We start from the raw sequence: 57,671 nt of genomic DNA on the forward strand, positions 1-57,671 counted from the left end.
TTCAATAGGCAAAAGAAATCCATCCGCCCAAACGACGCCAATTCTGCTTGACACTGATTCCCGGAAATGCGATTCTCGATCCTGCTAGAGATATGAGAGAAGCCTTCCAAGACAGAGATGTTTAGGTGGGCTTTTTTCTTGTGCGGTTAATCTCCTGTTTTTCCTACTGTTTCCGATTCCCTGAAGGCTCGATAGAGTTCGTCAAGGTTATCGGCAATATATGCACCGAAACGAGAAGCATTTTTGGCCTTCAATGCCAGTGTAAAGCTCTTTCCCGTATCTTTGATCTCTGCGTTGAGCGATTTATCCTTGGCCGCCCAGGTCTTTGTCCTTGAAGCGCCCGCTTTCGGCACCGGCCGCTTTGTATTGCTCAGGCAATCGAACAGGCGCGCAAACCGGTCATCGCTGTTCTCAACAGCAAAATCCGCAGAGCGAATGAACTCGGCCGCCCTCGCCTGATTGCCCGGCTGTTCCAGAAATTTGGAAAGCTGCCACCAGCGATCCCGCCCCGTTGCCTTGGCCGAACCAATGGCAAGAACGATAGTCTCTGGAATGTTAGATGAAACCGACTGCATCTTGGAGAAGGTGGTCGGATCGAGCGCCAGCGCCGATTTGACCACGGCGTGGTCATAGCCAAGATCGCCAAGCCGCTTTGCAAACAGTGTCCGCTCGATAAAGGAGAGGTTTTGCCGCGCCGCGTTTTCCTGCCCCTGCGCAATGACGTGATCCTGATCCGCCATCGGCTTGACCACGGCGCGTACAAACTTGCCGAGATGCCGTGCGGCCCTAACCCGGCGATGACCGAAGACGATCTGATAACGGCCGGATATCGAGGGATGCGGGCGAACGAGAACCGGCGAATCCTGTCCCCTCTGCGCAATGGCGGCCAGCAGTTCCTGAAAGGCCTGATCGTCGTCATCGATGCGATCGGAGACAAACGACCCGTCGATCAGTTCCGGATCAAGTTCAACCACACTGCCCTTGGCCAGCTCTTCGAACGAGCTCTTGATGGAGCGCGATGCGCCTGTCACCACATAGGACAGCGCGTCATTATGCTCCGTCTGTGCTGGCGCTGCGTTCATCACGCTGCTGAAAATATCCTTCCTGGCCATCTAATTGCGTCCATTCCCAGTCATGCGGTTGATTTCTCTTGAGAAAACCAATGTTTTTACGGCAGTAAATCGTGCGTTCATGTCACCGGCCCCATGCACGATGCACCAGCGAAGCGATCTCGGCATTAACAGCGTCAAGCGACTCGATCGCCCGCTCATAGGTTGAGCGCGTGAAACTGTTCTTCTCCACCTCATAAAGCGTCTGTTTGGTCAGGCCGGCATCCGACACCGCCGTGGATTTCAGCATGGCATTGGCCAATATCTCTTCAGCCAGCATGGATTGCATGAAGCCCACCATCTGCGCCTGCGGAATATCCGTCGGTTCATAGCGGGTAATCAGATAGCGGAACCAATCAAGCTCCACCTTCGCTCCGGCCTGCTTCACGGTCTTCAGGATACCGCCCAGCATCAGCAGGAACTGCGACATGGACATCAGATCCAGCATCTGCGGATGCACGGTGATCAAAACCGCCGTGGCAGCGGACATTGCCGTCAGCGTGAGATAGCCGAGCTGCGGCGGGCAATCGACGACAACCACGTCATAGCGGTCATCGACACTCTCAAGCGCGCTGGCGATACGGGTAAAGAACTGCCGGCCCTCGCGCGAAGCCTTGTCTTGCATCGCCAGCGGGGTATCGTACTCATATTCCTGCAGTTCCAGATTGGCCGGAATGATGTCGAGCCCAGGGAAATTGGTCGGCAGGATCACATCGGCAATCGGCTTGCGCTGATCGTCATAACGGATGGATTCATACAGCGACAGATTCCGGTCCAGTTCAGGCTGGAAGCCGTGCAGGGCGGAGAGGGAAGCCTGCGGATCAAGATCGACCGCCAGAACCCGGTGGCCCGTCAGCGCCAGATACTGCGCGAGATGCGCCGATGTCGTCGTCTTGCCGGAACCACCCTTGAAGTTGACGACCGCGATCACCTGCAGCTTGTCGCCGGGCTTGCGGTGCGGCACATATTTTTTAACCTCGGTCCGGCCGTTGCGGTCAAGATAATGGCGCAGCTCCAGCATCTGCTCCGCCGTATAGGAACGCCGTCCGGACGCCGCCTGCGCCGGGACGGGTCCCTTGCCTTCCAGATGCAGCCGCTTGAGATTATTCTGCGTCACGCCAAGATAGTGCGCCACTTCCGCCATGGAGAACTGCCGCAACGTCTTCTTGGCATTCGGCGGAAACTTTTCCATCCGAAGCTGATTCAAGCGGCGTGAAATCTCTGCACCCTGATCGAGGATCTTGTCATCAAACTCAAACTTGGGCAGAGGTAGAGCGAAATTCATCGGAGACAAAACCTCTAATAGCGCTTTTTCAAAGCAAATCTTCTGAGAAGCGCCATTAAGCTCCGATTCGAACAAACCATCAAGAAATTTTAGGTTAACAGAAACTTAACAACAGTTTTATCATGCAGTACATGCAGCGCCATGAATCCCGCTGCATATCCGGCAGCGCCGGGATAGCCAGCATCAGAACGCAAGTAACCCGCTGTTTTTCTTATAAAAACACCGAGAATTTACTGCAGTAAACATTCCCTGAGAGCGATAACCGAGGTGATCGGGGTAATCAGCCCTTCGGCCGGGCGCCGTTTCACCATGGAAACCCGCAGACTCATCCGCTGGTTCATCAGCAATCACGCCTGCAATCACGCATCATCAGCCTCTGTCTGATCATCGGCAGCGAATCGAACGCGATTCCTGCCTTCCGATTTGGCACGGTAGAGCGCCACATCCGCGGCCTTGATAAGTTTCGGCCATCCGGCAGAGCCCAAGGCGCCTCTGGCGACGCCAAAACTTGCGGTCATATTCAGGCAAACACCGTCGGACAGCTGAATCTCGTGCCGCTGCAAGGCGAGCCGGATCCGGCGGGCACGCATGACCACATCCGCAAGCTGGTCGCCTGTCGAGAGAATGGCAAACTCCTCGCCGCCGAACCGGGCGATGACATCCGCCGAGCGGACCATCGACCGCAACAGGGCCGACACATCCCTGAGCACATGGTCTCCGGCCTGATGACCATAAGTGTCGTTGACAAGCTTGAAATAATCGATGTCCAGGAGAATGAGGCAGGCCGTCTCCGGCTGCTCGTTCTCCTTTGCCGCGCTCTGCCCGATCAGATCGAGCGTGCGTCTGTTGAAGAGGCCGGTCAAGCCGTCAGTTTCCGCCTGTTCTTTCAGTTTGTCGGTCAAAACAGCCCGCTCGTGCAGCTTGCCGCGCAAAACCTGGATCGCATCAAAAAGACGGCGCATTTCCCCCGCGTAATATTGCCTGTCGCCAAGCTTGACCGGTACGTCATGCGCAAGGCCGATGACCTCCTCCCGCGCCTGCAGGAGCGGCGACAGAACGGACCGGTGCACCATGTGAACCAGGCTCGCAAGAATGGCCAGTATCGCCGACGTTATGGCGATAACCAGGATCAAGGTGCTCAAGGCATGGTCGCGCGCGTGCATGAGTTCATCGATCTTGACGTTCAGGAACTCGCTGCGCAGGCTCTCGAGCGGTTGAAGCGTTTTGACAAAGCGGTCAGTGAACTGCTCCGCCGTCATGGAATATTGCCCGGAGACCCGGCCTTCCCCAACCAGGGCGTCGACCATGCCGAGGCCATCGCCGAAAAACACGCGCTCGATTTCCTCGCGCTTGCCGGCAAGGCGGGCATCGCTGCGGAAGAGGGCGTCTTGCCCGCCAATCAGGCGCCAGAGCTCGTTGAGCCGCCCGCGCGTCCGGCTGCTGTCAATCAGGTGCTTGCGTTCCAGTGGTTGATGGGTGGCGATCGGGGCCATGATCTGCGACGCGATGCGTCCGCCATATTCCCTCAGATCGCTCAACATGTGGCCCGTCATCACCGAGGCGGCAATCGCATCATCAGACCCGACAAGCTCGTTGACATTCCACGCCACGATTGCCTGGAAATTGTCGACAACGGCAAACATGCTTTCAATGGCCTGCTGGACATCGCCGGTGGTGCGCTGATCAAATGGGATCGCAGCGACCCGGTCGACATCCATCCTGGCGCGTTTGAGCTCAATGCCTGTCTGCTCGATCAAGCGGAGGGGCGTGGGGTGAGCCACGGCTTCGGGATCACGGGTCTGCGGGGTTGCAACGGCGGCCAGAGCGGCATCACTTGCCGCACGAAACTGGGCCAGTCGCTGGACGACGTCGCCTGCCGGCGCACCCGGGCTTCCCATGATCGTGTTCGATGGGCCGCGTTCCGCTGACAGGCGATTGGCCGCATCCAGGACTAGACGAAAGCGTTCCACCCGATCAAGATTAAGCCGCGCAAGCCGATAATCCCCATAGGATGGCAATATGACACTCGCCGCAAGGATAGCGGTGCATGCCGCCGCCATGCCGATCCCGGTCCAAAGCTTCCGATACAGGCTGGCGCCCGCAAGGTCTTGCGGCGGATTCCGGGGCGGTTCGGCAGGGTTGAACACGGTGGGTACGGGACGTCTCCCAAAACGGGCCGGACGAAAAGAAGTCAATCAATATTATCCTATCGCAATAGCTCCCGCCAGTGGCTGAAGCGCCACCTGCAAGACTGTCCTTCGTCCCTTCTGAAGTCCGCGTTTTCTGACAAACGCATGGCCTTGTCGCTCAATCGTATGGCCGTTTTGAAGGAAGATATCAATAGGCAAGTACACGCATAGGTTGAAGTAGGGCGCGCACCTTTGAGTTGTATCAATCCATAAGAAAAGCAATGAACCTACAAAAAAATACCGGGCGGCAAATGAGATACATTTGCCGCCCGGCGCTCCGGCGATAAAACCATCCGGCCAATCAAGTCCTAACGGATATCCGTTGCTATTTCTTGCCGCCCGCCTTGCGGCTGGCATCGTCCTCGACCAGCTCGTACCACATGGCATTGAGAACGGCAAAAGCAGCAGCAAACGGCAATCCGAGCAGCCAGGCAAAATACCACATTCTTTTACTCCTTCTTCGTCCTAGTAAGCGTGACCGCTCTTGTTGCTGATCGTCTTGTCGTCCACTTTCCCCCACAGCACGTGATAGACCCAGCTTGTGTAAAGGACGATCAGCGGCACGAAAATAACCGTCACCACCAGCATGATGAACAGGGTGAGGTGGCTTGACGACGCATCCCAGACCGTCAGGCTCGATCGCGGATCAAGCGACGACGGCAGGATGAAGGGAAACATCGACAGGCCCACCGTCGAAATAATGCCGAAAATCGACAACGCGCTTGCCAGGATGGTGGTGATTTCCCGCTTGAGACGGAAACCCAGCATGGCAACGAGAGCGCCCAGGAAGCCGAGGAGGGGGGCAGCCAGCATCCACGCATGTGTGCTGAAATTGGCGAACCAGGCGTTCTTGTCCGATATGACGGTTTTCAGCAGCGGATTGGATGGTCCGGTCGGATCGATGACGCTGGAAATGCGATACCCGTTCATACCGGTCCAAAGGATAAGTCCCGCAACGGCAAACAGAAGCACGGTGACCGGCGCCGCGATCCCGCCAAACCTGCGGGCTCGCTCGGCGATGATCCCCGTCGTCTTCAATTGCAGCCACGCACTGCCGTGCATGACCAGCATGGCGACCGAAAGAAGCCCGCAGAGGAGCGCGAACGGATTGAGCAGCCCGAAGAAGGACCCTTCGTAGAACACGCGCAGATCCCCGTCAAAACGGAAGGGAACACCCTGCAGCACATTGCCCAGCGCCACGCCGAAGATGAGTGACGGCACGAAGCCACCGACAAACAGGGCCCAGTCCCAGGCAGCCCGCCAGGCGGCGCTCTCACGCTTCGACCGGTATTTGAACGCGACAGGCCGGATGATCAGTGCCGCCAGGATAACGAACATGGCGAGATAGAAACCGGAGAAGGAGACCGCGTAAAGCGGCGGCCAGGCGGCAAATATCGCACCACCGCCGACAATCAGCCAGACCTGGTTGCCTTCCCAGATCGGACCGATCGTATTGATGGCGATACGGCGCTCCATGTCGGTACGGGCCACAAAGGGCAACAACGTGCCGATGCCAAGATCAAAGCCGTCGGTAACGGCAAACCCGATCAGCAACACGCCAAGCAGCACCCACCAGATCAGCCTTAAAGTATCATAGTCGAGAAATTGATGCAGGATCATGATTGTTTACTCCGCAGGTACGATATGGGGGGAAATCAGGACGGCTTCTGGCTCATTATCCAGTTCCGGCCCCTTGCGAATGGCACGAAGCATCAGGCCCATCTCAATCACGAACAGGATTGTGTAGATCGTCACGAACCCGGCAATCGTGATCAGAAGCGACGTCGCGCCCAGATTGGAAACGGCGGCCGCCGTTGGCAGGACGCCTTCGATGATCCAGGGCTGGCGGCCGAATTCGGCGACAATCCATCCCATCTCCGCTGCGATCCAGGGGAGGGGGATCGCCAGGACTGCAATGCGCAACAGCCACGGATATGTATCGAGTTGCCGCCGGACCGACAGCACGAAGAACGTCCCGGTCAACAGGATGAAGAACATGCCGAGACCGACCATGATGCGGAATGACCAGAAAAGTGTCGGAACGTGCGGGACCGTATCCAGCGCGGCCTTTTCAATCTGGGCGTCGGTTGCCTGGCGCGGGTCATCGACATAACGCTTGAGAAGCAGGGCATAACCGAGATCGGCGCCGTTGTTTTCAAACTTGGCCTGTGTCTCCGGTGCGATCGCACTGGTGCTGCCGGCCGCACGAATCTGTTGCAGCGCGTCATAGGCGACGATCCCCTGTTTGATCCGCACCTCCGCATGTTTGACCAGATCTTCAATTCCGGGAATTTCCGTGGTCAGCGACCGCGTGCCGATGAGCCCCATCACCCAGGGAATACGAACCGCATAATGGGTTTCGCGGCTCTGCTGGTCGGGAAACCCGAACGCCGTGAAGGCGGCAGGAGCGGGCTCGGTCTCCCACATGGCCTCAATCGAGGCGAGTTTCATTTTCTGGTGTTCCGTGGAGAGATAACCGCTTTCATCGCCAAGCACGACGACAGAAAGCGCTGCGGCCAGTCCGAAGGATGCCGCCACCGTCATCGACCGCTTGGCCAGCGCCGTGTGGCGCCCCTTCAGGATATACCAGGCGGAAACGCCCAGAACAAAGATGGAGGCCGTTACGTAACCGGCGGAAACCGTGTGAACGAATTTCGCCTGCGCGACCGGGTTGAACAAAACTGCAAAGAAATCCGTAACTTCCATGCGCATCGTATGGGGATTGAAGGCTGACCCCACCGGATTTTGCATCCAGCCATTGGCGATCAATATCCACAAGGCGGAGAAGTTGGAGCCGATTGCAACCAGCCAGGTTGCCGTGAGGTGCCCGACTTTGGACAGCTTGTCCCAGCCGAAGAAGAACAACCCGACAAAGGTCGCTTCCAGAAAGAACGCCATGAGGCCTTCAATGGCCAGCGGCGCCCCAAAGATATCGCCGACATACTGGCTGTAATAACTCCAGTTCATGCCGAACTGGAATTCCATGACAATGCCGGTGGCGACGCCGAGCGCAAAGTTGATACCGAACAATGTGCCCCAGAACTTGGTCATCTGGCGCCACACGACGCGGCCGGTCATGACGTAGACGGTCTCCATGATTGCAAGCAATACGGAGAGGCCAAGCGTCAATGGTACGAAGAGAAAGTGATAAAGCGCGGTTATCGCAAATTGCAGGCGCGAAAGCGCTACGATGTCGAGTTCCATCTGCTCATGCCGGGCTTACACCCGACCCCCTGTTGATCAGCGCCGCAAAGAGCGAGCGCCGAGTGATTGAGACTGCGTCCTCAGTCCGGCCGCAGTGCTGCAAGTGCGGCGTCGAATTCCGGTTCGCCGCGGTGTAAAGAGGCAACGATCTGCCCCTGTTTCATGATGAGGAGGCGGTCAGCCATTTCAGCTTCCCGCCGAATATGCGTGGCGATGAGGACGGCGTGGCCGGCCACCTCCTGCGTTAGCCGCTGCAGGACATCCCGGGCCGTCTCGCCGTCCAGTCCCTCGGTCGGTTCATCCAACAGCCAGAGCGTCGCGTTGCGCAGAAGCAGCCGGGCCAATGCAAGACGGCGCAACTGTCCGCCCGAAAGCCCCAATCCGCCTTCGCCAAGCCTTGTATCGAGCCCGGCCGGTAATTTTTCCACATGGCTTGCCAGCCCGGCTATCACAAGCACCTGCCAAAGGCGGTCGTCCCCGGCGGCGGGGTCGGCAAGCCTGAGATTCTCGCGCAGACTATCCTGAAAGAGTTCCGTCCGCTGCGTCAGGCGTGCTGAAGGAACATAGACGGCACAGCCGTTCACGGGCTGCAATTCACCGGCAATCAGCGCCAGCAATGTCGATTTGCCCGCACCGCTGGCGCCAACCAGCGCAACACGCTCGCCCGTTGCCAATGACAGCGAGATGTCCGTGAGGGCGGGAACCGCCGCGCCCCGGTGAACGGCGCTGACCTTTTCAAGCCTTGCCGCCACACCTGCCGGAGGAGGGGAGGGCAGGGCGGGGGAGGGCACAGCGGCAAGATTGCCGCCGATACGCCGCGCCGCAAGAATGGTGCGGCCCAGTTCCAGCGCACCGCGCCGCAGCCCCGCAAAGGGTTCAAGCGCTGCCAGCGCCATGAGAATGGCCAGGGCCGCAACTGGCGCGCCGATCAGGCCGGCCTGTGCGAGAATGGCAACGGCCAGCAGCGTACCCGTGAGAAGCACGGCAGAGGCGATGCCGAAACCTGCAGTCACGGCCATTTCGACACGGTTGAGCCTGTCATCCGCATTCATCAGACGATCATCGGCGGATTGGACCGCAGCACACTGCGCCGCCACCCGGCTGGCCATGATGAGATCCGTCTGCCCCGCGACAAGATCGATCACACGCGAGCGCAGCGCTTCCATCGCATGGGCCCGGCGGCGCGCCGCATCCAGCGAAAAGCGCCCGGCCAGAAACGGTATCGCCAGCCCTGTTGCCAGAAGCCAGGCGGCAACGCCCAGGCCAAACAGCGGATGCATCAGCCCGAAGACCACGCTCACGGCCACCGCGGAGCACAGCGCCACGGCGCCCGGCACCACGATCCGCAAATAGAGCGAATCCAGGGCGTCAATGTCGGCCGTCAGCCGGAACAGCAGCTTTGACGGCCGGCGAAGCAGCAGATGGGCAGCCTCGGGTCTGGCCCATCCGCGAAACAAGGTCTCGCGCAGACCGGCGAGAACACCGAGCGTGGCGTCATGGGTCGTCAACCGCTCGCCATAGCGCGCAGCGGTACGGGCAAGCGCCAGAAAACGGATACCCGCCGATGGGGCAAAGACATCGAACGCAAAAGCTGTTGCCGACGACAATCCGGCAATGGCCGTGGCGGTGATGAACCAGCCCGACAGGCCAAGCAGGGCAATGCCCGCAAGCACCGTCGCCGCCGCCAAAACCGCACCGGCCAGCAGCATGAACCGCCGCTCCGCCAGGAAGAGCCGCAACACGGGCCGGAAATCGCGCCAGAATGACATCACGCATCACTCCCCGTGAAAACGGTCCGAAGATCGACGATGCGGTCTGCCCGTGCGGCAAGAGCCGGATCATGCGTTGCGATGACCAATGTCCTGCCTTGCGCCAGCGCAAACAATCTGCTGGCAATATCATTTGCCGTCTCATCATCGAGATGTGCGGTCGGCTCGTCCGCGAGAATCAATTGCGCATGCGCGTTTGCGGCCGCACGCGCCAGGGCGAGACGCAGCGCCTCGCCACCGGAAAGACCCGAGCCGCCTTCGCCGATGGATGACTTTCCACGGGCATTGGCAACCGTGTCCAGGGCCGCATTGTGCAGCGCCGACGCCACCGCATCCGCATCGACTTCCGGCCGGCCCAGGGAAACATTCGCACCGACAGTCCCGGCAAAGATATGCGGCTTCTGGCCGACCCAGGCGATGCACCGGCGCTGTGCCGCAGCGCCTGTTGCCATGGATTTGCCGGCAACCATTATGTCGCCGCCGTCCAGCGGCGCCAGACCGGCAATCAGGGCCAGCAAGGTCGATTTTCCCGACCCGCTCGGCCCAAGCAGGGCCACGCTTTCACCTGGAGCGATATCAAGACTGAACTGTTCGAAAACCGGCCGCCGGTCCCCGGCATAACGGAACGTGACATAACGGATATGAACGGAGGGCGTTCCGAACTGCGCGGGGAATGCAGCCCGGTCATCATCGGGCTTGTCGCCATCACGCGGCAGGTCCACGCCCTTGACGGCGAGTTTGCGCAGCGCTTCCAGCGATGCTTCGCCTGCCGCACGGTCATGCCAAACCGCTGAAAGCTCGCGCAACGGCTCAAAGAATGCCGGGGCTAACAGCAGGATGAACAGCCCTTCACTCAAGGACAGCCTGCCGCGCCAGGTTCCAAAGTCGAGTTGCCCGAGAAGATGAAACCCGACATAAACCGCCACCATGGCAACGCCAAGCGCGGCAAAGAGCTCAAGGACCGCAGAGGACAGAAAGGCGATGCGCAGGACGGCCATCGTACGCGACCGCAACGACTCCGCATCGGCCCTCAGGCGCTTTGCCGTCACATCCACCGCATCCAGCGCGCGAATTGTCGCCAGTCCGCGCAGCCGGTCGAGCAGAAACGCGTTCATTCCCCCGACTTCGACCAATTGCGCCTCGCTCGCCGCCTTGGCGCGCCAGCCGATCAGCGCCATGAACACAGGAATGAGCGGCGCGGCAACGAGCAGAACGATGGCAACAGCCCAGGACAGGCTAAGCACGCACAGAAGAATGGCAACCGGCACCACCGTTGCCTTGAACCGGGCCGGACGGAACCGCGCGAGGTAAGGCACCACGGCTTCCGCCTGCTCGGCCAGGATGCTTGCCGCTTCCCCGGAGGCAATGCGGCCGGGATCAAGTGGCGAGCGACGGGCAAGGGCAAGAACGCCGTCCCGGCGCAGCCTGGCAAGCGTGGCGCGTGCACCGTGGAAAGCAAGCCGGTTGCCCGCAGCATCGATGAATGCGCGCAGTATACCGATTATAAGAACGCCGGACGCAAGCCAGAGGATGCCGGACAAACCGTTGCCCGCGGCGATCCGGCCGACAGCGATGCTGAGCAGGGCCGCCTGCGGCAGCCATAGGAGCGCGGCAACAGCCTGCACAAGGGCTGCCGGTCTCTGCCCGGGCAAATGGCTGGACGTTTCCACCCCCGCCTTATCCGGCTCCGCGGTTTTTGCGCGCGCCTGACCGTTTGCGGCCGGATCACCTGCCCGCAAAGCTACCGGGGAACTGAGTGCATCGACTGACATGACATCTATGCCTTGTCCGGACTGCGTTTGGAGCGGCCGAGCGAGACGATCTTGTCTTTCGCCTCGAGCAATCGCGTTACCTTGGCGCCAAGCGTCAACAGAGTTGCAAGGCGGTCAGTTTCGAGCTTCTTCACATCATCGTACCAAGTTGTGAGGCGCTCGATAAGCCCATGCATTTCCGCCATGCGTTCCTGGGCATGCCGCTCGGCATCGCTCGCCGGCTGCTGCATGAGTATTTCGCGCAAGACGGAGAGTGTCGGATCGACCTCGCGCTTCTTTCGCTCCTCCGCAAGCGTGCGCAAGATCTGCCAGACATCGTCCGGGGTTGTGAAGAAATCCCGCCGGTCATCCGGCAGGTGTTTCAGCAGGACAAGATTCCACGCCTGCAGCTCGCGCAGGCTCATCGACACATTGGATCTGGAAATGCCCAGCGATTCGACAATCTGATCGGCATTCAGCGGTTCGGGCGTGACATAGAGCAGGGCATAGATCTGTCCCACGGTGCGATTGATGCCCCACCGGCTGCCCATTTCGCCGAAATGCAACACGAATGACTGAACGAGAGGAGGAAGATTCATCAGAGATTCCCGACACAACAGTTATTTCAGTAATTACTGAAATTACGATATTCGATAAATCAATGAGATGCAAGTGACCGCGGGCATCAACCTGGCATTGCAACGATGACGGAAAGAATGCGCTGTCCGTTCAATGGCTTGGCCAACAAAAAACCCGGCCGTTGCCGGCCGGGTTTTCCTATTTCCATCTGAACACCGTGACGCGGTCAGTTCAGTCCGAGCTTGCCGCGCAGGGTCGAAAGGTCTTCAGCCAGCGTGTTCACGGCAGCGGCAAGCACCGAGCGGTCATCGTCGGTCAGCTTGTCATAGAGTTCGTAGCCTTCCGCGGTCTTGTATTTCGACAGGGTTTTGTCGACCGTATCGAAATTGCCCGCGACCTTGGTGACGAATGCGCCGTCACTCTTTTCGATCAGCGGACGTGCCAGCTCGAAAATCTTGCGCGAACCGTCAAAGTTTGCCTTGAAATCCCACAGGTCCGTGTGGCTGTAGCGGTCTTCTTCACCGGAAATCTTGGTCGCCGCAACTTCTTCCATCAAGGCGGCAGCGCCGCCAAAGACCTTCTCGGGCGGGAAGGTCAGATCGGTGATGCGCTTGTGCAGTTCAACGACATCGGCCTGAAGCTTGTCGGCAAACTCCGCCAGACCTTCCGTACTGTTCTGGCTGAACAGGCCATATTCAAGACGATGGAAACCGGTGAAGCCGGGATCCTTTTCCTTCTGCTCGTGGTCATCGGCACGCGAATCGATGGAACCATCGAGATCGCTGAAAAGTTCGGCCACCGGCTCGACGATTTCGTAGTTCATGCGGGTCGGGGCGTAGAGCTTCTTGGCTTTTTCCAGATCGCCGGCCTTGACGGCATCGGTAAAGGCCTTGGTCTCGCCGACCAGCTTCTCCAGGTTTTCACCGATGAAAATCTTGTACTCGGCAATGGGCCCGACGAGATCGAGAGGCGAGACCTCCGCATTGGCGGCGCGCGGCGCCGCAGCCGCGATGATCGCGACGATACTTGCGGCAAGATAGGCTCTGAATTTCATGGGTAGCTCCTTCAGGATTTGGTGTTTGTTGGCGTATGGCCGGCTGCTTCCAAGAGGGGTCGGCCGAGAAAATCGTCAGCGCCGGTGACACCCGGCAGGGTAAAGAAGAAACCGCCGCCAATGGGCTTGATGTATTCTTCCAGCGGCTCACCATTCAGCTTGTTCTGAACGGCAATAAATCCCTTCTCCAGATCGGCCTGGTAGCAAATGAACAGCAGCCCCTGTTCGAGCTGACCGGATTTGCTCACGCCGTTGGAATAATTGAACGGGCGGCGCAGGATGAGATGCGCGTCGGCCGCCTTGCTGCGGTCATTCGCCAGCCGGATATGCGCATCGAGCGGCGTGACGGTTCCGTCCGGGTCTTTCGCATAATCGGGCACTTCCGTTTCGGTACGGCCGCCAAAGGGAGCACCGCTGGGCTTGAGCCGTCCGATGATGCGCTCCTGCTCGCCAAGCGGCGTACGATCCCACCGCTCGACGAAATTGCGGATGATCCGGACCGCCTGATAGCTGCCATTGCGCGCCCAGGCCGGTTCGTCGCCACCATCCTGAACCCAGACAATCCGCTGCATCAGATCGGCATCGCCAGCGTCGGGATTGGCCGATCCGTCACGAAAACCGAGAAAGTTGCGCGCACTCTGATGCGTCCCGTCGGGACTGCGCGGCAGGACGGGAACCGACCCTTCCTGCTTCCAGCGCAAGACCATCAGATCCGGCAGGTTTTTCAGGATATCGCGCAAGGCGTGAATATTGGTGTCGGGTGTGTTCGACGATATCTGCAACGACAGGTCGCCGTGGCACAGCGACTGGTCCAGCGCGTCGTTCTTGAACGCCTTCATCCGCGACAGGCGGGCGGGTTTGTGGGGTGAAAGCCACTCCCGCTGCTCGAAGAACGACGCACCGAGCGAAACGGTGATTGTCAGATTGTCAGGCAGGACCACTGGGCCGAGGATGCCGCTGTCCGCGGGCGGCAGCTTGTCGTCGAGGGCAGGGGGCGTACCGCCCTTCATCAGAAACGCAATCCGCTCGGTGAGGCTTCTGAACAACCGTTCTACCTCTTCCGGCTTGCTCGCCAGCACCCGGAACGATGCCACCATGCCGGCGGCCGGGCGCGGTGTCACGATGCCGGACTGATATTGCCCGTGGAAGGGCTGCTGTTCCAGCATCTTGTCGCTCACGGGCGCGTCCGTCACCTGTTCGCCATGGCTGCTGGCAGCCTGAGATGCCGTGATGCCAGCCGCGAGCGCACTGCCTGCCGCACCCGCTCCAAGCAGGAGGCCGCGGCGGCTGGTCATGAAGGGTTTATTGTCTCTGTCCTTTGTCATGATTGCGTCCCCAGCCTATTCCAGCCCGACAGCGGCATTCAATTTGCCGATGGAATCGGCAAGGGCCTGCATCTGTGTGGCCAGCGCCTTCCTGTTGTCCGCGCTTACGCTGTCATAGGCCGGGAAACCATCCGCGCCGCGCAGTGATTTCAGCGTGCCGTCCACCGCAGCGAAGCGCGCTTCGATATCCGCAACAACCGCGGGAGAGCCCTGTGCAACCACGGGCTTCATCAGCGCGATCATGCGCGAAACACCGGTAAGGTTGGCTTCAAAATCGGCAAGGTCGGTTCGCGCATAGTGATTTTCGCCTGCGGCGATCCTTGTGCTTGCAATCGTGCCGATCAGGCGGGCGGCGCTGGCGGCGATCTGGTCAGGCGGGATGCGCAATGACCGCACCCGATCCTTGAGCGCCGAAACGTCGGCCAGCAGTTTTGCCGAAACGGGCGCAAGGCCGTCGAGGCTCTTGACCGAATAAAGCCCGTACTCGATACGGTGAAAACCGGTAAAGCCGGGGTCCGCCTCGCGCTTTTCCAGATAGTCGGCGACGGGGTCGATCGCATTGTGCAGATCGGCAAAGCGGTCTGCCATGGGCTCGATCTGCATGTAGGGCTGGCGGGCCTTCTGGTAGAGTTCCCGTGCCTTGTCGATATCACCGGCCTTGATGGCCTCGTCAAGCGCCTGCACGCCCTTCACAAGCGCACTTGTCTGCGTTGCAAGAAAGACCTGGTATTCGGCCAGCGGCCCAACAAACGCCACCAGCGCCGGACGCGCTGCCGCCGCATCGGCTTCCGCCGACGGTGTTACGGTCAGCGTTCCGCGCGGATTGTTGAGAAGTCCGCAGGTGATTTGATACGTGCCCGGATTGAGCTTGGCGGTCAGGGTCTGGGTAAAGCCCGGAACAATATTCTCCCGTTCCTCCACCACCATGACGCCGTCGAGAATTTCCCATTCAAGGGCCCGGTCCGACTTGTTGACGATATTGAACGTGGTCCGCCCGGCCGGAACGGTCAGGGCATTCGGATCACATTTTCCCTCACTGATCGTCACCGTAATTGCGCCCTCCGAGGCGCCGGTCTTGACCTTCGTCGAGGCATAGTAGAATGCGGCTCCGCCAGCAACGACAAGCAGGCCAGCACCCACGACGGCAAGCTTCATCAGCGCTTGTGAGGGCGGGCGGGGAGCGGACGGGTTCGTATTGTGGACCATGGGATGCTTTCAGTGGGTTGGCCGGGATGCAGCGGCAGCGCCTTGACGCTGCGCAGGCCGCAGAAAGAAGAACAGGCTGACGGCGAGGAACGCGACATAGGCGATGATTTCACCCAGCGTCGGCATATCCTGATAGCCGAACATGCCTGAAAGCAGCGTACCGAAGGCGCTGCTGACCGGCAGCACATTGCTCAAATCGAACACCACCGTCTGCAGGCTGTTCCAGACGCCCGCTTCATGCAGATGCCGCAGCGACCCGGCAAGGATGCCCGCGGCCACCACAAGGATGAACAGGCCTGTCCAGTAGAAGAACCGCTTCAGGTTGAGACGAACACCACCGGCATAAATGCCGTAGCCAAGACCGATGGAGACCAGAATGCCCAGAAGCGCGCCGAGCGGCGCCTCGGAGTTCGCGCTCTGCTGAAAAATGGCCAGGAGGAAGAAGACGGATTCAAGCCCCTCGCGAGCCACCGCAAAGAAGACCATGGCAACCAGCGCTGCCCCTTGCCCGGACGTGTGGCCGAGCGCGTCGTCGATGGAGGTATGCAGTTCCGATTTGATGGAGCGGGCAGCCTTGCGCATCCAGAAAACCATGGATGACAGCACGATCACCGCGATGAACCCGACAAGGGCTTCGAAAAATTCCTGGGCTTTCTGGGGAAACTGCGCGCTGACCATCTGCAGGCCCGCGCCCACGAACAGGGACAGGGCAACGGCAAGCAGAATGCCCACCCACACGGCAGGCATCCAGGCGCCCCGGCCGGTCTGCTTCAAATAACTCGCAACAATACCGACAATCAGCGCGGCCTCAACGCCCTCGCGCAGCATAATCAAAAATGGAACAAGCATTAAAACCAATCCTCGGCGCCGCCAGCCCGATGTTGCGCAGCGCTGGGCAAGTCATAAACCGGGACGAAAAACGAAGCAATAACAATATATTAGAAGAATTCTAAGAAAGTGAGACGGCGAATTTCTGTAATCTTTTCCGTATGTTGAGTAGTTTAGTCCACTATTTTGCGGCATGAAAATGCGCGCTTTGCAGCGCTTGCAAATACCACCGGTTGCAGAACATGAGGCCTTCAGGCAGGTTTTACCAAGAGGAAAGGCACACCTGCCGGAAAATTCATGCCTCGGGCTTGCCGTAGCCGCCGCCCGTTGGCGTGACGATGATGAAGGCTTCACCCGCCTCCAGCACGGTGTGCGCACAGCCCTGCAGCGCCTCGACAGCGCCATTGCTGCGGCGCACGGCATTGGAGCCCGTCTGCCCCGGCTCCCCGCACTTCAGGCCGAACGGCGCGACACGGCGATGACCTGAAAGAATGGCGAAGTCGAGCTTTTCCTGTGCACGGATTGTCCGCTGCGTGCCATTTCCAGCGGACCATTTTCCCTTGCCGCCGGAACCGGCGCGGATGTGGAAATCTTCCAGAACCACTGGGAAACGCGTTTCCAGAATCTCCGGATCGGTCAGCCGGGAGTTGGTCATGTGGGTGTGGATGGCATCGGCACCGTTATATCCGGGGCCAGCCGGAGCGCCGGAGCAGATCGTCTCGTAATACTGGTACTGGTCATTGCCGAAGGTCAGATTGTTCATCGTTCCCTGCGCGGCAGCCTGCGCGCCCACCGCACCGAACAGGCAGTTCGTGACGGCCTGGCTGACCTCGACATTGCCCGCAACAACCGCCGCCGGATATTCCGGCGAGAGCATCGTGCCATCGGGGACGATGATGTGGATCGGGCGCAGACACCCGGCATTCATCGGAATGTCGCTCTGCACCAGTGTGCGGAAGACATAGAGCACTGCAGCGCGTGTCACCGGACGCGGCGCGTTGAAATTGTCGGAACGCTGTTCCGATGTGCCGGTGAAATCCACCGTTACTTCGCGCGCAACCTTGTCGACCGAGATTTTGACGACGATGCTGCACCCCTGATCCATTTCATAGGTGAAGCTGCCGTCCTGCAGCTGGTCGAGGACGCGGCGCACGCTCTCGGCGGCATTGTCCTGCACGTGGCCCATATAGGCCTCGACGACATCCTCGCCGAAATGGCTGATCATCTTGCGCAGCTCCGCCACGCCCTTTTCGTTGGCGGCAACCTGCGCCTTCAGGTCATTGACGTTCTGCAACAGCGTGCGCACGGGGTAGCGGGCACCGGTCAGCAGGGCTGCCAGCTCATCCTCGCAGAAGCGGCCGCGATCGAGCAGCTTGAAATTGTCGATGTAGACGCCTTCTTCTTCAATGTTCGTTGCCAGCGGCGACATGGAGCCCGGCGCGATGCCGCCGATATCCGCATGATGGCCACGGCTCGCCACCCAGAAACGGATCGTCGTACCGGCATCGTCGAACACCGGCGTGCAGACCGTCAGGTCCGGCAGGTGCGTACCGCCATTATAGGGAGCATTGATGAGGAAGACATCGCCGGGATGAATGACCGGATTTTCCCGGATTGCGGCGGCAACCGACGCGTCCATGGAGCCAAGATGCACCGGCATATGCGGCGCATTGGCGACAAGATTGCCTTCCGCATCGAAAACGGCGCAGGAGAAATCCAGCCGCTCCTTGATGTTGACGGAATAGGCGGTGTTCTGCAGCGTCACGCCCATCTGCTCGGCGATCGACATGAAGAGATTGTTGAAAATCTCCAGCATCACCGGATCGGCCTTGGTCCCGATGGCCGAACGGTCCGGCAGCGCCTTGATGCGCTTGAGAACGATATGGTTCTTGGCCGTCAGTTCCGCCTGCCAGCCGTCCTCGATAACGATGGTCTGGTTCGGCTCGATGATGATGGCCGGGCCGGTGAGGCGCTGGCCGGGCTGCATCGCATCGCGCAGCACCACGGCCGCCTCATGCGCGGACCCTTGCGAGTAAAAACGGTTGTGCCGCACCGCATCCGGTTCGCCGTTTGCAGTCGCATCGACAGCCGTTTCGGCTTGACCGGCACCGCCTCCGACTGTTTCCACTTCCACCGCGTCGATGACCAGCGCCTTGTTTTCGGCGACAAATCCAAAACGGCGCTTGTGCAGGATTTCAAATTCGCGCCGCAAACGGCCGATATCGTCATGCGCCGGAAAAGTCGCCTCGACGGCCAGCACGGTATCCGTACCGGCATAGCGGATATGGGCGCGCGCAATGGTGGTGATCTCGCTGTCGGCGATGCCCTGCGCATTGAGCTCGGACAGACATTCCCGCTGAAGCTCCGCAGCCAGACCGGCAAGCGGGGCAGGGGCGGCGGGATCAAGCGGCACACCCAGCGCCTTCTGCCGGGTCGCCCGGATATCGGCAAGCCCCATGCCATAGGCCGACAGCAGGCCCGACATCGGATGAACGAGAATGCTCTTCATGCCCAGCGCATCGGCAACCAGACAGGCGTGCTGGCCGCCCGCGCCGCCGAAGCAGCTGAGTGCATAACGCGTCACATCATAGCCGCGCTGCACCGAGATTTTCTTGATCGCCTCGACCATATTGGCAACGGCAATGCGGATAAAGCCGTCGGCCACGTCTTCGGGGCTACGGCCATCGCCGATCCGGCCCGCCAATTCGGCAAAGCGCGAGCGCACGGCATCGACATCCAGCGGCTGGTTCTGGTCCGGGCCGAAGATCGGCGGGAAAAATTCGGGCAGCAGCTTGCCGACCATGACATTGGCGTCGGTCACGGCCAGCGGGCCGCCATTGCGGTAGCAGGCGGGACCGGGATTGGCACCGGCGGAATCCGGGCCGACGCGAAAACGCCCGGCATCGAAGTGCAGGATGGACCCGCCGCCAGCGGCCACCGTGTGGATGAGCATCATCGGCGCGCGAACCCGCACCCCTGCCACCTCCGTCTCGAAAGCGCGCTCATACTCGCCGTCGAAATGCGCGACGTCCGTGGATGTGCCGCCCATGTCGAAACCGATGACATTGGGAAAGCCCGCCTCTTCACCGGTCCGGGCCAGGCCGACAACGCCGCCGGCCGGGCCGGACAGGATGGCATCCTTGCCCTGGAACATGTCAGCGGCGGTCAGACCGCCCGAGGACATCATGAACATGACGCGCGCGCCGGTGCGGGCAATATCCAGCTCCGCCGACACCTGTGCCACGTAGCGGCGCAGGACCGGCGAGAGATAGGCATCGATGACAGTGGTATCGCCGCGCCCGACCAGCTTGATCAGCGGCGAAACCTCGTGGCTGACGGATACCTGGGTAAAACCCATCTCCCGGGCGATCACGGCCATGGCAGCTTCGTGCGCCGGAAATTTGTAGGCATGCATGAACACGATGGCGAGCGCGTCATAGCCTTCATCCTTCAACGCTTTCAGGGCTGCGCGCGCCTGCACTTCGTCAAAGGCGGTTTCGACCGTGCCATCGGCGAGCACCCGCTCATTGACCTCGACAACCCGGTCGTAAAGTGCCTCCGCCTTGATGATCTCGGTGGCAAAGATGTTCTTGCGTTCCTGATAACCAATGCGCAGGGCATCGCGAAAGCCCCTGGTCGTCACAAGGGCAAGCCGTTCGCCCTTGCGCTCCAGCAGGGCATTGGTGGCAACGGTGGTGCCCATGCGCACTTCGCCGATGCGCCCGGCCGGAATGGCTTCGCCCGGCTTCAGCCCGAGATGCAGGCGGATGCCCTGTACGGCGGCGTCCCTGTAGGCCTCAAGATTCTCGGACAGTACCTTGCGGGCATGCAGCGTGCCGTGCGGATCGCGCCCGATGACATCGGTAAACGTGCCGCCCCGGTCGACCCAGAAATCCCAGCTTCCGATGCTCATCCCGCACTCCTCTTGATCGACTGCCACATTTGTAAGCATGCTCAATTAATAGACTATGGCGTCATTGACAATATGTCGATAAAATGATGATATAAATTCGTCAAGGCGGAGGCAAGCAGAATGACGACTGGTCCGAAAGACCACACCACGGCGGATCTCGAACAATTTGCAACGGCACTGCCGAAGCATCTCAAACCCGTCTCCTCCATTGGCCCCATTGTCTCGTCAGCCCATCTTGCCGAAGGCGGTTCGCCCGGCCTTTCCGAAGTCGAATACGGCATGATCCTCTCCTCCCATGCCTTTTCCCGCTGGATGGTGCGCTGCATGGCAGCCGCAGGATTGCCGGGGCTTTCGGCCACGGAAATTCTCATTCTTCACTCCGTCCGGCATCGCGGCCGCGAAAAGAAACTTGCCGACATCTGCCTGGTTCTCGATATCGAAGACACGCATGTCGCCACCTATGCCATCCGCAAGCTGGAAGCGGCCGGGCTCGTCACCACCGGCAAGGCTGCCAAGGAAAAGACCATCAAGATCACCAATAAGGGTGCCGACGCCTGCACGCGCTACGCCCAGATCCGCGAGCGGCTGTTTGTGGCATCGACGACCAATGCCCGGCCAGCCGAGGATACGCTGTCTGAAATTGCTGCCGTCCTACGCTTTCTCTCCGGCGCCTATGATCAGGCAGCCCGCGCTGCCACCACACTTTAATACAAGGATTATTGCGTGACCGGTGAACCCTCTCCCCCGCTCCTGGCCGTGGACAATCTTTCCGTTGCCTTTGGTCCGTCGCGTGTTGTGGAGAATTTGAGCTTTTCGGTGCGGGCCGGGCGCACGCTCGCCATTGTCGGTGAATCCGGATCGGGCAAGTCCGTCACCTCGCTTTCCGTCATGCGGCTTGCCGACATGATGGGCGGCCAGTTCCCCACCGGCCAGGTGCTGTTCGAAAGCCGCCAGGGACGGATCGACCTGACCACCGCCACACAGAAAACCATGCGCGGCATTCGCGGCAAGGAGATCGCCATGATCTTCCAGGAGCCGATGACCTCGCTCAATCCGGTGTTCACCATCGGCGACCAGATCGCCGAAGTTCTGATCCTGCACGAGGGCATGTCCAAACAGGCGGCGCTGGCCGAGGCCAAAAGGCTTCTCGATATGGTGCGCCTGCCCGATGCTGCCGATCTGCTCGGCCGTTACCCGCACCAGCTGTCCGGCGGCATGCGTCAGCGCGTCATGATCGCCATGGCACTTGCCTGCCGTCCGAAACTGCTGATCGCCGATGAGCCGACAACTGCCCTCGATGTCACCATTCAGGCGCAGATTCTGACCATCATCCGCGAGTTGCAGACCGAACTCGGCATGGCGGTGATCTTCATCACCCACGACATGGGCGTTGTCGCCGAAATGGCCGACGACGTAGTGGTGATGTGGAAAGGCCGGAAGGTGGAAGAAGGCACGGTTGCCGACATTTTTGCCCGCCCGCAGCATCCCTATACCCAGACCCTGCTCGCCGCCGTACCGAAACTCGGCAGCATGACCGGAGAGGCTTTTCCCAAGCGCCTGCCGCTGACGGTCATGGACGGTGACACACCCCGCCTTGTCGGCGGCGAGCATGTTCAGGATACGGCCCGTTACGGCCTGCCGCCGGTGCTTTCCGTCCGCGACCTCGTCACGCGCTTCAATATCAAGAAGGGCATTTTCGGCGGCGTTACCCACCGGGTCCATGCGGTTGAGAAGGTCTCGTTCGACATCCATCCCGGCGAAACCCTTGCGCTTGTCGGTGAGTCCGGTTCCGGGAAATCCACCATCGGCCGGACGATTCAGCAGCTGCAGAAGGAAACATCAGGCACCATTCTGTTTGGCGGGCGTCCCGTTTCGTCGATGAATGGCACCGAACGGCAAAAGCTGCGGCAGGAAATCCAGTATATTTTCCAGGACCCGTTCGCCTCGCTCGATCCGCGCAAGACCGTCGGCTTCTCCATTGCCGAACCCATCCGCACACACGCATTGATCGACGGCAGCAAGCCCATCCAGAAACGGGTCGATGAATTGCTGGAACGGGTCGGCCTGACCAGCGCCCATGCCAGCCGCTATCCGCACGAATTTTCGGGCGGCCAGCGCCAGCGCGTCTGCATTGCCCGCGCGCTCGCGTCCAATCCGAAACTGATCATTGCCGACGAGGCACTGTCGGCGCTCGATGTTTCCATTCAGGCGCAAATCCTCAACCTGTTCATGGAATTGCAGGAACAGCAGGGCCTCTCCTATCTCTTCATCAGCCATGACATGGCCGTCGTTGAAAAGATGAGTCACCGGGTCGCCGTCCTCTATCTGGGCCAGGTCGTGGAGATCGGTACCCGCCAGCAGATTTTCGAAACACCGGCGCATCCCTATACGCAGCGCCTTTTGTCGGCAGTCCCCGTGGCTGATCCGGCACGTGCCCGCAACCGCGCCATGCTGGAAGGTGAAATACCAAGCCCCATTCGCCGCGTCGGCGACGAACCGGCCATTTTCAAGCGAACCGAAATTGCACCCGGCCACTTTGTGGCGAGTGCCGCCTGAACCACAACGTCTATATATAATGAGGAGAACACCACAATGATAAGAACACGACGGGGAATACATGCAGCGTTTCTGGCGCTGGGTCTGGCAGGCACAGCCTTGCTCGCGGCGCCCGCATGGGCGGCGGGTACGCTGACCATTTCGTCACCGCAAGACCCGGGCAGCTGGGATCCGATCGATACGTTTCTCGTCAACTGGGCCTCGGTTGCCACCAATATCTATGACGGCCTGACCTATCGCGGCGCCGATCTGAAACTGGTGCCCGGCCTTGCCACCGCCTGGGAAGAACTCGACGACGGCAAGCGCATCCGCTTCACCCTGCGCGAAGGCGTGAAATTCCATGACGGCGAGCCCTTCAATGCGGAAGCGGTCAAATTCACCTTTGACCGTCTTCTCGGCGAAGAAGGCAAGAAGGGTCCGCAGCGTTCCAACTATGCTGCCATCGACAAGGTTGAAATCATCGACGCCAAGACCGTCGATTTCCACCTGAAGGCGCCGGACCCGGTGCTTCTGACCAAGCTCGCCGGCTACGGCGCCATGATCGTGCCGCCGAAATACATCCAGGAAAAGGGTGATGATTATTTCAACGCCCATCCCGTCGGCACCGGCCCGTTCAAGGTGGTCTCCTACGAGCCGAAGATCGGCATCAAGCTCGAAGCCTTTGCCGACCATTGGGGCGGTGCACCCAAACTCTCCAACCTCGAATACCGTTTCATCGCGGAACCTGCGACGGCCGTTGCCGAATTGCAGGCAGGCCGTGTCGATCTGGTCATTCCTCCCACCATTCCCGTCGGCATGATCCCGACCATTCAGGCCGATCCGAAGCTGGAAGTGGTCAGCACCGCCGGACCGACCGTCTATGCCCTGCGCTTCAACACCAAGAGCGGACCGACGGCCGATGAACGGGTGCGCAAGGCACTGATCCTTGGCGTTGATCGCGATGCGATCATCCAGACCATCCTTGGCGGCCAGGCGGCGCCCATTGCCAGCTTCCAGGGCGCTCTGTCCTTCGGCAACGATCCCGCCATGAAGCCGCTGCCCTACGATCCGGAAAAAGCCAAAGCCCTGTTGAAGGAAGCCGGCATTGCAACCGGCACCACGCTGCAGATCGACGTGCGCGGCAACGACTCCACGTTCAACGAGGTGTCGCAGGCCATCGCCAGCTATCTCCAGGTCATCGGGCTCAACGCCACGATCAAGCCCTACGAAACCAACGTCCTGCTCAACGACATCATCCCGGCAGGCAAGACCGGCGCGATGTTCGAACAGGCATGGGGCGGCTGGACGCTCGACTACGACAACACCGCCTATTCCATGTATCACTCGGGTGAAAAGTGGAACCCCTATGACAGCGATCCCAAGCTCGATGCGCTGCTGGAATCGCAGCGCTCCATTACCGACCGGGCAAAGCGCGAGGAAATCCTCCAGTCGATCGCCCACTACACGGCGGATCGGGCGCTGGAAATCCCGCTCTACAATTACAATGCGATTTTCGGCGTGAGCAAGCGCGTGAAGAATTTTACGCCTGTTCCCGACAGCCGCCTGCGGCTGACGGATGTCACGGTCGAGTAGCAAAACAGGCCCGTCGCCTTTCAAGGGGCGGCGGGCCAAGGATTGAAGGATAGAGACGTGGCTGGTTTTCTCATCAAACGCTTTCTGCAGGCGATCTTCGTCGTCATCGTCGTGACGCTCATCGTGGCGTTCGCCATTCGCCTTACCGGCGATCCGGCGCTGATGCTGACGCAAGGCGCCGGCAGCGTCACCGAGGCGGACCTTGTCCGCATCCGCGAGGCGCTTGGTCTCAACCAGCCGTTTCTTGTCCAGTATTTCGGCTTCATCAAGGGGCTGTTCACGCTCGATTTCGGCCGCAGCTTCCTTGGCGGCACGAAGGTATCCACCCTGCTTGCCGCCGCTTTGCCCGCGACGCTGCTCCTTGCTTTCTCCTCCCTGATCGTCTCCATCGCCATTTCCATCCCGCTCGGCATCAAGGCAGCAACGGCGCGCGGCAAGTGGGCGGATCAGGCGATCCGCATCCTGTCGCTGGTCGGCCTGTCCTTCCCGAATTTCTGGCTGGCGCTCATGCTGGTGCTTTTGTTCGCCATCACGTTGAAATGGCTGCCGCCAAGCGGCATGAACGGTTTCGAGAGCTTCATCATGCCCGCCGTGACCATGGGCATCATCCTCACCGCCACCAATGTGCGCCTGGTGCGCACCGCCATGCTGGAAACCCTCAATTCGCAATACATCATGGTGGCCCGCGCCAAGGGCCTCAGCGAGAATGTCGTCCTGTACAAGCACGCGCTGCGCAATTGCGCCATTCCGCTCATCACCTATTTCGGCCTGCAGTTCGGCGGCCTGCTCGGCGGCATCGTGGTGGTCGAGCGCGTGTTCAACTGGCCGGGTCTTGGCACACTCGCATTCGATGCGGTCGGCGCGCGCGACTATCCCGTGCTGCAGGCGGTCATCACAGTCCTTTCCCTGATGATCATCGGCGTCAATCTTCTCGTCGACATCGCCTACGGCCTTGTCGATCCGCGCATCCGGACGGAGTAAGCCCATGCCTGCCGTAGCCTCCACCCCTCGATTTGCGCGGTTCCGCAATCTGGAATTTATTCTCGGCGCGCTGCTCGCCGGCGGCATGTGCCTCGCCGTCATCTTCTCCAGCGTCATCTTTCCGGGCGGTGCTGAAAAGATCGACCTGATGGCACGCCTGCTGCCGCCCTTCATGAAATGGGCGCATCCCTTCGGCACCGACCCGCTCGGCCGTGACGTGCTGGCACGGGTGATCACCGGCGGCAAGATTTCGCTGCAGGTCGGGTTCATCTCCGTTGCCGGCGCCGTCATCATCGGCGTGGTGATGGGCCTGATCTCCGGTTATTACCGCGGCTTCTGGGACATGGTGGTGATGCGGTTTGCCGACGTGCAGCTCGCCATGCCGTTCATCCTTCTTGCCATCACCTTCATTGCCATTGCCGGCGGCGGCCTGACCAACATGATCATCCTGCTGATCGTCTCGCAATGGGTGCAATATGCCCGGCTGGTGCGCGGCTCGGTGCTGTCGCTGCGGGACCGGGAATTCATCCTCTCGGCGCGCGCCATCGGCGTGAAAGACCACCGTATTCTGTTCCAGCATCTGCTGCCGAACCTGATCGGGCCGGTCATCGTGCTGATGACCCTGAACGTTGCCACCAATATCCTGCTGGAGAGCAGCCTGACCTTTCTCGGCCTTGGCGTCGACCCGTTGATCCCGAGCTGGGGCGGCATGCTTGCGGACGGGCGCACCTATCTGCAGAATGCCTGGTGGGTCAGCGTCTTTCCCGGCCTTGCCATTCTCCTGACCGTACTGGGCTTGAACCTTCTGGGCGATTGGCTGCGCGACAGCCTTGATCCCACCGGACGAACATCGCGCTAATCAACAGTGAATTGAAATGACACTTATTTATGAAAGCGGTTTCAACCGCACCCTCGACCAGCTTCTCGCAACCTATGGCGAGGCGGCCGCCCGCGGCACGCGCTTCGAAGCCTGGCTGTTCGAGGATGCGCCAAGCCGGCGGGCCGGCGAGGAAAAGCTTGCGGCCATCGGCGTGGAGGCACGCTTGCGCAGCGCCTACAAACCGCTCCTGCATTTCTTTCTGGAAGAGGTCGATACTGGCGCCCTGAAAAGCATCACCATCGCCTATCCCGTGCACGAAAACTGCCCGCAGAACCGTTTTCTCCTGGAAACCTATCCGCTGGCAGCGCTCACCGGCACCGCCGAGCTGCGCTTTGAAACCGGCAGCAGCGCACCCTTCACCTATGACGTGAGGCTCACCTACAAGGACGGCCGCAAGGCTGAGCACAAGGTTTTCGCCCCCAATCGGATCCACACGGATTTCATCGGCGAAACCCTTGTCTCGCCGACCGGCTGGATCAGGCTGAACGGCGCCTTCGAGGGAACGCGCCTCGAGACCGATTACGAAGCCCTGTTCGCCAATGCCATGCGCGCCGTGATCGATCATGACTGGGGCAATACCGAGCCCTATTTCGGCGAGCTCAACATCCGCGCAACACTCCCCATGGCCGACCAGCCGCTGCCATCAGGCGATGAAGTCATCAGCCTGCGCGAGGCGCTGCACGAAGACTTCTATTTTTCGCTGCTGGAAGTATTCCAGAAAAAATCCGGCCGTCCGCTCGGCGACCGCGGGTTGCAGCCCGGCCAGATCATACCGGAGATCGTCCACGGCAAGGGCATCCCTGCGATCCGGATCGAAACCCGCACGCTCGATACATCCGAAGCATCCGGCGAGGCACAGCCTCTTGCGACGGCGCATGCGCCCGTCTTCGTCGCACAGATCCACACGGAACTTGCCGGCGTCGGCGGTGAACCCTTCGAGGCACGCTCCCGCGCCGGGAGGGCAGTTCAGGCCCGCTACCACAGGGGCACCGATGCCGCCGTCATGATCAGTGGCGGCCAGCATCCGAATGAAACAACCGGCATCATCGGTGCGCTGCGCGCAGCGCAGGCACTGGCGGGTCGTCCCGGCGCGCATTTCACCATTTCGCCGCTGGAAAATCCGGATGGCTATGCGGCGCATCATCGTTTGCGCGCCGACAATCCGCGTCACATGCACCATGCCGCGCGCTATACGGCGCTGGGCGACGACCTGGAATACCGCACCGCCGCACAGCCCTATGAAAAAGCGATCCGCTTTGAGGCGCAGCGCCTGAGCGGTGCGCGCCTGCATATCAACCTGCATGGCTACCCCGCCCACGAATGGACGCGGCCGCTTTCCGGTTACGTGCCGCGCGGCTTTGCCATGTGGACCTTGCCGAAGGGCTTCTTCCTCATCATGCGTTACCAGCACGGATGGGAGGAGCGGGCCGAGCGCTTCATCGATGCGGTGACCCGGCGCCTGGCCGCCGTGCCGGGGCTCGTCGCCTTCAACGGCACGCAGATCAGTCTCTATGAAACCCATGCCGGTGAAACCGGTTTCCGCATCATCAACGGCTTTCCCTGCATGATCTCGGTCGATGACAGGCATGACGTGCCGCTGACGCTGATCACGGAATACCCCGATGAAACGATATATGGCGACGCATTCATTGCCGGACATACCGCGCAGATGGAAACGGTTCTTGCCGCCTATGATGCGTTTCAGATGATTGAATCCGTCGCCTGAAAAGGGACCGTCAGCGCCCGTCGATGCGGGTGAGGAAACCCAGCACCGCCTCGTTGAACAGCTCCGGCCTTTGCAGCGGGGCGAAATGGCTGACGCCGGGCAGGCTGATCAGTTCGGCTCCGGGAATGCTGCGGGCGAGATAGGCGGCGTGCTCTGGTTTGATGAATTCGTCATGCTCGCTCTGCACGACGGCAACGGGCACACGGATTTTGCCGAGATCAGCGGCGGTGTAATTGGGCTCCGTCTGCATCATCAGGCTCACCGCGCCGACAAAGGCGTCGAATTCATCCGGCGTTGCCGAAAGCGCGGCGTAATCCTTCCTGTGACGGGCAAAACACCGGTCGATCACCGGTGTCGCTACGAAGTCCCTGGTGCCGCTCGGGTCCATGTTGCAGCCGAAGAAGAAAACACCCGTGACGCGATCCGGTTTCTGGCTGGCGAGCACCAGTGCAATGCAGGCGCCGTCGCTCCAGCCGGCGAAGGCAGCCTTTTCAAGCTGTAAGGTATCCATCACGGCGAGAACATCCGACGCCATCAGGTGATAGGTATAGGGCCGCTCGTCCCGCGTGCTGCGGCCATGGCCGCGGCTGTCGATGAGAATGACCCGGCGGCCGGAATTGACCAGTGCCGGAAGCTGATACCCCCAGTTGCCGCTGTGGCCAAGGCCGCCATGCAGCAGGATCACCGGATGGCCGGTGCCGTAGGAGGCATACCAGATCCGGGCGCCATCATGCTCGACATAGCCTTCGCCGGTTGCCGCTGGCAAAGGCGCCGCACCATCCGCCTCGAATATCGTCAGATCGTCGTCCCTGAATGTCATGGTCACCAATCCCCTCTCGGAACAAGGTTTCAATGGGCAAGGCTGGACACACCAAGCAGCTGATGAACCGTTTCATCGTCCTTGGACAATTGCTCCGACGAGCCGTCCCAGACGATGCGCCCGCGTTCGAGAATAATGACACGTTCGGCAAATTCCAAGGCGCTCTGGATGCGCTGCTCCACCAGGAGGATCGTCATTTCGCCGCTGGAAGCGAGGCGCGAAAACGCCGCCATCAGTTCCTCGCAGATAACCGGCGCCAGTCCCTCCAGCGGTTCGTCCAGAAGCAGGAGGGAAGGGCGGCCAAGGATGGTACGGGCCGTGGACAGCATCTGCTGTTCGCCGCCCGACAGTTTTGCGCCGGAATTGGTGCGGCGTTCGTACAGACGCGGAAACATGTCATAGGCTTCCTGCAATGCGCTGCGCGGCCTGCCCTTGAGCCCGACGAACAGATTTTCCTCCACTGTCAGCGATGGAAAAATCGCCCGCGACTGCGGAACGAAACCGAGCCCGCTCCAGGCGCGCGCGGCGCTGTCCATCGCCGTTACGTCACTGTTGCCGAGTTTGATGGTTCCGTCATAGCGCTTCGTCTGTCCGGCAAGCGTCGCAAACAATGTGGTTTTGCCGACACCGTTACGCCCAAGCACGGCCACGCGTGACCCCGCCGCTGCCGTGAACGAGATGTTCTCGATCACCCGCGTCGGGCCATAGCCCGCGCACAGATTTTGCACTTCAAGCTGCGCTGCCGGCATGGGCATAGCTCCCCAGATAGGCTTCGCGCACCCGCGCATCTTCGGTCACATCGCGCGGCGAACCATCGAAGATGACCGCCCCGGCAGCCAGCACCACGACCCGTTTGGCAAAGCGGAAAACAAGATCCATGTCATGCTCGATCATCAGCACCGCAAGATCATCCGGCAATTGCGCAAGCGCATTTTCGATCAGGAATGTATCGCTGTGCGGCACGCCTGCCGCGGGTTCATCCAGCAGCAGGACTTTCGGACGCAGCGCCATCGCCAGGGCAATTTCAAGGAGGCGCTGCTGGCCATAGGCAATCGCGCCCACCGGCACGGATGCAAGCGCACCGAGACTGAGCGTATCAAGAATCCCCTTCATTTCACGCATGACTTGCGGCATGGCATGAAAATTCCCGGCCATGCGCCCGGATTTGCCCTCGCGCTGCAGGATGGCCAGCGCCACATGCTCCCCGGGCGTCATTTCCGGGAACAGCCGGGTGACCTGGAAGGATCGCACCAGCCCCGCACGCACGCGCCGCATCGGACTGAAACGGGAGATGTCCTCGCCATCCATCAGCACCCGGCCGGAACTCGCCTGCAGGTGTCCCGTCACCAGATTGACGAAGGTGGTTTTTCCCGCGCCGTTCGGACCGATCAGCGCCAGCCGGTCTCCCCGCGCCATGGACAGCGAAACATCCCGCGTGACATCCAGCCCGCCAAAGGATTTTTTCAGCCGTTCGACTGCAAAGACCGCACTCATGGGTTGCTCCTTGTAAAACGCCTGGCAAGATCGGCCGCAGTGCCATAGAGCCCCTTCGGCGCGAAGAGCACCACGGCAATCAGCAGGGCGCCGACAATGGTCAGCCAGTGGAACGGATTGGCGGCGGAGACCACGTGTTCGAACCACATGAACACGACTGTCCCGGCAAGCGCGCCAAAGAGCGAACCAGCGCCGCCCAGCACCAGCATGACCAGCGCTTCGGCTGAATTGGTGAAGCTCAGGCTGTCGAGCCCGACGACCTGCGTTGACACCGCATTGAGCGCACCGCCAATGCCGGCGACGACGCCCGATATCACATACATCCTGATCAGGCTCGCCTTGACCGAAGCGCCCATGGCGCTGACACGCACCGGATCCTGGCGGATGCCGCGGCACAGCATGCCGAAGGGCGAGCGCACGAGGATACGCAGGAGAACAAAGGCAGCGATGAGCAGGACGATACCGAAAATATAGGCCGTCCGCCCCCAAAGATCGAAGGCAAACAGCCCAAGCAGCGGATCGGGTGCAATGCCCGAGAGGCCATCGCTGCCGCCGGTATAGGCGGATGCCTTGTTGGCCGCTTCATGGAAAAGGTGAATGACCGCGATGGACAGGACCAGTTGGGCGAGGCCATGGCCGCGCAGAATGACGACGCCGGAGACGAGACCGGCGGCGGCCCCGGCGATGGCGCCGATGGCGATCATGCTCAGCGGTTCGGTGATGCCGAAGGTGACGGCAGCAATGCCTGCCGCATAGGCCCCCGCACCGAACAGTGCGGCATGACCGAGGGTCGCAACCCCGCAATAACCGGTGACGAGGTCAAGCGACAGCACCAGGAACATGATGGCGATGATGCGGGTCAAAAGCGCCAGATTGTCCGGAAACAGGACGTAGCCGCCGATAGCGGCCAGGAGGATGACGGCAACGCCGATAAGATCACGCTGCCATGGCCTGCCCGTGCGGACAGCTGGAGCGGCGGACGTGGAGATGCCGGTGGCGCTCATGTCATTTCGCCCTTCCGAGAAGGCCGCGCGGAAATACCCAGACGATGGCGATGACCGCAAGATAGAAGAAGAACTCACCATATTCAGGCACGAGATAGCGTCCCGTCGTATCGATGGCGCCAAGCAGAAGGCAGGCTATGAGCGCACCCGGAATGGAACCGGCACCGCCGACCGAGACGACAACGAGGAACGTCACCATGTAGCGCAGGGCATAATAGGGTTCGACGGGCAAAAGCTCCGCGCCGATCACGCCGCCGAAAGCTGCAAGCCCCACCGCGAGGGCAAAGCTTGCGGCATAGACAATCCGGGTACGCACGCCAAGCGAAGCGGCCATGGCCGTATTGTCGACGGAGGCGCGCAGCTTGACCCCGAACGACGTGCGCTCGATCAGAAACCACAGGCCGAGCGCCACGGCGACGCCGCAGCCAATGGCAAAGAGTTTGTGGGCGGCAATGGTGCGGAAACCAAGATTGACCGGACCCTGCAAATCCGCGGGCAGGGGGATGGTCTTCAATGTCGGGCCAAAGACATAATTGGCAAGGCCGATGACGCAGAAGGTGATGCCGATGGTCATCAGCACCTGTGTCAGTTCCGGCGCGCCGTAGATGCGGCGATAGAGGAAGCGCTCCAGCGGAATGGCGATGATGATCGTGCCGATGACGGCGAGAATGATGGCAAAACCATAGCCGAGGCCCAGATCGCGCGCCGCATAGGACGCGATATAACCGCCGATCATGGCGAAGGCGCCATGGGCAAGGTTGACAACGCGCATCAGCCCCATGGTCACGGACAGGCCGATGGAGATGATGAAAAGCACCATCCCGTAGGCGAGCGCATCGACGCCTATGCTGAAGACAACCTGCATCAGATCATCCCGGTCACGGAAGGGAGGCCATTACCCCCCTCTGTCCTGCCGGACATCTCCCCCACAAGGGGGAGACGGGCGGAAGCCCAGAGGGGGGTGCCTGAATCAGGTAAATTTCGCATTGCCTATCGCCTATTTGGCCGCAGCCAGACCGGGGTCGGGCTGCTTCTCGAATGTCTTGATTTCCTTGTTGTAATAGGCGCCATCGCTGCCCTTGGCGACTTCGCGCAGATAGATGTTCTGCGTGATGTGCCGGGTTTCCGGATCGATCGACACCGGACCGCGCGGGCTTTCCCAGGCAAGGCCCTTCACCGCATCGACCGCCTTCTTGGCGTCCTGTTTGCCGCCGGTGGCTTCGATCATCTTGTAGATCACATGCATGCCGTCATAGGCGCCGACCGACGGGAACGAGAGTTCCGCCGGATTGCCGATGGCCTTGCGCGCCGCCTCGACAAAGGCCCTGTTTTCGGGCGAGTCATGCGCGATGGCATAGTGGAACGTGGTGAGGATTCCGAGCGCTGCATCGCCAAGCGCCGGCAGGTCGGATTCCTGCGTCAGGTCGCCCGGAGCGAGAAACTGCACGCCGGCTTCCTTCAGGCCATTCTCATTATAGGCTTTGACAAAACCCAGCGTCGTCGGACCCGATGGCAGGAAAGCAAAGACGGCCTGCGCCCCGGAATTGCGCACGCGCTGCATGACCGGGCTGAAATCATTGGTCGACAGCGGCATGCGGATGGATTCGACGACCTTGCCGCCTTCCTTCTCGAAGGTGGTCTTGAAGGCATTCTCCGCATCGACGCCCGGCCCGTAATCACTGACCACGGTGATGGCCTTCTCAATGCCGCGCTCGCGGGCAATTTTGGCCATCGGTGCAGATGTCTGCCAGGTCGTGAACGACGTGCGCACCACATAGGGGCTCTTGGTGACAATGGCCGAGGTGGCGGCATTCATGACCACCAGCGGCACGTTGGCCTGCTGCAGGAGCGGCGTCACGGCCATGGCATCGGGGGTGAAATAGAAGCCCGCGAGATACTGCACACCTTCCTTCACTACCAGCTCCTGCGCCAGCGCCTTCGATTGTGCGGGATCGGCCTGCGGCACGTCGCGGTACAGCACTTCGATCGTGTCATTGCCAATTTTGTTGCCATGGGTGGCGATATAGGCGTCAATGCCGGCCTTGAAGTTCTTGCCCTGAATGGCGAACGGACCCGAGAACGGACCGACCACGCCGATCTTGATCACATCGGCATAGGCCGCACCGCCAAGCAGAACGGCTGCCGCTGCAGCCAGAATAAGCTTTTTCATCATTCCTCCCTTTGATCCCCTGCCGGCCAGATCATTCTCCTCATCTGGTCCGTTTGGAATGTTTCGTTCAATGTCTCATACCGGTTGGTAATGTAAAATGAAAACTATGCGCTATTGCATAATCTCCAAGTTATGATTGCGTCTGCGATCTGCCGTTTCCGAGCTCCGTTATGGAAGACAACAGGCTGCCCGCCGCCTGCAGCGATGCCGCTGAGGCCGAGACCATGGACGGCAGGATCAGCCACTCCAGTGTCCAGGCCGCGCCGGACCGCTCCTGCTCGTGCACCAGCGCCTGATGCATGCCGGAAAGCTGCACGGCGTTGTAGCGGGCAAGTGTGACAAGCAGTTCCGCCTGAACCGGATTCTGCTTGTGCGGCATGGCCGATGAACTTCCCCCGCCACTGAGGCTGATCGCACCGCCGGACTGTGCAAGCAAGGCAATATCCTGTCCGATTTTTCCCAGACTGCCGGTCACCAGCGAAAGGAAGCCGGCGAAGTCGGCAATACGGTCGCGCTGGCTATGCCATTGCGGCACGTCATAAAGGCCTAGCGCCGCGGCAAGGCGCTGCCGAACAGCGTTCGCCTTATCGCCCAGCTTTTCCAGCGTGCCCGCTGCGCCTCCGAATTGAACGGCCGGAAAAGCCTGGGTGAGAAAGGCGAGCCTTTGCCGGTCGCGAAGCAAGGGTGCCCGCCACGCGTCGATGCGATCGCGAACAGCGATGGGAATGGCCGCCTGCATGCGCGTATGCCCCATCAGACTGTTTGAGCCAAAGGCAGCCTCAAGCCGATCCAACCCGGCGATCACATCGCCCAGTCCGCCGGCAAGATGGGCAATGGCGGGCTTCAGCCGGATCATCAGACTGGTATCGATGACATCCTGGCTGGTGGCGCCGAAATGCAGGGCGTTCCGATGTTCCCCGGGAATTGTCGCACGCAATTGCCGCACCAGCTCCGGCACCACCACGCCATCGCGGGCGGTCGCGTCCTGCAAGGCCATCATGTCAGGCACGAAACACCGGCAGGCCGTGGCGATGGCTCGCGCGGCATCGGCGGAGATAAGCTCTTCATCCGCCTGTGCCTGCGCCAGTGTCGCCTCGAAGTCGAGCATGGCAGCGATATCGGCGCTGGCGGAAAACCAGTCCGCCGCCGCTTGCGCGCCGAGAAGGCCGGAGAGAAACGGATGATCGAAGGGCGAGATACTCATCGGTCAGATATCGAAGAAGACAGTTTCCTTCTCCCCCTGCAGATGGATATCGAAATGATAGGCCGATCCCTCCCGGCGCGCGAGAAGCGTCGGCACGCGGTTGCGGTGCTCGATGCGCTGCAGCACCGGGTCTTCGGCATTTGCGGCTTCTTCATCAGCAAAATACAGGCGGGTCTGCAGGCCAATATTGATGCCGCGCGCCACGATCCACAGCGTCACATGCGGGGCCATCAGCCTGCCGTCCTTGTAGGGCACAAGGCCGGGCCTGATCGTTTCGAACACATATTCACCGGTTTCCATATCCGTCGGGCAGCGGCCCCATCCGGTGAAATTCACATCGGCTGTGCCGCGCATTTCCGATGGGCTGTTGTAGAGCCCCGCAGCATCCGCCTGCCAGATTTCCACCAGCGCATCGCGCAGCGGCGTTCCGGTTCCATCAAAAATCCGGCCGCGCAGGGTGATGCGCTCGCCCAGGGTCTTGTCATTGACCATGGCAACGCCAAGATCAGTATCATAAACACCCGTGATCCCCGAGAAATTCGGCGTGCAGCCGATATGCACATAGGGTCCGGCAGTCTGCGACGGCGTTTCCTTGAGAAAACCCAGAGACTGAACCATCAATTGCCCTCCATCCGGTTCTCGAACAGCGTGGAACGGCGCCCGCGCAGCACGATATCAAACTTGTAGGCGCGCGCGTCCATGGGAATGGTGTTTTGGCGGTCGAGCGCGGCGATCAATTGTTCGATGGCCGCCCTGTCGGGGATCGATTTGACGATCGGGCACTGCCAGATCATCGGATCACCCTCGAAATACATCTGCGTAATCAGCCGCTGGGCAAATCCGTGCCCGAAAACGGAAAAATGGATGTGGGCCGGCCGCCAGTCATTGACGCCGTTCGGCCAGGGATAGGCGCCGGGCTTGACCGTGCGGAAACGGTAATAGCCATCCTCGTCCGTGATGGTGCGGCCGCAGCCGCCAAAGTTCGGATCGAGCGCCGCGAGATAGCCTTCGCGCTTGTGGCGGTAGCGTCCGCCGGCATTGGCCTGCCAGAATTCGAGCAGCGCACCCGCCACACCAACACCGCGCTCGTCGACCACGCGGCCATGCACGATGATGCGCTGGCCGATGGCGCTTTCACCCGGCTTGGCAAAATTGTGAATCAGGTCCGCATCCAGTTTGCCGAGCAGCGCATGCCCGAACACCGGACCGGTGATTTCCGACAATGTATTGTCGAGCGACAACAGCGCCCGTTGCGGCGAGCGGACGACGCTTGTCTTGTAATCCGGCGTATAGGCAGGGGGATGCCATTGCCTGTCGCGCGGGAAGAATGCTCCGGTTTCCGGTTTTTTATTGGACACTCTTGCCTCCCGTCACGCGGCCTGTTCGGCTTCCAGTTCTTTATAAACTTGTTTGGCCAGCTTGATGGCATGGTTTGCCGCCGGAACCCCCGCATAAATTGCGACATGCAGCAGGGCTTCGCAAATGTCGTCCTGTGTCGCACCCGTGTTGGCCGTCGCGCGGATATGCATGGTCAATTCATCGTCCTGGCCGAGCGCCGCCAAAAGCGCGATGGTGACAATCGAGCGTTCGCGCGTGGTCCAGCCGGGACGCGACCAGACATGCCCCCATGCCGCCTCGGTGATCAGTTCCTGAAACGGCTGATCGAAATCGGTTTTGGTCGCCTCCACCCGGTTGACATGCTCTTCGCCCAGCACGACGCGGCGCGTGGCCATGCCCTGCAGATAACGACGCGATGGGGCAGCCGTATCCGTCATGATTTCCCTCCAAGCTTGAATTCATCGACAAAGGCCCTGATCACCGAGACCAGCGCTTCTGGCTGTTCGACACAGGGAATATGGCCGGCATCCCGGATCACTTCGTAGCGCGCACGCGGGATGAGCCTGGCCAGTTCGAGCACCAGATCGGGCGGTGTCGAGCCGTCCTGGTCGCCGACGACGCAGATGGCCGGCACCGCGATGCGCTTTGCCGCCTCGGTGAAATCCGCATCGCGCAGCGCTGCGCAGGTACCGCCATAGCCATCGGCGGGCTGGCGGATAAGCATGTTGCGATAGCCGGTCAGATCATTGGCCCGCTCCCGATGAAAGGCCGGGGTAAACCAGCGCTGCAGGATGGCGTCAGCAATGGATGCAATACCATCCCTTTTCACCGCATCGATGCGCGCATTCCAGAATTCGGCCGTGCCGATCCTGTGCGCGGTATCGCACAGGATGAGGGCCTGCACCAGTTCTGGCCGTTTCGCATAAAGGCCCTGCGCCACAAGTCCGCCGACGGACAGGCCGCAAATGACAGCATCCTTGACCGAGAGATAGTCGAGCAAACCCGCGAGATCATCGACATGGTCATCGATAGTGTAGGGCGGCGTGCCCAGACCGGAAAGGCCATGTCCGCGCATGTCATAGGTGACGATGGCAAACTCTCCGGCCAGACGCACGATCACGTCCCGCCAGATGCGAAAATCCGTTCCAAGCGAATTGGCGAAAACCAGCACGGGCTTGCCTGCGGGCGCGCTGATCAACTGGTAATGCAGCGTGACGCCATTGATGTGAGCAAATTGCACCGAAATCCTCCCGGTCAGTTACCTCGATAATGGATTATGCATTTGGTTCAGTAAAATGATATCTTGCCGCATTCGCTTAACCCTGGGGTTATGAAATATATGATCGACGGCCGTATCAAGTTCCGCCACCTGCAGACTTTTCTCGAAGTTGCCCGCCAGAAAAGCGTGATGAAGGCGGCGGCGATCCTTCATATCAGCCAACCGGCCGTCACCAAAACCATTCGTGAAATGGAGGAGGTGCTCGGGGTTGCCATGTTCGAGCGCGACGGACGCGGCATCCGCATCACCCGGTTCGGCGAGGTCTTCCTGCGCTATGCCGGAGCGGCGATCACGGCGCTGCGGCAGGGCATTGATTCCGTCAGCAACGAGCAGTCGGGCGAGGGGATTCCGGTGCGGGTGGGCGCCTTGCCGACGGTTTCCACCCGCATCATGCCGCAGGCCATCAGCCTGTTCCTGCAGGAGAAGACGCAGAGCCGGCTGAAAATCGTCACCGGAGAAAATGCAGTGCTGCTCGAACAATTGCGGCTCGGCGATCTTGACCTCGTGGTCGGGCGGCTGGCGGCGCCGGAGAAAATGACCGGCTTTTCCTTCGAACATCTCTATTCCGAACAGGTGGTGTTTGCGGTCAGTGCCCGCCATCCGCTGCTCAATGCCAGCGAGGATATTTTCAATCGCCTCGCCGAATTTCCGGTGCTGATGCCGACGCGGGCTTCCATCATCCGGCCCTTCGTCGACCGGTTCCTGATTGCCAATGGCGTGGCCAAGCTGCCGCATCAGATCGAGACGGTCTCAGACGCGTTTGGCCGGGCCTTCGTCCGCTCGCACCAGGCTGTGTGGATCATTTCGGCAGGGGTGGTTGCCGGAGATGTCGCCGACGGAACGCTGGCGCTGCTGCCCATCGACACGACCGAGACCAAGGGACCGGTTGGCCTCACCACCCGCGCGGACGTTACCCCGTCATTGCCGCTGATGATCCTGATGCAGACCATCCGCGAGGCCGCAGGGGAGATGAAACCGGATCAGAAAAACTCGTCGAGCAGCCGGTAATAGGCAAGCTTTGCCGGATCAGCCTGCACCAGACCGTAGCAATCCAAAAATGGTCGAACCCACTCTTCGCCGAAATTGTCTGCAATGCTGCGGCACGCCAGGGCAATATCCTGATAGCGGTCGGCAAGACCAAGCCGGGCGCAGTCGATATAGCCGGTAAAGATGCCATTTTCGGCCATGAAGTTCGGCAGGCAGGCATCGCCATGCGTTACGACGACATCCGCGGTGCCGGGCCTTTCCGCCACAAGCCGGCTGAAAAGTTCGGATGCCGTCTTTCCCAGCATATCGCTGTCGAAATCCGTCTCGTCCACCAGTCCGGCCTGCATGCGGGCCCGCGCCGCTTCAATGCGCATGTCGAGCTGGTGATCGAACGGACAGGTCGCGGGATCAAGCGCGTGCAGCTGGCGCAGCGCCCCGGCAAGAATCCGGATGCGCGTTTCGATGGGCAATGAATCGGCCGAGGCAAGATCTTTACCGGGAACCCCGCTCATCAACAGCCAGAAGCGGCTGGCATGGGCGCCCTCGAAGAGAACATCGGGGCAGAGCATATGGCGGGAGGACAGCCAGCGAAGCCGCGCCGCCTCATCGGGCAACTCACCATAGGGGCTAACGGCTTCGACCTTGATGAAGAGCTGCGGCAAACCTTCGCCTTGCAGCATGAAAACCTGCGCATCGGAACAGCCGAGCGCATCGCGGCTCCAGCTGTAGCCAGCAATGAGAGCCTGCAGTTGGGGCGGCACAGCCATTGCGTCAGGCGGATTTGGTGTCGCGGTCATGGGAATTCCGGGTTCAGGCGTGTTGTTCAGGCGCGCAGATGCGGGCGGTGGAACCGAAGCAATAACCTAAAACGGCAGTCCCACATAGTTCTCGGCAAGCGCGGTCGATGCGGCCCGGGAATGGGTGAGATAATCCAGTTCGGCCTCCTGTATTTTCTGGCCGAATTCGCCGGTATCGGGAAACCGGTGCATCAGCATCGTCATCGACCAGGAAAACCGCACGGCTTTCCACACACGCAAGAGCGCCCGGCGCGAATAATCATCGAGGCCCGCCGTGCTCCTGTCGGCATAATAGTCGCGCAGGCCTTCGAAGAGATAATGCACATCACTGGCCGCCAGATTGAGACCCTTTGCCCCCGTCGGCGGCACGATATGGGCGGCATCGCCAGCCAGGAACAGACGGCCGAAGCGCATGGGCTCGGCCACGAACGAGCGAAGCGGCGCGATCGACTTCTCGAATGAAGGACCTGTTGTAACAACAGCCGCATCCTCGTCCGGCAGCCGCCGCCGCAACTCGTCCCAGAACCGGTCGTCCGACCAATCCTCCACCCGGTCGTCCAGCGGGCATTGCACGTAATAGCGGCTGCGCGTCAGGGAGCGCATCGAGCACAGCGCAAAGCCGCGCGGATGATTGGCATAGATCAGCTCATGCGCCACCGGCGGCACCTCCGCCAGAACGCCCAGCCAGCCGAACGGATAAGTGCGTTCGAACGTCCGGATCGCCTCCGCCGGCACGGACCGGCGGCTGACCCCATGGAATCCGTCGCACCCGGCAATGAAGTCGCAATCGATGCGGCCGGTTTTTCCGTCCCTTTCAAAGGTAACGAACGGCTTTTCCCCGTCGAAATCATGGAGGGCAACGTTCTGCGCCCCGTAAAATGCCGGTGCGCCGCTTGCCTCGCGCTGCTGCATCAGATCACGCGTCATTTCCGTCTGACCGTACACCGTCACCCGCTTGCCGCCCGTCAGGCCGAACAGGTCGATGCGATGATTGCGCCCGTCGAATGCCAGTGAAAAGCCGTCATGCGGCAGGCCTTCCGCATGCAGCCGGGCACTGGCGCCCGCCTCGTCGAGCAGCCGCACCGTGCCTTCTTCCAGCACTCCGGCGCGCACACGCCCCAGAATATAATCCTTGTCCGACCGGTCGAGGATGATGTTGTCAATACCGGCCCGGGTCAGAAGCTGGCCGAGCAGAAGTCCGGCAGGTCCCGACCCGATGATAGCCACGTGCGTGCGCATGATGCCTCCCAGCATGAAATAATTGCGCAAGGCTAGCGGCGCGATGCATCTGAACAATGGACTTCTCGGGCAAAAAACAGGACAATCTGAACATTGGGGACGGGAGGAACCGATGGGCGGCGCAGTACCAACCTATGATCTCTATGGCGAAAACCATCCAAAACGGCCGGATTTCTGGCTGCATTGGGAGACAATCGCTTCCAGAAGCCAATTGCACAATTGGGAGATCAAAACCCATCGCCATGCGGCGTTCTTTCAGATTTTGTACTTTCGTGGAGGAACCGGCGATGCGGTCTTCGGCGCGCACAGCCATCCCATACGCCCCCCGGTCATGATCACCGTGCCGCCGCAATGCGAGCATGGCTTCCGGTTTTCCCGGGATATGGACGGTATGGTCATCACCATGCTGGCCGCGCGCTTCGGGTCTTCCGGCCGCACCCTCTGCGACGCCGGCATGCCGCCGCGATTGATTTCGCTCGTACCCGATCACGCCGATCCAGCGTTTCTGACGCACAGTCTCGAGCGCCTGTGCGCCGAACTCACATCGGGCGGCGCCTTTCATGACGACCTGGTGGAATCCTATCTCAAGTCAATCGTTCTTCTGGCCGCGCGCATGACCGCCCCGGAACTGCCGCCCGGCAGCGCAGGCTCCGCCACGGAGGAGCGCCTGAAACTGCTGCACATCATGGTCAACCGGCATTTTCGCGAACATCACCCGGCGGAATTCTATGCCGGACACCTTGGTGTGTCGGCAACCCATCTCAACCGCCTCGTCAAGGCGGCGACGGGGCGCAGCACCAATGGCTTGCTGGCGCACCGCCTTGCCGATCAGGCAAAGCGCGATCTGGTATTCACCTCTGCCAGTATCAAGCAGATCGCCTATGATCTCGGCTTTGCCGACCCGGCTTATTTCACCCGGTTTTTCACCAGGCAGACCGGCACGACACCCCGGCAGTACCGCGCCGAACAGGGTGCCAGGATGGCTGTTTGAACCGGCGATCTTTCATACCAGCACCGCGGCGATGGTATCGCGGGTCGATTGCATGACGGGCAGATAGCGCTCGATCATTTCCATGATTGTCACGCGCGGCGCCTGCGCGCCGACATTGATGGCAGCGATGGTCATGCCGCGCGTGTTGCGCACGGGTACCGCGATGGAGCAGAGCCCGATCTCCAGTTCCTGATCGATCACCGCATAGCCCTGCGCCCTGACGGTGCGCACTTCATCCATCAGTTCCGGCAGTGCCGTTTTCGTGCGCGGCGTGTTTGCCGGGCGGTTGCTGCCGGCAAGAATGCGCAGGGCGTCATCATCGCTCATCGCCGCGAGCAGGACCCGGCCCATGGAGGAACAATAGGCGGGAAGGCGGCTGCCGGGATTGAGATTGATCGACATGACACGCTTGTGCGAAGCCCGCGCGATGTAGACGATTTCGCTGCCGTCGAGCACCGATGCCGAGGCGCTTTCGCCGGTTTTTTCCGACAGCTGGTCGAGAAAGGGCTGCATCAGCCGGGGCAAGGGCGTCGATGACAGGTAGGAATGGCCAAGACGCAGGATGCGCGGCGTCAGCGTGAAGAATTTTCCGTCATAATCCGCATAGCCGAGCTGTGTGAGCGTCAGCAGGCAGCGGCGGGCAGTGGCACGCTCAAGGCCCGTGATCCGCGCAATATCCGTGATCGACAGGCGCGTATTGACCGCATCAAAGGCCTCGATGACGGCAAGCCCCTTGGCAAAACCGCTGATGAAATCCGTTTCACGCATGCCCACACGCCCTATTCGCTGCATTTCCGCACAATTTGTGCGATATACGAACAAATGTCAAATAACGCACAAAATCGTTGACGGGCGGCGCGCAGCGGGACTACGCCATGGGAACAAATGGAGGTTTGCACCGGATACCGGCCGTCGCCGTGTTCCGGGAACGACAGGGAGAGAGACATGGCAAAAATCTGCACGCTTGCCGAAGCGATCGGGGACAATGTCAGGGATGGCGATACGCTCGCCATGGAGGGGTTCACCCACCTCATTCCCTATGCCGCCGGGCACGAGATCATCCGGCAGGGCCGCAAGGATCTCTTCCTTGTGCGCATGACACCCGACCTTATCTACGACCAGTTGATCGGCGTCGGCGCGGCGCGCGGCATGAAGTTCTCCTGGGGCGGCAATCCCGGCGTCGGTTCGCTGCACCGTTTCCGCGACGCGGTGGAAAACCAGTGGCCGCGGCCGCTTGAGATCGAGGAACATTCGCACGCGGCCATGGCCAATGCCTATGAGGCGGGGGCCGCCAACCTGCCGTTCGCCGTGCTGCGCGGCTATATCGGCGCCGACCTTGCCAAGGTCAATCCGAATATCCGGTCGGTCACCTGTCCCTTCACCGGCGAAGTGCTCGCCGCCGTTCCCGCCATCCGTCCTGATGTGTCAATCATCCATGCCCAGCGCGCCGACCGGCAGGGCAATGTGCTGATCGAGGGCATTTCGGGCGTGCAGAAGGAGGCGGTGCTGGCCGCCACCCGTTCCATTGTGACGGTGGAGGAAATCGTCGACGAGTTGAACCCGCCATCACCCAATGCAGTCGTCCTGCCGCGGTGGGCCATCAGCGCCGTCGTGCATGCGCCGGGCGGCGCCTTCCCCTCCTATGCGCATGGCTATTATCCGCGCTCCAATGCCTTCTACATCGCCTGGGACAAGATCGCCCGCGACCGCGACAGCTTTACCGCGTGGATCAGCGAGAATGTCCTTGCCGGCAAGCCGGAAGATTTTGCCCGCCACGCCGTCCGGCGTGCAGCCAACGCCGCGTGAGGAGCAGGACCATGGCCCAGGACTTCACCCCCACGGAAATGATGACCATCGCCGCTGCCCGCGCACTGAGCAATGAAGATGTCTGCTTTGTCGGGATCGGCGCACCGTCCGCCGCCTGCAATGTGGCGCGGCTGACCCATGCGCCTGACATCACGCTGATCTACGAAAGCGGCACCATCGGCACCAAGCCGGATGTGCTCCCGCTTTCCATCGGCGACGGCGAACTCTGCGACACCGCCCTGTTCACCGTGTCGGTGCCGGAAATGTTCCGCTACTGGCTGCAGGGCGGGCGCATCACCACCGGTTTTCTCGGCGGCGCGCAGATCGACCGCTTTGCCAATCTCAACACGACGGTGGTCGGGCCTTATGATGCACCGAAAGTGCGCCTGCCCGGCGGCGGCGGCGCACCGGAAATATCAAGCAATTGCGGCCAGATTTTCATCACCATGGCGCTCACCAATCGCGGCTTTGTCGATCATCTCGATTTCATTACCTCGATGGGGCATGGCGAGGGCGGCGATCATCGCGCACGCCTCGGCATGAAGACCAGAGGGCCGACCCGCGTCATCACGGACCTGTGCATTTTCGAGCCCGATCCGGTCACCAAAGAGCTGACCGTGGTGTCGATCCACAGGGGTGTGACACGCGGACAGATCGAAGAGAATTGCGGCTGGCCCGTCCGGTTTGCTAAGGAGATCGTGGAAACGCCAATCCCCACCGCAACCGAACTTTCCGTGCTGCGCGATATCAATGCCCGCACGAAACGCGCTCACGAGGCCGCCTGATGTCTGAAGCCTATATCTGCGACTATATCCGCACGCCCATCGGCCGCTTCGGCGGCGCCTTAGCCTCTGTCCGCACCGACGATCTGGGCGCCATTCCGCTGAAAGCCCTGATAGAGCGCAATCCCTCCGTCGACTGGGAAGCCATCGGGGAAGTCATCTACGGGTGCGCCAATCAGGCCGGCGAGGACAACCGCAATGTGGCGCGCATGTCGCTGCTTCTGGCGGGCCTTCCAGTCACGGTGCCAGGCACGACCATGAACCGCCTGTGCGGTTCGGGCATGGATGCGGTGATCACGGCGGCCCGCGCCATCAAGGCCGGGGAAATCGAGATTGCCATTGCCGGCGGCGTCGAATCCATGTCGCGCGCGCCCTTCGTTTTGCCGAAAGCCGAAGGCGCGTTTTCGCGCCACGCGGAAATTCACGACACCACCATCGGCTGGCGCTTCGTCAATCCGCTGATGCAGCAGCAATATGGCATCGATTCCATGCCGGAAACCGGCGAGAATGTCGCCGAGGAGTTTCATGTCGCGCGCGCCGATCAGGATGCGTTTGCCGTGCGCTCCCAGCAAAGGGCAGGGGCGGCCATGGACAATGGCCGGCTTGCCTCGGAAATCACGCCCGTCACGATTCCACAGCGCAAGGGCGAGCCGCTGATCGTCGACCGCGACGAGCATCCGCGTCCGCAGACAACGCTCGAGCAACTGGCCAAACTGCCGGCGCCCTTCAGGAAGGGCGGATCGGTGACAGCGGGCAATGCTTCGGGTGTCAATGACGGTGCAGCGGCGCTGATCATCGCATCGGCAACGGCAGCGCAGAAATATGGCCTGACACCCATCGCCCGCATTATCGGCGGTGCGACTGCCGGTGTTCCGCCGCGGATCATGGGGATCGGCCCTGTCGCCGCCACGGAGAAACTCTGCGCGCGGCATGGCCTGACACCGCAGGATTTTGGCGTGATCGAACTCAACGAAGCTTTTGCCTCGCAGGGCCTTGCCACCCTGCGCGCACTCGGGCTTGCGGACGATGCCGACCACGTCAATGCCAATGGCGGGGCGATTGCCCTCGGCCATCCCCTGGGCATGTCCGGCGCGCGCATCACCGGAACCGCAGCGCTGGAACTCGGCGTCAGGCATGCACGCTATGCACTGGCCACCATGTGCATCGGTGTCGGCCAGGGCATCGCGGTTGCCCTGGAACGGGTCTGATCAGGCGAAGTGCCGGGCCCGCGGATCGGGAATCGGCACCGCCGCCATCAGCGCCTTCGTATAGTCATCCTGCGGATTCTCGAAAACCGCGCGGCGCGTTCCCATTTCGACAATGCGCCCGCCGCGCATGACGGCCACATTGTGTGACATGCGCTCCACCACCGCCATGTCATGCGATATGAAGAGATAGGCGAGCCCCATCGTTTCCTGCAATTCCAGCATGAGATCGAGGACCCTGGCCCGCACGGAAACGTCGAGCGCCGCCACGCTTTCATCCGCCACGATCAGTTTTGGCTGCAGGGCCAGGGCACGTGCAATGCAGACGCGCTGGCGCTGACCGCCGGAAAACTCGTGCGGATAGCGCGTCGCCGCGTCCGGCTGCAGGCCGACCCTCCGCAACAGTTCCGCCACCCGGTCGTCGCGTTCGCTCCGCCCGCCCAGACCGTGAATGATCAAGGGTTCGGCGATGGCAGCCCCTACCGCCATGCGCGGATCGAGGGAGGCATAGGGGTCCTGGAAAATCATCTGCGCCGAGCGGCGAACCGGCTGCATCTGCCGGGCAGGCAAGCCGGCAATGTCCCTGCCGTCAATGACGACATTGCCGGTAAACGGGATTAGCCCGAGAACCGCCTTGCCGGTGGTCGATTTACCCGAGCCGCTTTCGCCGACAAGCCCCAATGTTTCACCGGAGCGCAACATGAACGAGACATCGTCGACGGCGGCAAGCGGGGGCTTGCCCTTGAACAGCCAGCGTGCCGGGCTGCCATAGGTCACGCTCAGATTGCGGACATGCAGGATCGGCAACACCGATACCGGCTGAGCGACGCCCGTTTCCGCGCTGACGCGCGGCGGCCCTTCGGTTCCCGCATGGACGCCGAGGCGCGGCACGGCTGCCAGTAATTCCTGAGTATAGGTTTGGCTGGGCTTTTCGAAAATCGCCAGCGCCTCGCCCTGTTCAACAATGCGGCCATTCTGCATGATCGCAACCCGGTCCGCCATTTCGGCGACAACGCCCATGTCGTGGGTAATCAGGATGATCGAGGCGCCGAACTCCTGTTTCAATTCGCGCATCAGTTTCAGGATCTGCGCCTGAACCGTCACATCAAGCGCCGTCGTCGGTTCATCGGCGATCAGCACTTTCGGGCGGCAGGACAGGGCCATCGCGATCATCACCCGCTGGCGCATGCCCCCGGAAAGTTCGTGCGGATATTGCGACAGGCGGCGGGCAGGATCGGTGATGTGCACGGCATCGAGCATCCGCCGCGCGATGGCATCGGCCATTCCACCCTCGCTGCCCTGATGTTCACGGATGGCTTCCGTCAGCTGAGCCCCGATCGACATGACGGGGTTCAGCGACGTCATCGGTTCCTGGAACACCATCGCCACGTCGCCGCCGCGCACGCTGCGCATGGCCCGGTTCGACAGCGCGACCAGGTCCTTGTCGCCGAGCCGGATGCTGCCCGATGCCACCTGCAGCGAGGCTTTCGGCAGCAGGCCCATGATCGAGAGCGATGTCACCGATTTGCCGGAGCCGGATTCCCCGGCAATGCACAGTGTTTCCCCGGCATTGAGGTCGAAGCTGATATCGTCGAGCACGCGCCGCCGTCCTTGCGGCGTGCGGGCATCGACGCACAGGTCGCGGACGGTCAGGATGGGCTTTGCGGCAGGCACAATCACGCGAACACGATCCTCGGGAAGTAGAAGGAAACCACCCAGTTCGGCGCATCGACGATTTCACTGATGCGCAGATCACCGCAGACCGAGCAGAGCAGATAGGCATCGATGGCGCTCATGCCATGTTCGGCGCCCAACAGATCGATCATGCGCATGAGGGCCTCGCGCGCGCCGGTCATCAGATCGGGACCGATGCCCGTGGTCACCTCATAGCCTGCGCCATCGAGATGCCGGGTCACCGGTTCGGTCGTGGTGAAGCGCGGGCTGTGCAGCCGGGCATCCCTGACCAGTTCGATGGTGGCTTCCACTTCCATCTGGCTTTCGATGGCGGTGCCGCAGACTTCGCCGTCACCCTGGGCCGCGTGGGTATCGCCGATGGAAAACAGCGCGCCATCCACCTCAACGGGAAGATAGAGCGTCACGCCCGAGGTCAGGTCGCGAATATCGAGATTGCCGCCAACCCGGCGCGGCGGCACGACGGAATGCAAGCCCGGTTCGGCCGGTGCAACGCCAATCGTTCCGGCGAACGGCTTCAGCGGCACCCGGCCGCCGGGGCCGTAAAGCGCCGGTGCCATGCTGACGGGATCATAGGTCCACATGTGCAGAGCGGGTTCCTGGAACTGGTCCGCCAGCAAGCCGAAACCGGGGATATTGGCGGTCCAGCCGATACCCGACGGGACAAAGCGGCGAATGGTGACCTTCAGGGCATCGCCCGGCTTGGCGCCTTCCACATAGACAGGTCCGGTGACGGGATTGATCTTGCCGAAATCGAGCGCGCCGAGGGTTTCCAGCGTCGATCCCTTGCCCAGCTGCCCGCCGGAGGAATCGAGGCATTCGAAATGAATCGTTTCACCGGCCTTGGCGACCAATGCTGGCTCAAAATCGCGGTTCCAGCCGAAATGATGTTTTGCACGATGAATGGTGTGGGTGCAGGCGATGCACATGTCAGATCTCCCGGAATATGATGCAGGTCCCCGGGGCGTGTTTCCCGGGGAGGGGTCGAGGTCAGAACCGGCCTATTGCTTGACGTAGATCGCGTCGTAATTGATGACACGGGTCGGATCGACATAGATCTTGTCCGAACCGCCCATGCGCGGCGACTTGGCCACAACGCGGCGCTCGTTGATCACGGGAATCCACGGCGCATCGGCCATGATATCCGTGAAAATCTTGCCCCAGACGGCCGCCCGCTCGGCTGCCTTGGCCGGATCGGACATGGAGTCCGCCGCGACCGCACGCTTGTCGAGATCGGCATTGCAGTACCACGACCAGTTCCAGCCGCCGCTGACCGCCCCGGAGCAGCCGAGGATCGGCCCGTAGAAATTCGACGGATCGGGGAAATCGGCAATCCACGCCATGCCGCCCGACCAGATCATCGGGGCTTCGCCTTCCGTGCCGCCCGCCGCAATCACGTTGGACTGCGCCAGCGCGCGCACTTCCGCCTTGACGCCGATGGCGGCCAGATCCTGCTGGATGGCCTGCGCGATGCGCGGCTGCGGATCGGTGTTGGTGGAATAAAGAACCGTCTGGAAGCCGCTGGGGAAACCGGCCTCGGCCAGCAAAGCCTTGGCCTTGGCCACGTCGTAGGCATAGCCGGCATAGCTCTTGTCATAGCCCGGCATGGCCGGCGGCAGCGGCTGGCTTGCCGGCGTGGCGCGGCCGTTGAGAATGCGGGTGATGCGCTCCTTGTTGACGGCCATGTTCACCGCCTGTCGCACCTTCACATTGTCGAAGGGCTTGACCTTGGTGTTGAGCGTCACATAGCCGGTGTGGAGCTGGTCGCCATCCACGATCATCTGCGCACCGGCGGGAGAATTCTTGATCTCGAGGAATTTTGCCGGCGGAATGCCGTCACCGGCAATATCGACCTCGCCCTTTTGCAGGCGCAGAAGGGCAACGAGCGGCTCCTGGCCGACTTCCACCGTGAACTTGTCGATATGCGGCATGTCCTTGACGAAATAATCGGGATTGCGCGCGAAGACGAGACGCTGGCCGATGGTCCATTCCTTCAGGACAAACGTGCCCGAGCCAACCGGCTTCTTGCCGAAATCACCACCGGCAGCCTCGACAGCTTCCTGCGGGACAACCGAAGCGAAGTTGATGGCAAGCACATGCAGGAACGTGGCGTCCGGACGCGACAGATGGAAGACCACCGTAGCCGCATCCGGCGCTTCGATGCCTTCAAGTGTCGTGGTCTTGCCGCCTGACAGGTCTTCATACCCCTTGATCGCACTGAAGAAGCCGGCACCGGGGCCCTGTGTCTTCGGATTGACCGCACGCTCGATCGAGTATTTGACGTCGGAGGCCACAAGCTCGCGGCCATTGGTGAACTTGACACCCTTGCGCAGCTTGAACGTGTAGGTCAGACCGTCAGAGGAGACATCGAACGTTTCGGCAAGGGACGGAACCAGATCAGGCGTTCCGGGCGTATAGTCCATCAGGCGCGAGTAAAGGCTCTTGATCATCGACCAGTTGACCCAGTCATAGCCGACGGCCGGATCAAGCGTGGCGATATCGTCCTTGTAGGTGATGAGCACGTCGCCGCCCTGTTTCGGCGTTTCCTGTGCCCATGCGGGCAGCGGCGATAGGACAAGCACCGTTGCCATGGTGGTGTTGCGAAGCCAGCGGTTTAACATTCTGTTCCCTTTTCTTGTTCTGGTTGAAATTCAGCGCGCACGGATACGCGGATCGATCAGCGGCGCGATGATATCGGCAAGCAGGTTGCCGAGAACGATCGCGAGCGCGGAAACGAGGGTCACCCCCATGATGATCGGGATGTCGACCTGTTGAATGGCCTGCCATGCCAATTGACCGATGCCCGGCCAGCCATAGACCGCTTCGACGACAACGACACCGCCCATAAACTGGCCGATATCGATGCCGATCATCGCGATGATCGGCAGGAGCGCATTGGGCAGGGCGTGGCGCAGCACGATGCGGACCGACGAGAGGCCCTTGGCCCGCGCAGTGCGCACATAATCCTGATTGAGCACATCGATCATGGCCGAGCGCACCATGCGCGCATACCAGCCGGCGCCGAGAATGCCGAGGGTGGCCGCGGGCAGCACCACATGGGCCGCCGTTCCGAAGCCGCTCATCGGGAACCAGCCAAGCGTAACGGCAAAGACGTAGAGCAACAGCAGGGCGACAACGAATTGCGGCGCGGAGACGCCGACGAACGAGGCCATCATCACGACGCGGTCGACCACGCCGCCGCGGCGCAAGGCGGCGATGATCCCAAAGATCAGGCCGAGGACGACTTCAACGGCAATGCCTGCGGCCATCAGGATCAAGGTCGCCGGAAGACGGGCAAGGATCAGTGCGCCGACATCGGTCTTCTGCGCATAGGAACGGCCGAGATTGCCCTGCAGAATACCCTGCAGATAGGTCCAGAACTGCACGAGCAGGGGCTGATCCAGGCCAAGCTCGCGGCGGATATTGGCCACCGTCTGTGCGGTAGCGCTGCGTCCGGCAATCATGCGCGCGGGATCCGCCGGCAAGGCATAGAGCAGCAGGAACGTAATCGCGGCAACGCCAAGCAGGATCAATGCAGTTTGCACGAGGCGGCGCAGAACAAGCAGAGCCATATCAACCCCTCCCGCGCTGGGTGGGATCGAGAATATCGCGCAGCGCATCCCCGACCAGATTGAAGGAAAGCGCTGTCAGAAGGATGATCGCACCGGGAAAGAACACCAGCCATGGCGCCGCCTGAAAATAACTCTGGCTCTCGAAGATGATGTTCCCCCAGGAGGGCTGCGGCGGCTGCACGCCGATACCGAGGAAGGAGAGGGTGGCTTCCAGCAGCACGGTCGTGGCGATGCCGAGCGTTCCCCAGACAATGGCCGTCGGCATCAGATGCGGCAGGATATGCACGAACAGAATGCGCAGATGCCCGGCCCCGAGCGACCGCTCGGCGAGGATGAAATCGCGCTCGACCAGTCCGCGCGTTTCCGTGTAGACGATGCGCGCCACCTGCACCCAGTTGACGAGCGCAATGACCATCGCAACGATCCACAGGCTTGGATGCAGCAGCGCCGCAAGGACAATGGCCAGCAGCAAGGCGGGGAATGCCATCATCAGATCGGTGAACCGCATGAGCAGGCCGCCGATGGGGCCACGCAGATAGCCGGACAGGATACCGACCATGAGCCCAATGCCGACCGCAATCCCGTTGGCGACAAGGCCGATGATCAGCGATGTGCGTGCACCGAAGAGAAGCCGCGAAAACAGATCGCGTCCCAGCGTATCGGTCCCGAGCAGAAACTGCGCGCTGGGCGGCAGCGGTGCGCCCTCAAGCGATAACCCGTCGAACATCTGGTCATCGGGACTGTAGGGCGCAATCAGCGGCGCGCCCAATGCCAGAAGCACCACGAGCGCAACGACAATCAGGCCGAACATTGCAGACGGCTGGCGCAGCATGCTTTTCAGAACGCGCATCAGCCAGCCTCCGGCAAGGGTTCGGCCCCGGCAAGAATAAGCGCCGCGACCTGTTCCATGGGGAACCGCCGCTGCATCGCGCAATTGCGCAGGATGCTGTAGGCATGCTCCTCGTCGACATTGCGTGCCGCCATGATTTTCTGGACGGCTCCATGCACCAGCGGGCGAAGCCGCACGCGTTCTTCAAGATGCTGAAGTTGCCTCAACGCCACGGTCCGTTCCGCATGAATGGCAACCGCCATCACAAGCGTGGGATAGATGGCAGAGGCTGCAACCGGCTTGGCAATGATTGCACCGGCCCCCTGTTCCATGGCCCATGCGATACGGCCCGGCGCTTCCGACCCGAGCAGGGCGACGACAGGCAGCGGCGCCTTGCTGTCATGCCAGGGCAGAAGGTCATCCCAGCCCTGGTCCGCGTCGACGAGGACAATGTCGGGCAGATCCGTGGATGCCAGGGGCTCCCATTGTACCGAGACATGAAGACCAAGCAGCTTGAGCTGGCGGGTCAGACGGTCGGTCGTGGCATCGGGCCGATGCAGGATCGTGGCGCGCCAGCCGGTGAAATTGGGGGTCTCTCTCATGAAACGATCCGCAATCTGACCGGCGTTTTGGTGCGGCGGCGGGTGAGATAGGGATCGGCGGCAATCGCCGGCTGCGCATTGACGATGTCAAAACCGTTGAGGTCGTTGATGCGGCCAAGCAGGAAGGGCAGCGCCATATGGTTGGTGTCGGGATCGATCCGGACAGGACCGAACACCGTCGACAGCGGCACGCCAGACAGGGCGCGGCGAACCGCCTGCGGCTCGTCGGTCCCTGCAGCGACAATGGTCTCGCCGCAGAGCTTGACCGCCGCATAGGCGCTGGCGAAAATATTGGACAGGCGCCGCTGCGGCCCGAACCGCCTCGATGCAGCAGCCTTGAAGGCGAGATTTTCCGGCGAGACGAGGCTGTCGAAATAGGCCGCGACGGAAAAATGTCCGGTCGCCACGCCAGCGCCGATCTCGTCCAGTTCGCACTCGGACAGATCGCAACTGACGACCGGGCAGTTTTCCGGCAGGAACGCAGAGTCCTTGTCACCGAGCGCCCTGAAAGCCTGCAGGAAAGCGTAGCTTGCCGGTCCGATCAGGTTGTTGAGAACGAAGCTCGGCCGCCGCTGTTCGATATCGAGGATGATGCGCTCGACCGCGGTTTCCTCCAGCGGCAGGTAGCGTTCTCCCAGCACCTCTCCGCCTGCCTTGCTGATCAGCTCGCGCGCAAGCCGGTTCATCTCCCATCCCCACACATAGTTCGCACCGACCAGATAGGGCCGCCGACCATAGCGCGGCAGGAGGTAGTCGAACAACGGCAGCAGATGCTGATTGGGGCACGCCCCGGTATAGATCACGTTTTCATTGGCCTCGAACCCCTCATAGGGGCACATGTACCAGAGCAGGCCGTCATGCTTTTCGACGAGTGGAATGACTTCCTTGCGGGCAATGGATGTGATGGTTCCGACAATGTGGCGGCAGCCATGCTCACGCAGCATGGAGCGGGCCCCTTCGAGATAGTCGGGGATATGACCCTGCGGATCGATGAAGACGGGTTCGACGGCACCGGGATAAGCCGCCCGGATCTCGTCCATGGCAAATTCGGCCCCGTCGCGGCTGTCACGGCCAATGGCGCCATACGGCCCCGTCGTCGAATAGAGAATGCCAATTTTTACCGCGTCGGCCATGCCCCCCCCAAAACCAAAAACCCCATGACGCAAGCTCCCATCAAGGATGGGGCGTCATGGGGCGAAACTGCCCGTCGACTATCGAAGTCATGTGGATGCAGACAAGCCACTGCTCAATCTGCAGGCACGATTAAAATACGTGCATACGCCCCTTGTCAAGCGGGTATCGGGCAGAATCCCGCCATGGCGATCAATGCGGGCAAGCAAGCCGGGATTACACGGCGATGCGTGCCTCCGACTGTTCCAGCGCCTTCATGATGGCAAGCTGCCGCTCCCACGCCAGAGCATCGCCGACGATCAGGTCGAGATCGGCGCGTTTCGGCTCAAAACCGAATACGGTGCGCACACGTTCGTTCCCTGCGACCAGCACTGCCGGATCGCCCGCACGCCTCGGGGCGGTACGGACCTCGAAATCGACGCCCGACACGCGCTTGACCGCATCGATGATGTCAAGGACGGAGTAACCATAGCCATAGCCGCAATTGGCGGAGGTGCTGGCTCCTCCGGCCTCCAGATAGTTCAGGGCGCACAGGTGCGCCTGCGCGAGGTCGCTGACATGGATGTAATCGCGGATGCAGGTGCCGTCGGCTGTCGGATAGTCCGTTCCATACACCTCGATATGCGAGCGCTCGCCCGTCGCCGCCTGGCTGGCGATCTTGATGAGGTGCGTGGCACGTGGAAACGACTGCCCGGAGCGCAATTGCGGGTCGGCACCCGCGACGTTGAAGTAACGCAGCGCCACATAGTTGAAGTCCGGATGGGCCACGGCCGCATCGCGCAGCATCCACTCGGTCATCAGCTTGGACGTGCCATAGGGCGAGATCGGCTGATGCGGCATGGTTTCTGTGATCGGTGTGCGCTCCGGTTCACCGTAGACCGCAGCGGTTGACGAGAAAATGAAATGCCTGATGCCTTCGGCAATGGCCGCTTCCATCAGGGAACGCGACTGCACGGTATTGTTGCGGTAATAATAAAGCGGATCGCGTACGGAATCGGGAACGACGATCGAACCGGCGAAGTGCAGGATCGCCGTCACATTGTGCCGGCGGATCAGATCGCGCACCAGCGTCTGATCCCCGATGTCTCCCTGCACAAAAGGCACATCATCCGGCACCAGCCAGGCGAAACCGCAACTCAGATCGTCAAGGACCACGACCGGCCGGCCGGCATCCTTGAGGGCAAGCACCATGTGGCTGCCGATATAGCCGGCGCCACCAGTAACAAGAACAGTCATGGGGAGGAACTCCTGAAACTTTGTTTGAGATAGTGATGGGGTGGAGCGGCGTGTGCCATGTCTATGACCTGTCTTACATCTCCTTTCCTAAGGTTTGCTTTCCTCCCGGGAAATTCCGATTGTTTGCTGTCTAAGCGACTCTTCGGGCGGAGTCCGATGCGCGCCTGCCCGTTTCGGTCATCTTGTGATCGACGCCGTTTTCGGTCAGGAAGATATTCATCTCGCCATAGGTCTCGAACCAGGCGCGATTGTATTGATCGAAAAGCGATTGATCCCAATAATCCTCCAGCCTGAACGGCTTGCCGCCAAAGACATCATAACTCGGGATCTTATAGGTCTCGGCGAATTCCGCCGTGCGGCTGTCATAGGTGAAATAGATCGACGGCACGCCATTGGCCAGCGCCATGAGATTGCCGTGCAGGCGGTAGCCGAGAACCAGCTGATGCGCCCGAACCAGGGTTTCGTAATCCGCAACCACGTCGGAATAGTACATGCGCTCGCGGTAGAGCTTTTCGATCGCATCGTCGAAATACCAATCCGAGACCCAGCGGTTCGCCTTCAGCGCGGCGATGGCGTCTTCCTTCTGCTCGCCGGTGCCGAAAACCATCTTCTTTTCTTCCACTTCGCCCTGCGCCATCAGGGTGATATCGAAGCGGTTCGCCATCTCCTTGATAAGGTCGCGGTGCAGGGTCAGATAGCGCTGGATATCCTGTGCATAGGTCGGCGAGACCTCGCGGCGGACCGTCACACCCACCTTTTTCACCGTGTCCAGTGCGGGCAGTTTGATACGCAGATGCTGGTTGTTCCGCCGGAACGCCGTAGGACAGCCGATGACGCGCACATTCTTGATGCCGATATCGTTGAGCACCTGGGCGGAATAGGCACCGCGCACACCGACGGAGGTGGTTGAATCCGCAATGAGGCGCCAAACCGCCTTGGACTCCTCCGACAATTCCAGCTGTCCCTTGACCGGGGCCTGCGCGCCAACGCCGAAGGCGATGACGGGCAGCCCCAGGCGCTTGAGAACCGGGATGGTGTCGCGCCAGTTCATCTCCCTGTTGATGTAATTGGACCCGCGCAGAATGACATAATCATACTCCTCGCGCAGCTGGTCGATCTTCTCCATCGGCGGTCCTGCGATGGGAAGTTCCGCCACCTTCTCGTAGTTCATCAGCTTCAGGGATGATTCAAAGACGAAGGCATCACCGATATTGTGGTAGTGATCGATGCTGCGTTGAATGTCGCTGTGTTTGTACCAGCGGACATTGTCGTGATCGTAAACTTCTCCGGCGGGGATCATTACGAGGACGCGTGCCATGAGGTATTCCTTCTTTTGGCGATGAAAGCTGGATAGAATCAGCTTGCTTGGGAAAGAACAACGTCAGTTCTTGCAGCGATAGTGAGTGGCTGCTGCCGGCTAGATTTAAGCAATTCACCATAGAGAGCAAGGTGTTCCTGAGCACAGTCGATATAGTTCACGGGATTCCGGATAGTCTGATGCAAACGATCCCAGATTGAGGTGTCGCTGAGTACTTCGGTGAACCGGTCGGCCAGATCTTCGGCACTGCGCACACGGAAGTGAAGACCATCCAGCCCATCCCGGACTTTTTCGGCCATGCCGCCAATATTGGAACAGATCACCGGACGCCGGTGGTGCAGCGCCTCCTGGATCACAATCGGCGAATTCTCCCACCAGATCGACGGCATCACCACCCAATCGACCGGCTGCATGAGACGCGGCATCTCGGCATTCTGGTAAGCCCCGTAAAAGCGCACGCGCGAGCCCGCCTCTTCGATCAGTTTTCGCATGCGGTCCTGGAAGTCGCGCGGCTGCTTCTCCAGATTACCGCCAAAAATCATCAGGCGCGAATCCTCGCCCCATGTTTCCTCAGGCACACGCGACACCGCATCGATCAGGACATCGATGCCCTTGAACGGGGTTATCTGCCCGAAATAGGCGAAGCGGTTGCGCCGCGGCCTTGGGCCCGCCAGCTCGCGCGGCGGTGTCACGCCATCGATGGCGATGCCATTCTCGATCACCCTCAGCTTGGCGGGATCAAGCCCCCACTCCTTGTATCGTCCGGCCAGGAATTCGCTGGGTGAGACAAAGGCATCGGCAAGCTCGAGCATGCCGCGGATGAAGCGTTCCCGCTTGAGGAAGCGGGCCGGGGGGACATCGGGAAAGCAGGCATGGCAATCGATGGGCGAAGCCTCGTTGCACAGCTTCGCCGAGCTTGCCTTCACCATCTGCCCGTCATTGTTGCAGATCGACAGATATTCATGGAAGGTCATAAGAATGACGGCATCGGGCAGCGCCTCGCGGATCGCATAAAGCGTTTCCAGCCCAAGTCCGAGCACATGGTGGAAATGCACCACCTGCGGATTGAGGTCGCGGACAAAGCGCAGGAGATCGCGGCGGATTTCATCGGTGTTCTTGTTTGACAGATAGAAGTGGTCATATTCATCGGCATGGAACAGGATTTCATCGCTGCTGCGCCGCATGCTCATCAGCGCCGTGGTGCCATGCCGCGGAATGGGATGCCCGGCGCGCGCCAGGTAGACGGACTGGACACCGGGCAGGCTGTTGAGCCCCTTGTGCAGATTATAGGATGCAATTTCGCCGCCTCCCAGGGAAATGCTGGGATGAGCGTGGGAAATCACCAGAACCCGAAGCCGTTCGGTCATGCTGTTTCCTCCGCAGAAACACTGCGCTTGTTGGAAAGATTGTTGGCCCAGCGTCCATCGAAAACCTGCCGGTCGATGCGTTCGATGAGGGCAATGGTCGAGGCCTTGTCGGACACGGATATATCGTCGGACCCGAGCATCTGCGCCGATGGCAGCCAATAGGATTTCAGGCCCGCCTGCTTGAGCTTGAGTCCGAGGTCGAGGCCCTTTTCATGCGTGCCAAGATATCCGCGGGTAAAGCCGTTGACGGAGAACAAGGCGTTTCGCGGCAGGACGCAGCACTCGAATGTCGCCGTTGCCACTTCCGTCGTTTTCATCCCCGCCACGGCATCGATGGGATAGCCGGCATAACGGCTGATCAAGGCGCGGTCGGATTGTGCGCCCGCCACCCATGTTCCGGCCCAGCGAATGGAATCATCCTCATAGGCGAGCGTCGGAGACAGCACGCATTCCCCGCGGGCATCATAGGCCGAGAGCAGTTTCTGGAACCATCCCGTGCTGCGCGGCAGGAGTGACGCGGCAAGAAAGACCACGCTTTCCGTGGAAACCGCCCGCGCGCCGACCTCCATAGCATCATACAGATCCTCGGACCCGCTGGCGGAGACAAGGCGCACGCACAGCCCGTAGAAATCGGCCAGCCTGCGTAGTTGAACGCCGATACGGTCAATGATATCCGTGGCCGCCGCAACGACAATCGGCGCCTCGCGCGTCTCCGGATCGAGCGCCAGCAGGGCGAGAAGCGGACCGATCTCCTCGACGCGTTCGTCCACACCGATGATCAGTGCCGGTCCGGCAGCATTTTCAAACGCGCCGAGATCAACGACGCCGAAAACCTCGGGAGCCGGCCGGCTGACGCCGCGCAACAGCGGAACAAGCTGCTG

Annotated in this window: 50 protein-coding genes (1 of these 50 running past the window's edge); 11 read left to right on the forward strand and 39 right to left on the reverse strand. The window is 61.0% G+C overall.

Features of this window, described 5'->3' with window-relative positions:
• Positions 1–146: 146 nt before the first annotated feature.
• The 14 genes from repB to ACTJJ7_RS10095 form a co-directional block, all read right to left on the reverse strand.
• Entirely contained in the window at positions 147–1,112 is a 966-nt protein-coding gene (repB, locus tag ACTJJ7_RS10030; RefSeq protein ID WP_440966860.1) for a plasmid partitioning protein RepB, read from the reverse strand.
• An 82-nt stretch (positions 1,113–1,194) separates the two neighbouring features.
• Positions 1,195–2,394, reverse strand: coding sequence for a plasmid partitioning protein RepA (gene repA, locus ACTJJ7_RS10035; RefSeq protein ID WP_440966861.1), 1,200 nt, complete (start codon positions 2,392–2,394; stop codon positions 1,195–1,197).
• Between the two features lie 359 nt (positions 2,395–2,753).
• On the reverse strand, positions 2,754–4,589 hold the full coding sequence (locus tag ACTJJ7_RS10040; RefSeq protein WP_440966863.1) for a GGDEF domain-containing protein: 1,836 nt from the start codon (positions 4,587–4,589) through the stop codon (positions 2,754–2,756).
• A 319-nt stretch (positions 4,590–4,908) separates the two neighbouring features.
• Positions 4,909–5,028, reverse strand: a complete 120-nt coding sequence (gene cydX, locus ACTJJ7_RS10045; RefSeq protein WP_105735051.1) for a cytochrome bd-I oxidase subunit CydX — start codon at positions 5,026–5,028, stop codon at positions 4,909–4,911.
• Positions 5,029–5,048: 20 nt separating this feature from the next.
• Positions 5,049–6,203 carry a cytochrome d ubiquinol oxidase subunit II gene (gene cydB / locus ACTJJ7_RS10050; protein WP_440966864.1) on the reverse strand — a complete coding sequence of 385 codons (1,155 nt, stop codon included), beginning with the start codon at positions 6,201–6,203 and terminating at the stop codon, positions 5,049–5,051.
• Between the two features lie 6 nt (positions 6,204–6,209).
• Positions 6,210–7,787, reverse strand: a complete 1,578-nt coding sequence (locus ACTJJ7_RS10055) for a cytochrome ubiquinol oxidase subunit I (RefSeq protein WP_440966866.1) — start codon at positions 7,785–7,787, stop codon at positions 6,210–6,212.
• 80 nt (positions 7,788–7,867) lie between these two features.
• On the reverse strand, positions 7,868–9,559 hold the full coding sequence (locus ACTJJ7_RS10060; RefSeq protein ID WP_440966868.1) for an amino acid ABC transporter ATP-binding/permease protein: 1,692 nt from the start codon (positions 9,557–9,559) through the stop codon (positions 7,868–7,870).
• Positions 9,556–11,328, reverse strand: coding sequence for a thiol reductant ABC exporter subunit CydD (gene cydD / locus ACTJJ7_RS10065; RefSeq protein WP_440966870.1), 1,773 nt, complete (start codon positions 11,326–11,328; stop codon positions 9,556–9,558). Before cydD ends, ACTJJ7_RS10060 begins: the two co-directional genes overlap by 4 nt.
• Before the next feature lie 5 nt (positions 11,329–11,333).
• The gene (locus ACTJJ7_RS10070; protein WP_105735056.1) at positions 11,334–11,906 is read right to left on the reverse strand and encodes a GbsR/MarR family transcriptional regulator; all 573 of its coding nucleotides are present in this window, start codon (positions 11,904–11,906) and stop codon (positions 11,334–11,336) included.
• A 206-nt stretch (positions 11,907–12,112) separates the two neighbouring features.
• Positions 12,113–12,940: an iron uptake system protein EfeO gene (gene efeO, locus ACTJJ7_RS10075; RefSeq protein ID WP_440966873.1), complete on the reverse strand. Its 828-nt coding sequence runs from the start codon at positions 12,938–12,940 to the stop codon at positions 12,113–12,115.
• Between the two features lie 11 nt (positions 12,941–12,951).
• Positions 12,952–14,265 (reverse strand): iron uptake transporter deferrochelatase/peroxidase subunit, encoded by a 1,314-nt coding sequence (efeB, locus tag ACTJJ7_RS10080; protein WP_440966875.1) that lies wholly within the window; start codon positions 14,263–14,265, stop codon positions 12,952–12,954.
• A gap of 15 nt (positions 14,266–14,280) precedes the next feature.
• Positions 14,281–15,471, reverse strand: coding sequence for an iron uptake system protein EfeO (efeO, locus tag ACTJJ7_RS10085; RefSeq protein WP_440966877.1), 1,191 nt, complete (start codon positions 15,469–15,471; stop codon positions 14,281–14,283).
• A 9-nt stretch (positions 15,472–15,480) separates the two neighbouring features.
• Positions 15,481–16,320 carry an iron uptake transporter permease EfeU gene (gene efeU, locus ACTJJ7_RS10090; RefSeq protein WP_105735060.1) on the reverse strand — a complete coding sequence of 280 codons (840 nt, stop codon included), beginning with the start codon at positions 16,318–16,320 and terminating at the stop codon, positions 15,481–15,483.
• 274 nt (positions 16,321–16,594) lie between these two features.
• Positions 16,595–20,212 (reverse strand): hydantoinase B/oxoprolinase family protein, encoded by a 3,618-nt coding sequence (locus ACTJJ7_RS10095; protein ID WP_440966879.1) that lies wholly within the window; start codon positions 20,210–20,212, stop codon positions 16,595–16,597.
• 120 nt (positions 20,213–20,332) lie between these two features.
• Between ACTJJ7_RS10095 and ACTJJ7_RS10100 the strand changes: the two genes are divergently transcribed.
• From ACTJJ7_RS10100 to ACTJJ7_RS10125, 6 genes are read left to right on the forward strand one after another with little or no spacing between them, the layout of a single operon-like run.
• Positions 20,333–20,920 (forward strand): winged helix DNA-binding protein, encoded by a 588-nt coding sequence (locus ACTJJ7_RS10100; RefSeq protein WP_440966881.1) that lies wholly within the window; start codon positions 20,333–20,335, stop codon positions 20,918–20,920.
• Positions 20,921–20,935: 15 nt separating this feature from the next.
• Positions 20,936–22,768: an ABC transporter ATP-binding protein gene (locus ACTJJ7_RS10105; RefSeq protein ID WP_440966883.1), complete on the forward strand. Its 1,833-nt coding sequence runs from the start codon at positions 20,936–20,938 to the stop codon at positions 22,766–22,768.
• 36 nt (positions 22,769–22,804) lie between these two features.
• Positions 22,805–24,340, forward strand: coding sequence for an ABC transporter substrate-binding protein (locus ACTJJ7_RS10110; RefSeq protein WP_440966885.1), 1,536 nt, complete (start codon positions 22,805–22,807; stop codon positions 24,338–24,340).
• Between the two features lie 57 nt (positions 24,341–24,397).
• Positions 24,398–25,321 carry an ABC transporter permease gene (locus ACTJJ7_RS10115; RefSeq protein WP_105735065.1) on the forward strand — a complete coding sequence of 308 codons (924 nt, stop codon included), beginning with the start codon at positions 24,398–24,400 and terminating at the stop codon, positions 25,319–25,321.
• Between the two features lie 4 nt (positions 25,322–25,325).
• Complete coding sequence (locus ACTJJ7_RS10120; protein WP_440966887.1) at positions 25,326–26,180, forward strand: ABC transporter permease; 855 nt, start codon at positions 25,326–25,328, stop codon at positions 26,178–26,180.
• A gap of 16 nt (positions 26,181–26,196) precedes the next feature.
• Entirely contained in the window at positions 26,197–27,927 is a 1,731-nt protein-coding gene (locus ACTJJ7_RS10125; protein ID WP_440966889.1) for a M14 family metallopeptidase, read from the forward strand.
• A gap of 10 nt (positions 27,928–27,937) precedes the next feature.
• Here the strand turns inward: ACTJJ7_RS10125 and ACTJJ7_RS10130 are convergent, their stop codons facing one another.
• From ACTJJ7_RS10130 to pcaD, 11 genes are all read right to left on the reverse strand, one after another.
• Positions 27,938–28,747: an alpha/beta fold hydrolase gene (locus tag ACTJJ7_RS10130; protein WP_440966891.1), complete on the reverse strand. Its 810-nt coding sequence runs from the start codon at positions 28,745–28,747 to the stop codon at positions 27,938–27,940.
• Between the two features lie 29 nt (positions 28,748–28,776).
• On the reverse strand, positions 28,777–29,496 hold the full coding sequence (locus ACTJJ7_RS10135) for an ABC transporter ATP-binding protein (protein WP_130272163.1): 720 nt from the start codon (positions 29,494–29,496) through the stop codon (positions 28,777–28,779).
• The gene (locus ACTJJ7_RS10140; RefSeq protein WP_440966893.1) at positions 29,477–30,241 is read right to left on the reverse strand and encodes an ABC transporter ATP-binding protein; all 765 of its coding nucleotides are present in this window, start codon (positions 30,239–30,241) and stop codon (positions 29,477–29,479) included. Before ACTJJ7_RS10140 ends, ACTJJ7_RS10135 begins: the two co-directional genes overlap by 20 nt.
• Positions 30,238–31,245, reverse strand: a complete 1,008-nt coding sequence (locus ACTJJ7_RS10145; protein ID WP_440966895.1) for a branched-chain amino acid ABC transporter permease — start codon at positions 31,243–31,245, stop codon at positions 30,238–30,240. Before ACTJJ7_RS10145 ends, ACTJJ7_RS10140 begins: the two co-directional genes overlap by 4 nt.
• A 1-nt stretch (position 31,246) precedes the next feature.
• Positions 31,247–32,110 (reverse strand): branched-chain amino acid ABC transporter permease, encoded by an 864-nt coding sequence (locus ACTJJ7_RS10150; RefSeq protein ID WP_440966897.1) that lies wholly within the window; start codon positions 32,108–32,110, stop codon positions 31,247–31,249.
• 132 nt (positions 32,111–32,242) lie between these two features.
• Positions 32,243–33,415 (reverse strand): ABC transporter substrate-binding protein, encoded by a 1,173-nt coding sequence (locus tag ACTJJ7_RS10155; protein ID WP_105735366.1) that lies wholly within the window; start codon positions 33,413–33,415, stop codon positions 32,243–32,245.
• 130 nt (positions 33,416–33,545) lie between these two features.
• Positions 33,546–34,619, reverse strand: a complete 1,074-nt coding sequence (locus ACTJJ7_RS10160) for a 3-carboxy-cis,cis-muconate cycloisomerase (protein WP_440966899.1) — start codon at positions 34,617–34,619, stop codon at positions 33,546–33,548.
• A 3-nt stretch (positions 34,620–34,622) separates the two neighbouring features.
• The gene (gene pcaG / locus ACTJJ7_RS10165; RefSeq protein WP_440966901.1) at positions 34,623–35,237 is read right to left on the reverse strand and encodes a protocatechuate 3,4-dioxygenase subunit alpha; all 615 of its coding nucleotides are present in this window, start codon (positions 35,235–35,237) and stop codon (positions 34,623–34,625) included.
• Positions 35,237–35,977, reverse strand: coding sequence for a protocatechuate 3,4-dioxygenase subunit beta (gene pcaH, locus ACTJJ7_RS10170; protein WP_440966902.1), 741 nt, complete (start codon positions 35,975–35,977; stop codon positions 35,237–35,239). The genes pcaG and pcaH overlap by 1 nt, the downstream gene beginning before the upstream one ends.
• A 12-nt stretch (positions 35,978–35,989) precedes the next feature.
• Positions 35,990–36,394 (reverse strand): 4-carboxymuconolactone decarboxylase, encoded by a 405-nt coding sequence (gene pcaC / locus ACTJJ7_RS10175; protein WP_105735076.1) that lies wholly within the window; start codon positions 36,392–36,394, stop codon positions 35,990–35,992.
• Complete coding sequence (pcaD, locus tag ACTJJ7_RS10180) at positions 36,391–37,197, reverse strand: 3-oxoadipate enol-lactonase (protein WP_440966904.1); 807 nt, start codon at positions 37,195–37,197, stop codon at positions 36,391–36,393. The genes pcaC and pcaD overlap by 4 nt, the downstream gene beginning before the upstream one ends.
• A gap of 99 nt (positions 37,198–37,296) precedes the next feature.
• On the opposite strand from pcaD, the gene pcaQ reads away from it, so the two are divergent.
• The gene (pcaQ, locus tag ACTJJ7_RS10185; protein WP_105735078.1) at positions 37,297–38,244 is read left to right on the forward strand and encodes a pca operon transcription factor PcaQ; all 948 of its coding nucleotides are present in this window, start codon (positions 37,297–37,299) and stop codon (positions 38,242–38,244) included.
• On the opposite strand, the gene ACTJJ7_RS10190 is transcribed toward pcaQ, so the two are convergent.
• The gene (locus ACTJJ7_RS10190; protein WP_440967126.1) at positions 38,217–38,990 is read right to left on the reverse strand and encodes an APH(3')-II family aminoglycoside O-phosphotransferase; all 774 of its coding nucleotides are present in this window, start codon (positions 38,988–38,990) and stop codon (positions 38,217–38,219) included. The two genes, pcaQ and ACTJJ7_RS10190, sit on opposite strands and share 28 nt — an antisense overlap.
• A 96-nt stretch (positions 38,991–39,086) precedes the next feature.
• A complete protein-coding gene (pobA, locus tag ACTJJ7_RS10195; RefSeq protein ID WP_440966907.1) occupies positions 39,087–40,259 on the reverse strand; it encodes a 4-hydroxybenzoate 3-monooxygenase in 1,173 nt (390 codons plus the stop codon).
• Between the two features lie 112 nt (positions 40,260–40,371).
• On the opposite strand from pobA, the gene ACTJJ7_RS10200 reads away from it, so the two are divergent.
• Positions 40,372–41,250, forward strand: a complete 879-nt coding sequence (locus ACTJJ7_RS10200) for a helix-turn-helix domain-containing protein (RefSeq protein WP_440966909.1) — start codon at positions 40,372–40,374, stop codon at positions 41,248–41,250.
• A 12-nt stretch (positions 41,251–41,262) separates the two neighbouring features.
• Here ACTJJ7_RS10200 and ACTJJ7_RS10205 read toward each other — a convergent pair whose 3' ends face one another.
• Entirely contained in the window at positions 41,263–42,018 is a 756-nt protein-coding gene (locus ACTJJ7_RS10205; protein ID WP_105735081.1) for an IclR family transcriptional regulator, read from the reverse strand.
• Between the two features lie 177 nt (positions 42,019–42,195).
• On the opposite strand from ACTJJ7_RS10205, the gene ACTJJ7_RS10210 reads away from it, so the two are divergent.
• From ACTJJ7_RS10210 to pcaF, 3 genes are read left to right on the forward strand one after another with little or no spacing between them, the layout of a single operon-like run.
• The gene (locus ACTJJ7_RS10210) at positions 42,196–43,056 is read left to right on the forward strand and encodes a CoA transferase subunit A (protein ID WP_440966911.1); all 861 of its coding nucleotides are present in this window, start codon (positions 42,196–42,198) and stop codon (positions 43,054–43,056) included.
• An 11-nt stretch (positions 43,057–43,067) separates the two neighbouring features.
• A complete protein-coding gene (locus ACTJJ7_RS10215; protein WP_440966912.1) occupies positions 43,068–43,841 on the forward strand; it encodes a CoA-transferase subunit beta in 774 nt (257 codons plus the stop codon).
• Positions 43,841–45,046: a 3-oxoadipyl-CoA thiolase gene (gene pcaF, locus ACTJJ7_RS10220; protein ID WP_440966914.1), complete on the forward strand. Its 1,206-nt coding sequence runs from the start codon at positions 43,841–43,843 to the stop codon at positions 45,044–45,046. Before ACTJJ7_RS10215 ends, pcaF begins: the two co-directional genes overlap by 1 nt.
• Here the strand turns inward: pcaF and ACTJJ7_RS10225 are convergent, their stop codons facing one another.
• The 11 genes from ACTJJ7_RS10225 to ACTJJ7_RS10275 all read right to left on the reverse strand — a co-directional run.
• Positions 45,047–46,723: an ABC transporter ATP-binding protein gene (locus ACTJJ7_RS10225; protein WP_440966916.1), complete on the reverse strand. Its 1,677-nt coding sequence runs from the start codon at positions 46,721–46,723 to the stop codon at positions 45,047–45,049. It lies immediately after the preceding gene.
• Complete coding sequence (locus ACTJJ7_RS10230; RefSeq protein WP_440966918.1) at positions 46,720–47,664, reverse strand: acetamidase/formamidase family protein; 945 nt, start codon at positions 47,662–47,664, stop codon at positions 46,720–46,722. The genes ACTJJ7_RS10225 and ACTJJ7_RS10230 overlap by 4 nt, the downstream gene beginning before the upstream one ends.
• A gap of 72 nt (positions 47,665–47,736) precedes the next feature.
• Positions 47,737–49,356 (reverse strand): ABC transporter substrate-binding protein, encoded by a 1,620-nt coding sequence (locus tag ACTJJ7_RS10235; protein WP_105735087.1) that lies wholly within the window; start codon positions 49,354–49,356, stop codon positions 47,737–47,739.
• 30 nt (positions 49,357–49,386) lie between these two features.
• The gene (locus tag ACTJJ7_RS10240) at positions 49,387–50,307 is read right to left on the reverse strand and encodes an ABC transporter permease (RefSeq protein ID WP_105735088.1); all 921 of its coding nucleotides are present in this window, start codon (positions 50,305–50,307) and stop codon (positions 49,387–49,389) included.
• A 1-nt stretch (position 50,308) separates the two neighbouring features.
• Complete coding sequence (locus tag ACTJJ7_RS10245; RefSeq protein WP_105735089.1) at positions 50,309–51,157, reverse strand: ABC transporter permease; 849 nt, start codon at positions 51,155–51,157, stop codon at positions 50,309–50,311.
• Complete coding sequence (locus ACTJJ7_RS10250) at positions 51,157–51,738, reverse strand: ANTAR domain-containing response regulator (protein WP_440966921.1); 582 nt, start codon at positions 51,736–51,738, stop codon at positions 51,157–51,159. Before ACTJJ7_RS10250 ends, ACTJJ7_RS10245 begins: the two co-directional genes overlap by 1 nt.
• On the reverse strand, positions 51,735–52,871 hold the full coding sequence (locus ACTJJ7_RS10255) for a transporter substrate-binding domain-containing protein (RefSeq protein WP_440966923.1): 1,137 nt from the start codon (positions 52,869–52,871) through the stop codon (positions 51,735–51,737). Before ACTJJ7_RS10255 ends, ACTJJ7_RS10250 begins: the two co-directional genes overlap by 4 nt.
• 214 nt (positions 52,872–53,085) lie before the next feature.
• Positions 53,086–54,105 carry a UDP-glucose 4-epimerase GalE gene (gene galE / locus ACTJJ7_RS10260; RefSeq protein WP_440966925.1) on the reverse strand — a complete coding sequence of 340 codons (1,020 nt, stop codon included), beginning with the start codon at positions 54,103–54,105 and terminating at the stop codon, positions 53,086–53,088.
• A gap of 130 nt (positions 54,106–54,235) precedes the next feature.
• The gene (locus tag ACTJJ7_RS10265; RefSeq protein ID WP_440966927.1) at positions 54,236–55,423 is read right to left on the reverse strand and encodes a polysaccharide pyruvyl transferase family protein; all 1,188 of its coding nucleotides are present in this window, start codon (positions 55,421–55,423) and stop codon (positions 54,236–54,238) included.
• Positions 55,424–55,461: 38 nt separating this feature from the next.
• Positions 55,462–56,790 (reverse strand): glycosyltransferase family 4 protein, encoded by a 1,329-nt coding sequence (locus ACTJJ7_RS10270; protein ID WP_105735094.1) that lies wholly within the window; start codon positions 56,788–56,790, stop codon positions 55,462–55,464.
• Positions 56,787–57,671: the 3' end of a hypothetical protein gene (locus ACTJJ7_RS10275; RefSeq protein WP_440966929.1), read on the reverse strand. The gene runs 1,359 nt beyond the window's last position; only the last 885 of its 2,244 coding nucleotides appear in the window; its start codon lies beyond the right edge, outside the window; it ends in the stop codon at positions 56,787–56,789. Before ACTJJ7_RS10275 ends, ACTJJ7_RS10270 begins: the two co-directional genes overlap by 4 nt.

The organism is Phyllobacterium sp. 22229 (genome assembly GCF_052056495.1).
GTDB lineage: Bacteria > Pseudomonadota > Alphaproteobacteria > Rhizobiales > Rhizobiaceae > Phyllobacterium > Phyllobacterium myrsinacearum.

Excerpts from the sequence above, each read along its gene's own strand:
- ACTJJ7_RS10130 (WP_440966891.1), bottom strand. The coding sequence starts at position 28,747 with ATGACATTCAGGGACGACGATCTGACGATATTCGAGGCGGATGGTGCG.
- ACTJJ7_RS10255 (WP_440966923.1), bottom strand. The coding sequence starts at position 52,871 with ATGGCCGACGCGGTAAAAATTGGCATTCTCTATTCGACGACGGGGCCG.
- efeO (WP_440966877.1), bottom strand. The coding sequence starts at position 15,471 with ATGGTCCACAATACGAACCCGTCCGCTCCCCGCCCGCCCTCACAAGCG.
- ACTJJ7_RS10120 (WP_440966887.1), top strand. The coding sequence starts at position 25,326 with ATGCCTGCCGTAGCCTCCACCCCTCGATTTGCGCGGTTCCGCAATCTG.
- pobA (WP_440966907.1), bottom strand. The coding sequence starts at position 40,259 with ATGCGCACGCACGTGGCTATCATCGGGTCGGGACCTGCCGGACTTCTG.
- ACTJJ7_RS10230 (WP_440966918.1), bottom strand. The coding sequence starts at position 47,664 with ATGTGCATCGCCTGCACCCACACCATTCATCGTGCAAAACATCATTTC.
- cydB (WP_440966864.1), bottom strand. The coding sequence starts at position 6,203 with ATGATCCTGCATCAATTTCTCGACTATGATACTTTAAGGCTGATCTGG.
- ACTJJ7_RS10245 (WP_105735089.1), bottom strand. The coding sequence starts at position 51,157 with ATGCGCGTTCTGAAAAGCATGCTGCGCCAGCCGTCTGCAATGTTCGGC.
- ACTJJ7_RS10235 (WP_105735087.1), bottom strand. The coding sequence starts at position 49,356 with ATGTTAAACCGCTGGCTTCGCAACACCACCATGGCAACGGTGCTTGTC.
- cydD (WP_440966870.1), bottom strand. The coding sequence starts at position 11,328 with ATGTCAGTCGATGCACTCAGTTCCCCGGTAGCTTTGCGGGCAGGTGAT.
- ACTJJ7_RS10145 (WP_440966895.1), bottom strand. The coding sequence starts at position 31,245 with ATGAGCGCCACCGGCATCTCCACGTCCGCCGCTCCAGCTGTCCGCACG.
- pcaC (WP_105735076.1), bottom strand. The coding sequence starts at position 36,394 with ATGACGGATACGGCTGCCCCATCGCGTCGTTATCTGCAGGGCATGGCC.
- ACTJJ7_RS10155 (WP_105735366.1), bottom strand. The coding sequence starts at position 33,415 with ATGAAAAAGCTTATTCTGGCTGCAGCGGCAGCCGTTCTGCTTGGCGGT.
- pcaG (WP_440966901.1), bottom strand. The coding sequence starts at position 35,237 with ATGGTTCAGTCTCTGGGTTTTCTCAAGGAAACGCCGTCGCAGACTGCC.
- efeB (WP_440966875.1), bottom strand. The coding sequence starts at position 14,265 with ATGACAAAGGACAGAGACAATAAACCCTTCATGACCAGCCGCCGCGGC.
- ACTJJ7_RS10150 (WP_440966897.1), bottom strand. The coding sequence starts at position 32,110 with ATGCAGGTTGTCTTCAGCATAGGCGTCGATGCGCTCGCCTACGGGATG.
- repA (WP_440966861.1), bottom strand. The coding sequence starts at position 2,394 with ATGAATTTCGCTCTACCTCTGCCCAAGTTTGAGTTTGATGACAAGATC.
- efeU (WP_105735060.1), bottom strand. The coding sequence starts at position 16,320 with ATGCTTGTTCCATTTTTGATTATGCTGCGCGAGGGCGTTGAGGCCGCG.
- ACTJJ7_RS10265 (WP_440966927.1), bottom strand. The coding sequence starts at position 55,423 with ATGGCACGCGTCCTCGTAATGATCCCCGCCGGAGAAGTTTACGATCAC.
- pcaF (WP_440966914.1), top strand. The coding sequence starts at position 43,841 with ATGTCTGAAGCCTATATCTGCGACTATATCCGCACGCCCATCGGCCGC.
- ACTJJ7_RS10140 (WP_440966893.1), bottom strand. The coding sequence starts at position 30,241 with ATGAGTGCGGTCTTTGCAGTCGAACGGCTGAAAAAATCCTTTGGCGGG.
- ACTJJ7_RS10160 (WP_440966899.1), bottom strand. The coding sequence starts at position 34,619 with ATGAGTATCTCGCCCTTCGATCATCCGTTTCTCTCCGGCCTTCTCGGC.
- repB (WP_440966860.1), bottom strand. The coding sequence starts at position 1,112 with ATGGCCAGGAAGGATATTTTCAGCAGCGTGATGAACGCAGCGCCAGCA.
- cydX (WP_105735051.1), bottom strand. The coding sequence starts at position 5,028 with ATGTGGTATTTTGCCTGGCTGCTCGGATTGCCGTTTGCTGCTGCTTTT.
- ACTJJ7_RS10125 (WP_440966889.1), top strand. The coding sequence starts at position 26,197 with ATGACACTTATTTATGAAAGCGGTTTCAACCGCACCCTCGACCAGCTT.
- ACTJJ7_RS10200 (WP_440966909.1), top strand. The coding sequence starts at position 40,372 with ATGGGCGGCGCAGTACCAACCTATGATCTCTATGGCGAAAACCATCCA.
- pcaQ (WP_105735078.1), top strand. The coding sequence starts at position 37,297 with ATGATCGACGGCCGTATCAAGTTCCGCCACCTGCAGACTTTTCTCGAA.
- ACTJJ7_RS10190 (WP_440967126.1), bottom strand. The coding sequence starts at position 38,990 with ATGGCTGTGCCGCCCCAACTGCAGGCTCTCATTGCTGGCTACAGCTGG.
- ACTJJ7_RS10135 (WP_130272163.1), bottom strand. The coding sequence starts at position 29,496 with ATGCCGGCAGCGCAGCTTGAAGTGCAAAATCTGTGCGCGGGCTATGGC.
- ACTJJ7_RS10095 (WP_440966879.1), bottom strand. The coding sequence starts at position 20,212 with ATGAGCATCGGAAGCTGGGATTTCTGGGTCGACCGGGGCGGCACGTTT.
- ACTJJ7_RS10250 (WP_440966921.1), bottom strand. The coding sequence starts at position 51,738 with ATGAGAGAGACCCCCAATTTCACCGGCTGGCGCGCCACGATCCTGCAT.
- ACTJJ7_RS10210 (WP_440966911.1), top strand. The coding sequence starts at position 42,196 with ATGGCAAAAATCTGCACGCTTGCCGAAGCGATCGGGGACAATGTCAGG.
- ACTJJ7_RS10240 (WP_105735088.1), bottom strand. The coding sequence starts at position 50,307 with ATGGCTCTGCTTGTTCTGCGCCGCCTCGTGCAAACTGCATTGATCCTG.
- ACTJJ7_RS10055 (WP_440966866.1), bottom strand. The coding sequence starts at position 7,787 with ATGGAACTCGACATCGTAGCGCTTTCGCGCCTGCAATTTGCGATAACC.
- galE (WP_440966925.1), bottom strand. The coding sequence starts at position 54,105 with ATGACTGTTCTTGTTACTGGTGGCGCCGGCTATATCGGCAGCCACATG.
- ACTJJ7_RS10205 (WP_105735081.1), bottom strand. The coding sequence starts at position 42,018 with ATGCGTGAAACGGATTTCATCAGCGGTTTTGCCAAGGGGCTTGCCGTC.
- ACTJJ7_RS10110 (WP_440966885.1), top strand. The coding sequence starts at position 22,805 with ATGATAAGAACACGACGGGGAATACATGCAGCGTTTCTGGCGCTGGGT.
- ACTJJ7_RS10270 (WP_105735094.1), bottom strand. The coding sequence starts at position 56,790 with ATGACCGAACGGCTTCGGGTTCTGGTGATTTCCCACGCTCATCCCAGC.
- ACTJJ7_RS10215 (WP_440966912.1), top strand. The coding sequence starts at position 43,068 with ATGGCCCAGGACTTCACCCCCACGGAAATGATGACCATCGCCGCTGCC.
- ACTJJ7_RS10070 (WP_105735056.1), bottom strand. The coding sequence starts at position 11,906 with ATGAATCTTCCTCCTCTCGTTCAGTCATTCGTGTTGCATTTCGGCGAA.
- efeO (WP_440966873.1), bottom strand. The coding sequence starts at position 12,940 with ATGAAATTCAGAGCCTATCTTGCCGCAAGTATCGTCGCGATCATCGCG.
- ACTJJ7_RS10100 (WP_440966881.1), top strand. The coding sequence starts at position 20,333 with ATGACGACTGGTCCGAAAGACCACACCACGGCGGATCTCGAACAATTT.